Raw genomic sequence first — 57,671 nt, 5'->3', positions numbered from 1 at the left:
TGTTTGAATTTGCTGGAGCAAAGAGATTTTTTGTTGGGCAATACTCTTTAATCCTTCGCCACGCTTTGCAGCAATGGCTGTCAGTTCATCATCTAAAAGCGCAGCAATAGACTCCAAGCACGAAACTTGTTGTGTTAGTTTGCTAGCAATTAAATGATTATGATCAGCCATACACATCAAACTCGAATGCGGCGATGTTCTTCGCTAGTTTTTCAGCATCAATTTGGTATTTACCTTCACTGATTGCTTTTTTCAGCTCAGCAACTTTGTTGCTGTCGAAGCCTGATGACTGCTCAGCTTTTTCTTGCAAAGATTTAAGCTGTCTAGCTTGAGGAGTTAAGCTCACAGAATCTGCACTTGCTTTTGGTGCGGCCGATTTCGCAGCGGCTGCATTAGCATTATCTTTTTGTAAATCAAGCTTTTTTTGCTTGGTATTTGTCAACACAGAAGTTTGTTGTTGACCATTATTGACATTGCTTACCATAATTTTGACCTATACATTACCCAACATATGCCTTTATATCGGCGGGCACAGCGGATACTTTAGCATAAATATAAAAAATTAAATATTTACTTGTACAGACTCGACCCCATCCACACGTGCATTTAATACTTTACCTGATTTTTTGTTTTTTACACGTACTAATTCGTCTAACGTACCATCTTCTAAAGCAATTCCAGTGGTTTTAATTCTCAAACCGCCTAACGAAGCATAAATAGTAACGTTATCGCCTTTACAAACCATACAAACCTGGCTCATAACAATAGGTGTGCCATCACGTAAATTGCGCTTACTGCGACTACCAATGAGTATAGTCTCATCTTGTACATATTGCGTTCTGACAAATTGTTTAGGTTTCATTTCTAGGCGCAAGTGCTCTGCTCGAATAACCTCGCCACGTGCTAAATTAGTGGTAACAACAACCACAGGTTCGAGCTCTATAATGCGAACGTGAACGTATTGGGTCCAACTATTTAAGTCTTGGCACTTAAGTTGTACAGTTACCTGCCGATTAAAAGGAGGCTCTGTCGGTAACTCTTTGTTTATTGGTGACTCACACAGTCTCTCTGGAATGCGACCATCTAATGGTAAAGCACTAATTTGCGGTGTGGTGTCCAGATCAGGGAGCTGTTCACTAACAAAATCGACAGCGATTTGTTGAAGTTGCTCGTTATTATAAACTTCAGCCTGTAGTTGTGTTGCAAACAACAGGCTAGTAAGAAAATAAAAAACACTGTATCTTCGGCTTTTTTTTAACAAACTCATATTGTTTCGACTATGCTTATTGTTGAAAACAAGGTATAAATATTTTGCGTCAAAAAACAGACGCTTCGTAACCTTATGTAGCTTTAACACAAAGAAGGCAATTATTGTTCCAGCTCTGATTGTTTATCTTTAGGAGATTGAAATGGCAGGCATTTTAGACTCAGTTAACCAGCGTACTCAGTTGGTTGGGCAAAACCGCCTTGAATTACTATTATTCAAACTCAGAGGGCGACAACGCTTTGGTATCAACGTGTTTAAAGTAAGAGAGGTTCTGCAATGCCCACCACTTACTAACATGCCAAAATCAAATGCGTACATTCGTGGTGTTGCGCATATCCGTGGTCAGACTATCTCAGTGATTGATTTATCGATGGCTGTGGGTGGCCCTGCAATCGAAAACATTAAAGACAGTTTTATCATCATTGCCGAGTATAACCGTTCAGTGCAAGGTTTCTTAGTTGGCGGTGTTGAACGTATCGTTAATATGAACTGGGAAAAAATAATGCCGCCACCATCAGGTGCTGGTCGTTATTCATACCTAACAGCAGTCACAGAAATTGAGAACGAGTTAGTTGAAATTCTTGACGTTGAAAAAATCTTAAATGAAATTTGCCCAGTGAACACCGAAGTGAGTGCTGAGGTTGTTGGTGATGGCGAAATTCAGCGTGATTTAGGTGAGCGTATCGTCTTTATTGCAGATGACTCTGCGGTCGCTCGAAATCAAGTGAAACGAGCGCTTGAACCGTTAGGTGTGCAAACTGAGCTTGCTAAAAACGGTAAAGAAGCATTACTACGTTTACGCGAGATTGCTCAGCTGGATTGTAAAAATGATATCACTGAGCGCGTTGGCTTATTGATATCAGATGTAGAAATGCCAGAAATGGATGGTTATACACTGACCGCCGAAATCAAAGCAGATCCAAAATTATCACCTTTACATGTGATCTTGCATACCTCTCTAAGTGGGGTATTTAACCAAGCAATGATCGAAAAAGTAGGTGCCGATGATTTTATTGCAAAATTTAACCCAGATGAATTAGCAACAGCTGTGAAAAAGTGGGTTCATTGTGATTAATTATTTATAGGTGGTATTACTTTGGAAAATAAGCATTTACAACAAAGCGAATACGATCAATTCCGCTCTTTCTTAGAGCAACAATGTGGCATCGTGCTTGGTGACAACAAACTGTATTTAGTTAAAAGTCGTCTTGCACCGCTGATGGCTCGCTTTAATGTTGAGTCATTATCACAGTTGGTAAGTAAAACTTTAAGTCCTCACGAGAGGCAGCTTCGTGCCGCTGTGGTTGATGCGATGACCACCAATGAAACGCTTTGGTTTCGTGATCAATACCCGTTTGAATTATTGAAAACTAAGCTGTTTCCTGAGCTTAAAGATGTGCGTAGGCCACTTAAAATATGGTCAGCGGCAAGTTCATCAGGGCAAGAGCCGTATTCAATTGCCATGTCGGTTGCCGAGTTTCAGTCTAAAAATCCGGGAGTATTAAAAATGGGTGCGCAAATAATTGGCACTGATATTTCTAATACCATGCTTGATATGTGTAAAAATGCTGAGTATGACGCCTTGGCACTTGCTCGCGGTCTGTCGATGGAAAGACGTCAAAAATTCTTTAAAGACAGCGGCAATGGAATGGCTCAGGTTATTGACCCAATAAGAAAAATGGTCAGCTTTAGACATTTAAACTTATTGGATTCATACGCTTTAATGGGCAAGTTTGACATTATATTCTGCCGCAATGTGTTGATTTACTTCTCACCGGAAGTAAAAGCGAAAATCATTGCACAGTTTGCGCAAGCTTTAAACCCAAAAGGCTACCTGTTTTTAGGTGCGTCAGAGTCAATGGCGGGCTTAAGTGATAGCTTTGATATGGTTCGTTGTAACCCGGGTATCATCTATCAGAAAAAGTAAACTCTCCTTAGCAACCTAGTTCTTAGGTTGCTAAATAAACCTATTTTTCAACATCTTATATAATTAAAAATCACTCTTTATTTTTGGCTTACCTTTTGCATTATCCCCTGTAGAGTCAATTTTTTGGAGATGGTTATGGCTATCAGTTTTGATAAAGCATTTGGTGTTCATCCTCATGCGATGTTGATCCGTTCACAACGCGCTGAGTTATTAGCGACAAATATCGCTAATGCTGATACGCCGGGCTACAAAGCGAAAGATATCGATTTTGCCTCGGCATTAAAAGCGGCAAAAAGCAACCAACAGGGCGGCAACAGCATGGTTCGAACCGATGCAAAACATATTGCCGGAGGCAGTCGTTTTGTTGGTGGTGCAGAAATGTTTCGTACGCCAAATCAAGCAGATACAGGTGATGGTAACTCTGTTGATATACAAGTGGAACGAAACTTGTATGTACAAAACTCATTAGAGTATCAGGCAAGCCTGCAATTTATGAGTAGTAAAATTTCAGGCCTTAAAAAAGCCCTCGGTAGTCAAGGAGCTTAATCATGAGTTTGTATAATGTTTTTGATATTTCAGCAACCGGTATGACCGCGCAAAATGTTCGCCTAAATACCACAGCCAGTAATATCTCGAATGCGAATACGATTAGTTCTAGCCAAGACAAAACGTACCGAGCGCGCCATCCTGTTTTTGCCGCTGAGTTGACTAAAGCGTCATCATCACAAAGCAATCCTCAGGGCTCTTCTGTAGGCGTTAAAGTGTTAGGCATTGTAGAGAGCGATAAGCCACTACAAATTGAATATAACCCGAACCACCCAAGTGCGGATGAAAACGGTTATATCTACAAACCTAACGTTAATGTCGTAGAAGAAATGGCAAATATGATTTCTGCCTCTCGCTCTTACCAAACAAATGTGCAAGTTGCTGATGCAGCTAAGCAAATGTTAAGTAAAACACTGTTGTTAGGACAACGGTAATCGAGGATAAGTTATGAGTAACGACATCAGCTCTGCATCATCATCCTATTTGGATAGCTTGCGTTGGAATCAAAGCAATACGCAAACAACTGAAGAAGACAACAACACGCTTTCTCAGGAAGATTTCTTTTCGTTGTTAACACAGCAGTTGTCGTTCCAGGATCCGAGTAATCCAGCAGATAACGATCAAATGATTGCGCAAATGACGAACTTCACTATGGCTGAAGGTATTTCAAACTTAAATGAAAAGTTTGATTCACTCACTGCGTCAATGACATCGAACTCTGCATTACAAGCTTCAACACTTGTGGGAAAACAAGCACTGCTTGAATCTGACACCATTGATTTTGATGGTGAAAATGCAGCAAAAGGCTCGGTGGTTGCAGAAACAGCGGTTGAAACACTGACGCTGAGAATTACAGATTCATCAGGCCAGTTAGTACGCACCATTGATTTAGGCTCTCAGTCAGCAGGTGCACTGCGTTTTGAGTGGGATGGCAAAGATAACGATGGCAATGTACTCCCTGAAGGTGAGTATGACATCAGTGCTGAAGGCTATGTAAATGGTGACTACAGCAGCCTGCCAATGGCGACCTTTAAAAATATTGAAAGTGTCAATATCAATGGTAGCAGCGGCATTATCGTAAATACAAAAGAGGGTGCGGTTAGGCTGACTGATATAGCTGAAATCGCATAAGTAAAAAAAGGTTTGGGTTAGCTTAGGCTAAGAGATAGGTTAGAGGTGAGTTATGAGCTTCAATATTGCATTAACAGGTTTAGCAGCCGCGCAAAAAGATTTAGACGTTACCGCAAATAACATTGCGAACGTGAATACTACGGGCTTCAAAGAGTCTCGTGCAGAGTTTGCTGATGTGTACGCATCATCAGTATTTAGCTCTGGTAAAACAAAAAATGGTGACGGTGTAAGAACAACCATGGTGGCACAGCAATTCCACCAAGGTTCGTTATCATTCACAAATAACTCTTTAGATTTAGCGATTACGGGTGAAGGTTACTTCGCAATGGCTAATGACTTAGGTGCACAAGACTTTACTTATACGCGTGCTGGTGCGTTCAAACTTAATAAAGATAACTTTATTGTTGATGCGAGCGGCAATTACTTACAAGGTTTCCCTGTTGATGAAGCAACCGGTGATACAACCTCTGTTAGTTTAAGTACTTCATCTGCACTACAAATTCCTGATGCTTCAGGTTCACCGCGTGCAACGACGAATGTTTACTCATCATTTAACCTTGATTCGCGTGCCTCTGCGCCAACAGTGACACCATTTGATCCTGAAACAAGTGCGACTTACAACAGTTCAACGTCGACAACTGTATATGATTCATTAGGTGAGCCACATATTTTACAATTCTTCTTTGTGAAAACTGACTCAGCGACTACAGGTAATGAGAATGAGTGGGAAGTGTATGCAACACTTGATGAAAAGCCATTTGACTCTAGTGGTGTAGAGCAAACAACAACACCTTATACTCCATTAACTACATTCCAATTTGATGCGAGCGGTTTACCACTTAGCACGGATGGTGTAGCAAATACAGATACAACTTTTAATCCTTTAACCCTACCAAATGGTGCCGGTGCTGCAACAGGTCTATCTGATTTACTTTCTAATGGTGCGAGCTTCCCAGATGATGTAACAATGAACTGGCGTGATGAAGCGGCAACAGCGAATAAAGTACCAACTCAATATGCAAGTAACTTTGAAGTGAAAGCACTTGAGCAAGACGGTGCGACGGTAGGTCGTCTATCGGGTATTGATATCGGCTCTGATGGTAAAATTGTTGCATCGTATAGTAATGGTGATACCTCGTTCTTAGGTCAAGTTGCAATGGTTCGTTTTTCGAACTCACAAGGTTTACAGCAAGTAGGTAATACTTCTTGGAAGAAGAGTTTAACGTCAGGTGAGCCAATTGCTGGTGAACCAGGTTCAGGTACTTTAGGTTCAATCAACTCATCAGCACTTGAGCAATCAAATGTTAACTTAACGAATGAACTTGTTGATTTGATTAGTGCGCAGCGTAACTTCCAAGCTAACTCACGTGCGCTTGAGGTTAACTCAACGCTACAACAAAACATTCTACAGATCCGTTAATCTTAACGGCTCTAAGCATAATCCGACACGAAGGCTGCTCCCTCTATTGGCAGCCTTTTTTCATTCTAGCAGCTCATTTTTCTCTCCTATTTCAGCGTCAATTTTACTTTGGCACTTTTATTGCATTTCTTAGTTATCGTATTTTTAGTGAGTCAATGTTATGGACAAAATGGTCTACATTGCCATGTCGGGTGCTAAGCAAAGTTTGCGCGGTCTTGAGCTCAAGGCTAACAATCTTGCGAACGCTAACACCACTGGCTTTAAAGCTGATTTTGCACAAGCTCGCTCTATGCAAGCCTTCGGGGAAGGTCTGCCATCGAGGGTGTTTGCAATGCAAGAACGCCCAGGATCTAACATGCAATCTGGTGGTTATGTAGAAACTGGCCGTGAGCTTGATATTGCTATGAGTGACCGTGGTTGGTTGAGTGTACAAGATGCATCAGGCAATGAGGCATACACCAAAACAGGCACATTAAACATTACTCCAGATGGCGCGTTGATCACCAGCCATGGCCGTCAAGTAATTGGCGAAGGTGGTCCAATCATTCTGCCATTACCTATCGAGAAAGTTGAGTTTAGTGAAGACGGTGCTATTCAGGTTCGCCCGCAAGGTGCACCAGCGAACTTTTTAGAAGTGGTTGATCGCTTAAAAGTGATTGAGGCTGATAACACTCAGCTTGAAAAAGGTAATGACGGTTTATTTCGACCAAAAGAAGACATGCTGATCAATGACCTGTGTGGTTTTTGTGATATTTCGCCAAATGTGAAAGTACTATCGGGAACGCTTGAAATGTCAAACGTAAACCCGGTGCATGAAATGGTCGACATGATCAGCAATCAACGCCAATTTGAATTACAAGTTAAATTGATGAAAACAGCCGAAGAGCTCGATGAGCGTCAAGATCAGCTGTTACGCATTGTTTAAGATGACTGAGAGGGTAGAGTTATGAATCCTGCATTATGGATCAGTAAAACCGGGCTTGACGCCCAGCAAACCGATATTTCGGTGATCTCAAATAATCTCGCGAATGCCAGCACGGTCGGTTACAAAAAAAGCCGCGCCGTATTTGAAGATTTACTATATCAAAACATCAACCAACCAGGTGGTCGTTCGTCACAAGACACTGAAATGCCATCAGGCTTAATGCTTGGTGCGGGTGCCAAAGTGGTTGCCAACCAAAAGAACTTTTCACAAGGTAACATGCTTACCACTGAAAATTCACTGGACTGGATGATTTCAGGCCCTGGTTTTTTTGAAGTACAATTACCGGATGGCAACATTGCCTATTCGCGTAACGGTCAATTCACGACTGACGAAGATGGCCGCATTGTAACATCGGGCGCGGGTTTTCCTTTGCAACCGGAAATGAATGTTCCAGACGATGCGCAATCAATTACTGTTTCACAAGACGGTGAAGTGTCAGTGCGTATTTCAGGGCAACCAGACAACGTGGTCATTGGTCAGCTAACGATTAGTGATTTTATTAATCCATCGGGTCTTGAGCCTATGGGACAAAACTTATACACAGAAACCGCTGTAAGTGGTGCGCCTGTGCAAGGTAACCCAGGTATCGATGGTTTAGGTACGGTGGTTCAAGGTTCCCTTGAAACCTCTAACGTGAATGTAACTGAAGAGCTTGTTAACTTGATCGAAACACAACGAATTTATGAAATGAATTCAAAAGTGATTTCAGCGGTTGATGAAATGCTTAGTTACATTAATCAACAGCTTTAATGGGTAGGAGGCAGCATGCGTAATATTATCTTAGTCACATCGGCAGCATTAATGCTGGGTGGTTGTATGACAACGCAAAATCATCATGTGGTTCAGGATGACCCTTACTATGCGCCTATGTACCCTGAGCCAACAACAGAGCCGATGGTACCTACAGGGTCGTTGTTTGATAGTTACTCATCAAATGATTTGTACTCGGATAAAAAGGCACTGCGTGCTGGCGACATCATTACGGTTAAATTGCAAGAATCAACGCAAGCCACCAAAGCCGCTAAAACCGAGACCGACAAAGAAACGGACGCCAGTTTAGACCCTGTTATAGGCCTTGGCGGTAATCCGGTCAACATTGGTGGTGACAGCATTCAATTTGGTATTGGTTCTGGGGCATCATTTAAAGGTGACTCAAAGTCTAACCAATCAAACAGCTTATTTGGTGATATTTCTGTCAATGTGATGCGTGTTCTACCCAATGGCAACTTGGTTATTCGCGGTGAAAAATGGCTCACTTTGAACACAGGTGAAGAGTTTATTCGCTTAGAAGGTTTGGTTCGCCCTGAAGATGTTGCCGCAGATAACACGGTCACATCAAATCGTATTGCCAATGCGCGCATTCAATATTCAGGTAAAGGGCAAATTCAAGAAACGCAAAGTGCAGGTTGGCTGTCTCGTTTCTTTAGTAGTTCGCTTTTCCCATTTTAGAGGAATAAAGTCATGAATGGGTTTAAATACATCATCGCTCTTTGCTTAATTAGCCTGCAGTTTTCTGCACAGGCTGAGCGAGTCAAAGATGTATCTATGGTTGAGGGCGTGCGCTCAAACCAATTAGTGGGGTATGGTTTAGTGGTTGGTTTACCTGGCACTGGTGAGCAAAGCCGATTTACACAACAAAGCTTTAAAGCCATGCTGAATGGCTTTGGTATCACTTTACCTGATAGCTTAAAACCTAAAATTAAAAATGTTGCTGCTGTGGCAGTGCATGCTGAGTTACCAGCGTTCAGAAAGCCTGGTCAAACCATTGATATTACCGTGTCGTCTATTGGTAGTGCGGGCAGTTTACGTGGCGGTACATTGTTACAAACCTTCCTAAAAGGGGTTGATGGCAATACTTATGCAATTGCGCAAGGTAGTTTAGTGGTTGGTGGTTTAGGTGCTGAAGGGGCTGATGGTAGCCGTGTAATTATTAACACGCCAACAGTGGGTCGTATTCCAAATGGTGCTATTGTTGAACGTGCTATTAAGAGCCCGTTTATGCAAGGTGACTACATTACCTTCAATTTAAATCGTCCAGATTTCACAACGGCAAAACGCTTAGAGCAAACCATTAATGATTTAGTGGGTCCTGACAGTGCTCAGGCAATCGATGCAGCTTCAGTAAGAGTGTTAGCACCGCGTGATGCATCTCAACGTGTCGCGTATTTGTCTACCCTTGAAAACTTAGAGTTTAAACCGGCAGATACCGCAGCAAAAATTATTGTCAATTCGCGAACAGGCACAATTGTGATTGGCAAAAACGTGAAGCTACAGCCAGCAGCTATTACCCATGGTGGTTTAACGGTCACCATTGCTGAGCAGCAAAATGTCTCACAGCCAAATGCCTTAAGTGATGGTGAAACCACGGTTACCAATCAAAGCATTATTGATGTCAATGAAGATGACTCACGTGCTTTTGTTTTCAATCCGGGTGTTAATCTAGATGACCTCGTTCGCGCAATCAATGAAGTGGGGGCCGCGCCGGGGGATTTAATGGCAATTCTTGAAGCTTTAAAAGAAGCGGGGGCGATAAACGGGCAACTGGTTATCATTTAAATTAAAACGCGCTTTCGGGCGCGTTTTTTGTTTTTATACCTCTTAATCCTTCAGTGTATAAATATCAGTCAAAACCTTGACCCTGAAGTTACTCCACTCCTATATCCTTTATTAGCCATTCATTTATAAAGTTTTTTATTGGCGCAATTTTTGCATTTTAATTTTCATTATTAACTATTGTGTCAAAAAGCTGATGGATACTAATCATCTCGACAAGCAAAACTTTTTTGATTTAGGCAACTTAGACTCGTTACGTCAAAGTGCGCTAAAAAGTGATGCCTCTAGCGATGCGTCAAAAGAGGCGCTGAAAAAAGCGGCGGCACAATTTGAATCTATTTTCACTCAAATGCTGCTTAAAAGTATGCGTAAGGCAAATGAAGCGTTTGAAGATAAAGACAGCCCATTTAATTCAAGCGGTGTTAAGTTTTTTGAAGAGATGCATGACCAACAGATGTCGGTTGAGCTTTCATCAAAAGGTTCGCTCGGCTTAGCTGATTTAATTGTTCAGCAGCTCTCGCCAGATGGTAAACAGTTTACCCCGGGGTCTGTGCTTAGAACGACGGCTGAGTTTGATAGTGATAAACGCGCCCGCGGCGTAGCGAATGACAGCCACGACATTAAATCTGAGTCACAGCCTGTTGCAGATACATCAGCAAACGAGCAAACAGATAATCGTTTTGAAGATGCTGAGTCATTCATTAGCTCTATTTGGGAGCACGCAAAAAATGCAGCACAGAAGATTGGTTTAAACCCTGCAGTGATGGTGGCTCAAGCAGCCCTTGAAACAGGCTGGGGAAAACACATCATCAGCAAAGCTGATGGCACAAGTAGTAACAACTTATTCAATATTAAATCGGATAGAAGCTGGCAAGGTGACAAAGCGAGTAAAGTCACGCTTGAATTTGAACAAGGCGTGCCTGTTAAAAAGCAAGCTAGTTTCCGCTCTTATCAATCGATTAAAGACAGTGTTAACGATTTTGTGGATTTCTTAAATGAAAACCCACGTTATCAAGAAGCACTTAATAATACCGCAGAGCCTGCTGCCTTTTTAGATTCGTTACAAAAAGCAGGTTATGCAACTGATCCAAATTATGCCGATAAAATTAAGCAGGTATTGAAGCGTGTTGAGCTTCAAAGCGTCGCTGCTTCATTGGTACGTTAAGGAGTAGACCCTCATGTCATTTAGCTTATATGACATAGCAAATGCCGGTGTAAGAGCTAACTCTGAGCTTTTACAAACCACCAGTAAGAACATCGCCAACGTTAATACCGAGGGCTATGTACGTGAGCGCACTGAGTTCACAACCATGATCGATAACCAAGTAGGTCGTGGTGAAACGTATCGTTTACTGAATGAATTTGCGCAAAAGCAATTAAATAGAGATACCTCAAATAAAGCATTCTTTGATCAGTTTGTGACAGAAGCAAGCCGTGTAGATAGCTTGTTCTCAGAAGAGTCAAACAGCTTATCAACTAGTATCAACTCGTTTTTTAACAATGTACAAGAAAGCTTAAATCAACCGTCATCAACAGTTGCACGCTCATTAGTAATGACAGATGCACAAAACTTGATTGATCAAATGGACAGATTATCGAGCATTGTGGTCGACCAAAAAGCGGTGGTGAATGAGCAGCTAGAAATTTTTTCTGAAGAAGCCAATAACCTGATCCAAAATATCAGTGATCTAAATACTAAGATTGCCTCAGTTCACGGTACTGATCGTGAGTCAGTATCAAGTGGTTTATACAATGAACGCGATAAAGCGATTCGTGATTTATCTGAGCTGATTGATATTGAAACACTCGATGGTAATAACGGCGAAAAACAAGTGTATTTAGGCTCTGGTCAAGCACTTGTCATGCAAAGTGGCTCATTTAACCTATTTTCATTCAGTGGCGATCCTGATCCTAATTTTAAAGAACTGAGACTCGATGTGAACGGTGGCAAAGCTGTGCCGCTTGATGTCGATGTGAGTAAGTTAAAAGGTAAAATTGGCGGCTTGTTGGCGTTTCGTGACGATATTTTAGTGCCAGCGCAAAACCAACTTGGTCAAATGGGATTAGCGTTAGCTGATGCCTTTAATCAGCAAAACCGTTTAGGTATGGACGCTAATGGTGAAATTGGTGGTGATATATTTGCAATTCCAACCGTTGATGCGTTTGGCTATCAAGCTAATACGGGCACATCAACAATGACGGCAACGGTGGAACCAGGTAAAGGCAGCGAATTGCCAGCGAGTGATTTTATTATTACCTATACCAGTGCAACCACCGTTGAAATTCAGGCAATCGATAACAAAGGCGAACCTATTGGCACTGCGTCAACAGCCAATGTAACGGCAGGAGTGATTGACTCATCAACCATCACTGGCGGTGAGGCATTTGGCTTACAGCTTAATGTATCAGGCACAGCAAATACTGGTGACCAATTTATGGTGAAGCTAAATTCACAAGCTGCAACGACCCTAGAGCTTGCAACTGAGCGCCCTGAAGACCTAGCGTTAGCATCACCTATTCGAACTGCGAACGATATCAATAATACCAGCGATGCAAGTATTTCTGCTGGCACAGTGTCTGATATTGATAACTCAACGGGGATCACGGTTGGTCCACCACCGAGTTTGGCGAATGGTGATATCACACTCGTGAAAACGGCGAATGCTAACGAATATCAAATCACAGACGGCAACGGTACATCGACGTTTACCATAACACCGCCTGCTGAGAATATTCTTGCTCAAGCTGGGGCACCTTATGATACCTACGGTTTTGACTTCAATATTGAAGGCTCACCTGCAACAGGGGACACCTTCACACTTGAGTTTAACACCGGGGGTTTTGATGATAACCGCAATGGCTTGCTATTAGCTAATTTACAAAACGGTGAGCTAGTGCGTCAAAATGTTGAAGCAAGTAGTACTGCTGATAATCATAAAACCTTTAATCAAGCTTATTCGGCCATTGTCACTGATATTGGTGTTGTGACCAGTCAAGCTCAAACCAATGGTGCGGCTTTTACAGCATTGGCTGATCAGTCTGAAGCTTGGTATGAATCGCTATCAGGTGTAAACCTTGATGAAGAAGCTGCTAACTTACTTCGTTTTCAACAATCGTATGCAGCATCAGCACAGGTACTTGCAACAGCACGTACTATTTTTGACACCTTATTAAGTGCGGCGAGGTAATTATGCGTATTTCAAATAACATGATGTATAAGAATAACCTTAATTCTATTCTTAACTCACAGCAAAATGTTAATAAGGCACAAGAACAGGTTAATACTCAAAAGCGCGTATTAACTGCTGCTGATGACCCTTCTGCCACGGCTCGGGCTTTACTTTATAACGATCGCATTCAAGGCAACGAGCAGTTCACAAAAAATATCACTATGTTGAATAGCCGTTTAACGACAGAAGAAAGTGTACTGCAAAATATTAAAGGTGCACTTGAGTCTGCGTATACGTTATCTATTCAAGCAGGTAATGGTGCCTATAGTGATATCGACCGTGAAGGGATCGCTGAAGAAGTTAAGGCACTGCAAAGCACTGTACTTGATCTAATGAATGCAAAGACCGAAGACGGTAAGTTTATCTTTTCGGGCTATCAAGATAACACTCCTTCTTATAGTTACAATAGTACGTCTGGTCGCTATGAATATGGTGGCGATCAGGGGCAACATAAAATCAAAGTGGCTGAAGGTGTAGAAATCAAATCAAGTGACAATGGTTTTGATACGTTCGAAAAAGTAAATGCACGTCTAAATGTGGCCTCAAACGACGGCACTGTTTCAGGCGGTATTACAAGCTCAAAAATTTATGTTACTGAGCAAGCAGATTTCGATAAATTCCACCAAGCTAATTACAACGCTGATCCTGCTGCGGCTGCAAATGCCAATACATTAAGCTTTATTACCACTACAGGTACACCTAATACTTATGTGGTACAACAAGCGGGTGTAACAATTGACAGCGGCAGCTTTGAAAACGGTAAAATCGAATATCAAGGTATGGAAATTTCTGTTTCGCCTGTTGCAAACGGCCAAATCGATGTAGACCTTGAAGCACCACAAAAAGAAAATGCGTTAAATACCTTGGACGATCTGATTGCAGGACTCACAAATCCTAATTTAACCCAAGATGAGTTTGATCAGGTTTTAGCGGATGCCATTGTACAACTCGATAATGCCAAAAATCAGGTTTCTCTTGTTCAGGCTGGCTTAGGTGGTCGGTTAAATACGGCCAAGAAAATCGAACAATCTAATAGTGACTTAGATACCAGTAATAAAGCAGCAAAAGCGGAACTCGTTGAGCTTGATATGGCTGAAGCGATTACTGAACTGACCAAACAAGAAACATCACTGCAAGCTGCACAAGCAACATTTGGCCGTTTGGCTAACCTATCATTATTTGATTACTTATAATTTATCTAGGTTAAGCTCATTTTATGAGCTTAACCTATAAAACCTACCTTAAGCTTTCCACTTAAACAGCTGTTTTAACGCACTCTTTGTCGCGTTTTGAGCTTCAGCAATACTTCACAGTAACGATTTTAATGACAACCAGAAGCTATGTTTAGTTAAAAATATTAAATATTTTTCATTTAAATACAGTGTGTTAAATAAAAAATGAAAAATTGTTTAAAAATTCACTAAAGGATTTTTTGAGCGGACCGATAACTTAATTAACCAAGCAGAGTAACAAATAACAGTTACCGCTTAATTAGAGTAAGTTTGAGAGTAAATGATAAGTTTACTTCGGGAGAAATATCATGGCACTTTATGTAAATACAAATGTTAGTTCATTAAACGCTCAAAGACAATTAATGAATTCTGGTAACTCACTTGATACTTCATTCAAGCGTTTATCATCAGGTCTTCGTATCAACAGCGCAGCTGACGATGCGGCTGGTCTACAAATTTCTGACCGTTTAACATCACAAATCAACGGTCTTAACCAAGGTAACCGTAACGCGAACGACGGTATCTCTTTAGCGCAAACAGCTGAAGGTGCACTAGACGAAGTAACATCAATGTTCCAACGTATTCGTACTCTTGCACAACAAGCGTCGAATGGTTCAAACACTGATGAAGACCGTTTAGCGATTCAAGAAGAGATTCGTTCATTATCAGCAGAGGTTAACCGTGTAGCTGAAGATACAACATTCGGTGGTCAAAACCTTCTTGATGGTACTTATGATGCTAAATTCCAAGTTGGTGCTGATGCAGTTCAAACTATCGGCTTCAGTATGCAAAACGTAGGTGGTACAGCTGCGACAAACAGTATCTCTACAAATGGCGGTTTCACGTTATCTGGTATTGCTGGTGTAGCGAGTGCTGTAGGCGGAAAAGGTTTAACAACGCTAGCGGCTGGTGTATCTGATATCTCTGGTTCTGCAATCGGTGCAACAAGTGACTTCCAAACTAAGTTCAGAGAAACATCTATCAGTGTGTCATCTCAAACAAATGCACAATACGTGTTAGCTGGTATGGATGCGATGATTGCGGTAGTTGATAAAAAGCGTGCAGAGCTAGGTGCGGTTCAAAACCGTTTCCAATCAACAATTCGTAACCAAGCTAATATCTCTGAAAACTTAAGTGCAGCTCAGTCTCGTATTAAAGATACAGACTTCGCGACTGAAACAGCTAACTTAACTAAGATGCAAATCTTACAACAAGCTAGCCAAACAATCTTGAGTCAAGCTAACCAACGTCCTCAAGCGGCATTAAGCTTACTAGGTTAATAGTTGGGAATTTGAGTTAAAGTGAAGTCAAAACTTTGACTTAAAGAAAAGCGCCTTTGTCTAATGGGGTATTAACAAAGGCGCTAAGATAGGATTATAAAGCGGAGGCGCTCAAAATCCTGACAGTAGTGTTCTAACATTTGTAAGAACATAAAATATAAAGCACAGATTATGCCATAATTTGTGTTATTAAACCCACTCTTAAACTTATCTCTCTTAAGGCTCCTAAATGGAGCCTTTTTTCATTCCTTTTTTAATCTTAATTAATAGTTGGCCTATTAATTGCTCTATTTACTTCAAGTTAATTAACTAACAAGCAAAGTGGCAGTTTTTTGCCCCAGGCGACTTAGATTTGCCGCTGTAAGGGTCACTTTGTCAAATTCACTTTTAAATAAGTGACTTTACTTTGACAGATAAGAAGAGAGTTTATTATGGCTTTATATGTAAATACTAATGTTAGTGCATTAAACGCACAAAGACAGTTGGATAGAACAGGTGGCGATTTAGATACCTCGTTTAAACGCCTTTCATCAGGCTTACGTATTAATAGTGCAGCAGATGATGCGGCTGGTTTACAAATTTCTGACCGTCTACAATCACAAATTTTGGGTTTGAATCAAGGTAACCGAAATGCGAATGATGGTATTTCACTTGCTCAAACAGCTGAAGGTGCATTAGATGAAATTACATCGACTTTTCAGCGTATCAGAACTCTAGCTCAACAAGCCGCTAACGGCTCGAATACTGATGAAGATAGACTGGCAATCCAAGAAGAGATCCGTCAACTGTCTGCAGAAGTAAACCGAATTTCAACCGATACTACTTTCGGTGGTCAAAACTTATTAGATGGTACTTATAAAGCTAGCTTCCAAGTAGGTGCTGACGCTGTTCAGGTTATTGGCTTTAGTATGCAAAATGTTGGCAGTACAGCGGCTACAAACAGCGTTTCAGCGAATGGTGGCTTCACTATGTCTGGTATCGCGGGCATTGCTTCAGCTGTTGGTGGTAAAGGTTTAACAACACTTGCTGCAGGTGTATCAGAAATTGCTGGTTCAGCTATCGGTGCTACAAGTGATTTCGCGACCAAATTTACAGAAACAGGTATTAGTGTATCTTCACAGACTAATGCACAGTATGTTTTAGCGGGTATGGATGCGATGATTGCGGTCGTTGATAAGAAGCGTGCAGAGCTAGGTGCTGTGCAAAACCGTTTCCAATCAACAATTCGTAACCAGTCAAATATTTCAGAAAACTTATCTGCTGCAAAATCACGAATTAAAGATGCTGACTTTGCTTTAGAAACAGCTAATTTGACTAAAAACCAAATTTTACAACAAGCAAGCCAAACAATTTTAGGTCAAGCAAATCAACGACCTCAAGCGGCTTTAAGCTTGTTACAAGGCTAAAATTAAAAATTAGTTAAAAAAATTTACAAATAAAGCTAAAGCTTTCGCTTTATCGTCCGATAAACGAGTTAGAGAACTATCAATCTAGGACTCTAAGTCGGTTAAACAGCAGGGTAGGGGTATCCCGCTGTTTAGCTATAAAATGATAAAGCGGAGGCTAATATGGCTTTATATGTAAACACTAATGTGAGTTCTTTGAACGCACAAAGACAGTTAAGTAAATCAGGTACTTCACTTGATACTTCTTTCCAACGCCTTTCATCAGGCTTACGTATTAATAGTGCAAAAGACGATGCTGCAGGTATGCAGATCGCTAACCGTTTAACAAGCCAAGTTAATGGTTTAACGCAAGGTAACCGAAATGCGAATGACGGTATCTCTTTAGCGCAAACAGCTGAGGGTGCACTAGACGAAGTAACGTCAATGTTCCAACGTATTCGTACTCTTGCACAACAAGCGTCGAATGGTTCGAATACTGATGAAGACCGTTTAGCACTTCAAGAAGAAATTCGTTCACTTTCTGCAGAAGTTAACCGTGTTGCTGAAGATACAACGTTCGGTGGTCAAAACTTACTTGATGGCACATACGATGCTAAATTCCAAGTAGGTGCTGATGCTGTGCAAACTATCGATTTTAGTATGCAAAACGTAGGTGGTACTGCTGCAACAAACAGTATCTCTACAAATGGCGGTTTCACGTTATCTGGTATTGCTGGTGTAGCGAGTGCTGTTGGCGGTAAAGGTTTAACAACGCTAGCTGCTGGTGTATCTGATATTGCGGGTTCTGCTATCGGCGCAACAAGTGACTTCCAAACTAAGTTCAGAGAAACATCTATCAGTGTTTCATCTCAGACAAATGCACAATACGTGTTAGCTGGTATGGATGCGATGATTGCAGTAGTTGATAAAAAGCGTGCAGAGCTAGGTGCGGTTCAAAACCGTTTCCAATCAACAATCCGTAACCAATCTAATATCTCTGAAAACCTAAGTGCTGCGAAATCACGTATCCAAGATACAGACTTCGCGACTGAAACAGCTAACTTAACTAAGATGCAAATCTTACAACAAGCTAGCCAATCAATCTTAAGCCAAGCAAATCAACGCCCTCAAGTAGCGCTTTCACTACTAGGCTAATATTTGTTTTATAAGTCACTTCAGGCTCAGGAAATTTGCTTCGAAGTGGCTTATACTTACCGAGTAAGATATTAAGAGGTGTTACTATGATAGATCTTAATTCAACGCAAAGGTCTAATGATAACCTTACTGCCGGTGGAAATTCTGCAAATTTAAAAGCCGAAATAGATGATATTAAAGCAAATAAAGGCACAGAAATTGCTGGTAGAGAGCCCGTGGATATTGAACAAGTTTCAAAAAGAAATGAGCAAAAAGACAAAAACGATCTAATTGCCGAAGTAAAACAAAACCTTGAAAAACTCAATAGCTATATCCCAGTTACATCAACAAATTTAATTTTTGAATTTGATGAAAAGGGAGATCCACCCATTATCAAAGTTCTTGATAAAGAAAATGACGAAGTAATTCGAGAAATTCCAACAGAAGAATTTCGTGAAGTGGCTAAAGCTTTAGAAGAGTTTGCCGATAAATTAAGCAATAAAGGTTTGTTGTTCGATAGAACGGCATAGCAATTAGTATTTTAGGAGTATTACTATGGCATTAATTACATCTGCTGGGGTTGGTTCTGGACTTGATCTGGAAAGCATCATCAGTGCGACACTATCAGCTGAGAGTACCCCTAAATTAAATGCGCTCGCTGAAAAAGAAGAGTCTTTACAGGTAGAGCTTTCGTCTTTAGGCGAAGTTAAATCTGCAATGTCAAAGCTTCAGGATACTATTGAAAAGTTAGCTGATATAGATAACTTTAACAAGCGAATTGCGAACATTAAGCAACCGACCAGTGATGATGGCGACCTCATATCAGTAACACCAACTTCAGATATTTCACCTGGGGACTTCAATATTGAAGTGGTGGAGCTTGCTCAAGGTAGTCGAGCGACATCTAATGCTGGCCTATTTACCTCAACAGATGATGTTGTTACTGCTTCTGGTGGTACATTGTCTTTTTCTGCAGGTGACAAGAGCTTTGACTTAACACTCGATGCGGGTGCAACGCTTGCTGATTTACGTGATGCAATTAATGATTCAGACGATAACTTTGGTGTTACTGCTAATATCATTAACACGGGGACTGAATCAAAGTTAGTTCTCACATCAAATGTATCAGGTGCAGGTAATGATTTAGTTATTACCAACGATACGGCCGAACTTGATAATGTTTCAACACTTGCTAATGATGGCGTTACTGCAGGCGGTATTGCAATTGCTTCAGGTGATGAAGCTAAAAGTGCAGAAATTAAAGTGGATGGTATTTCAATTGTTAATGATACCAATACATTTAAAGATGCTGTACAAGACATGACAATTGTTGCAAAGCGACAAAGTGTTGACGGTGAAACGGCAAAGTTATCTGTAAACGTTGACACTGAAAGTGTTACTAAGCTAGTTGATGAGTTTATCGCGAACTATAATAACCTAATAGGTCAAATAGGCCTACAAACGCGTGTAGGTAAACCTCTAAATGCAGATTCAACAATTCGTTCATTCGATTCTCAATTAATTAATGCTCTTTCAACACCTATTACGGATGCAGGTCCGTTTTCAAGTATCTTTGATATTGGTTTAGGTGTTGATAAAGATGGTTACTTGGAAAAATCTAGCCTAGTCCGTAGCTTAAATGAAGCTATGGATGAGAATTATGATGATATTGGCAAGGCTTTTGCAGGTGAAAATGGGATAGCAAAACAATTAGAGTCTCTTTTTGACAATTATTTAGACTCTAAAGGAATCATGAATCAACGAGAAACTAACTTAAATTCTCAACTTGATGACCTAGAAGATGATGTTATTAATCATGAATATAGAATGGAAGAGTTAGAAGCAAGACTTCGCCAGCAATATGCAGGCTTAGATGTGTTGTTAGCGCAAATGCAGTCAACGCAAACGTACTTAAGTGCACAACTATCTAGTCTTCCAGGATTTACTAAGTCATCATCATAAAAGTTATTTTTCTCTTTGTTTAGGCATATAGGTGAACCATGTACAACGCAAAAGTTAAAAATTATCAAAAGGAAGCACTTAAAACTCGCATTGCAGGTGCTGACCGTTACGAAATCATTCAAATGCTAATGGCTGGCGCTATTGAAAAGATGGTGCTGGCGAAAGTGGCAATTGAAAAAAGACACCTTGAAGCCAAAAGTGAGCATCTATCAAAAGCATCAGCGATTCTTGAAGCGCTAAGAGGATGTTTAGATTTTGAAGTAGGTGGAGAGGTTACTGAAAACCTTTATGCATTGTATTCGTACATGATTGACCGGTTGTTAGATGCAAGCATTAAGAATGATCCTGAAATAGTGACTGAGGTCTCTAACCTTCTTAAAGAAATTAAGTCAGCGTGGGATGCCATTCCGCATGATGTTCGTGAAAAAACACTTTTAGATAATGGTGTAGACGCGAATGTTGGATAATCAATTAGCTGACTTTGAGAAGCAAATTGATCAAATCAACTCATCATTAATCAAGGAAGATTTTGAACAATGCGAATCTTCTTTTAAAAAATTAGACCATGACATTAGAACTTATTTTGATCAAAATGCTCCCTTAGTTGATTCTAATGTTGAGGTTTATCAAGTATTTTATGATAAGTTCGTTGATTTAGTGACTAATTTAGAAAACCGAAAAAAAACATTAGCCAAAACGATAGCGTCCCAGTTACGTACCAAAAAGAAGCTCGATGTTTATAAAAGTATCAAGTAGGTAAAAAATGACCAAACTCCCCTCTGTTGAGGCTCAAATCGAGTCCCTTTCAAATAAAATCGATGAGACAATTGAGCAGCAAAGAAGAGAGCAAGAGTTCGCGGATAAGGCAAATTCTAAGTTTGAAGAAAATCTTTTAGCGTTTAAGCAATATTTCCCTGAAATTTTTGAAAAATTCCTTAAATACGAACCAAGTGAACACTTTCAATTTATTCTAAACGACAATGGCACTGCGAATATTATTGATTATGAAACAAGAGTGCCTATGTACTCTTCAGATCCTATTAAGCAAGCTGTTGAGCAAGTTCATAAAAACCTCGAAAATCCAATTTAGGCAAAACCGATCACTCAGCTATTTCATCTGTAGAGAATCCGTTAGATTTTATTCATATCGATTTGATGAATAATTTAGGGAAGCTTTTTGGTGAAGCAAAGGCCAATTTACCTGTCAATAACTCATTAGATGAGAAACTGCCAAGTCTAATGTTGTTTGGTATTGGCCTTGGTTATCACTTACCTGAACTCATTGAAAAACGTGAAATTAGTTTTATAAATATCATTGAGCCTAACGAAGATTACTTCTTTGCAAGTTTATTTGTAGCTGAATGGAAGAGTATCTTAGAAAGTATTGATAAAAATGGTAGCTTTCTTTACCTAGGTATTGGTAAATCTGAAGACGAAGTATTCAAAAATATCTATGACAGAAGCCGTAATGTAGGTATCGCGTCTGTTAGCTATACTTGGTTCTATCAACATTACCCATCTCAAAAAATGAATAAATGGATTGATGAGTTTAAAACTAATTTTCATCAATTTTTTACCGGTTTTGGTTTTTTTGATGACGCTATGATGGGCATCGCACACACGCTTGGTAATTTAGAAAATGAATTTAATCTAATGAGCGTGCAAAAGCCAATGAACAAAGAGATGGCTGAATTTCCTGTAGTTATCATTGCGAATGGACCATCTCTCGACCAAGAAATAGAATTTCTACAAAAACTGCAAGACAAAGTCGTTATTCTATCTTGTAATTCAGCATCAACGGCTTTAGTCAAAAAGGGAATTATTCCTGACTTTCATGTTGCTTTAGAAAGAACAGAGATGACCCATGATTTCTTACGGGACTTTTTGCCTGAGTCTGCTCGTAAGAAAATGAATTTGCTTGTTACGAATGTGATGCACCCAACAGTTTCTAGTTTATTTCCTTGGACGGGGTTTGGTCTTAAAGGGAATGAATCTGCAACTCAGTTAGTACATTTAGCTCAATTTATTAATAGAAAACCAATCACTGAGGTGCTTTCTTACTGTAACCCATTGGTTGGTAACACTGCGTTGAGTTATGCATGTCATCTTGGTTTTAAGAATATTTACCTCTTTGGTGTAGATAACGGCTATGTTGATGAGGATTATCATCACTCTAAATCGAGCTTTTATTACAACAAAGAAGGTCAGGTAGAACATAAGCCTTTAAAGATAGGTAAACAAATCGCACTGCCAGGAAACTTTGTTCCTACTATACTCACTGATGAATTTATGAGTGTAGGCAACATTCAAATGGAAAAGTTAATAAATTCATTCCAAAATCAGGGGATTAACTTTTATAACTGCAGTAACGGTGCAAAAATTAAAGGTGCCACACCTCTGCATTCTGACTATATCTACTTAGAACCTACTTCATTAAGTAAATCAGCAGTCGTTGAGTATGTGAAGGAGCACCGTTTCTCTACGAGAGTCGATTTAGGTGAGGTTGAGCCTTTACTTCATTTCGAAGAGTTTACAGAATTCTGTAAAACAATGGCAGAAATGCTAAAAGAAGAAACGGCTATTCGCTCTGATGCACTCAACAACCTACTGAAAAGTGTTCGTTATTTATATTCTTTTAAAAATTCAGCGAAATATTTAAACGTATTTTTGCTGTTTGAAGGTGAAGTGCTTTATACCACGTCTTTATTAGTATCATTACTTTATAACTATGGTAATGAAACGGAAATTTTAGAGTACTACAACAAAGCACTTGACTGCTGGATTTCATTTATTGAAGGTGCTCCTGACTATTACAAAGAAAATGTACGACTATGTAAATAAAGATATTTTTAATAGAATTTATCTTTATATCTAATAGGTTCACGATAAAAATTTGGGCTTGATATATTCATCCAGTCAAATGTTTGAATATATCAAATGGATAATACACTCCCTTCAGTAGAAGAATTTAAGATTATGACCGCAAAAAAAACAACAAGCAGCATTGCTCTTCAAAAAAGGGCAAAAAGTATCATCCCAGGATTAACCCAATTGCTTTCTAAGCGACCAGATATGTTTAGTACCAATATTTGGCCTGGGTATTTTTCTAAATCAAAAGGATGCCAAGTGTGGGATCTTGATGGTAATGAGTACCTCGATATGTCTATTTCGGGTATCGGTGCAAATATTCTTGGTTATGCGGTAGATGAAGTTGATGATGCGGTTATTAACTCTATTCGCAATGGGGTTAGTTCTAGCTTAAATTGCCCTGAGGATGTTGAGCTTGCTGAGAAGTTATTAGAATTACACCCTTGGTCTGAAGAAGTTAGATATGCCCGTTGTGGCGGTGAAGCAATGACTGTCGCAGTGCGTATTGCACGAGCAGCAACAGGTAAAGATAAAATTGCTTTTAGTGGTTATCATGGGTGGCATGATTGGTACTTATCAGCCAATGTTACAAGTAATAGTAATCTTAACGACCATTTAATTCCTGGCCTTTCACCTAAAGGTGTTCCAAAGGCGCTAGCAGGAACAGCACTCCCTTTTCCTTTTAATGATATCGAAGCGCTAGAGCAGTTAGTTGCTGAAAATGGTGAAGAGCTTGCAGCTATCGTGATGGAGCCAATGAGAAATTTTGCCCCATCTGAAGAATACTGGCAGCAAGTTGAGGCCATTGCAGCACGATTAAATATCCCATTAATTATTGATGAAATATCTATGGGCTTTAGGATCAACTGTGGCGGATCGCATTTGAAGCTGGGTATTAATCCTGATATTGCAGTTTTTTCTAAGGCAATGGCTAATGGCTATGCTATGGCTGCCGTCATAGGCAAGTCTAAATGGATGGATGCAGCACAAACTAGTTTTATATCTAGCACTATGTGGACTGAACGAGTAGGGCCTACAGCTGCATTAGCAACGATCAACTATTACGAGCAACACCAAGTCCATGAGCATCTAGCCGTAATCGGTGCAAAAATTAAGGATGGCTGGCTAAGTTTAGCGCAAAAGCATGGCCTTGAAATTCATGTTTCTGGTATTGATGCCCTTTGCCACTTTAGTTTAAAGAATGAAAACTTTTTGACGCTTAAATCCTACTTTATTGAGAAAATGTTAGAGCAAGGTGTATTAGCAACTAATATGTTTTACTGCATGTATGCGCACAAAGAGCACCACGTTGAGACTTATTTAAAAGCGGTTGATAATGCGTTTTCGGCCATAGCCGATGCGATTGAAAACCCAGAGTTACTGGCACATGTTATTCCATCAACCTCGGGCTTTAAAAGGCTGAATTAAGATGAACTTACTGACTTCAGATAGGTTTAAACTAAGATACTTAGAAGCAGCGGATGCATCGGCTAAGTATTTAAACTGGTTGAATTCAGGTGTTAGCGAATTCATCCTAAATAAACCAGAGTCTAACAGTGGCCTTGTTGCATATATTGAAGAGCAGCTTGCAGATAAAGATGTGTATTTTTATGGCATTTTTACTCTTGATTGTGATGAGCATATTGGAAATATTAAGTTTATCATCAAAGGAAAAAGCCGCGATTGTGTTGAAATGGGTATTCTGATTGGTGAAAAAGCGTGGCATGGCAAAGGGGTTGCAAAGGAAGTAATTGAATGTTTTGCACGCCATGCAAAGCAGCAATTAGGTATTACTAAAATGCAGCTTGGTGTTGACTCAGCTAATACTGCTGCCGTTTCGGCTTATTATAAAATAGGTTTTAAAGTTGTAGATGATGGTCGAAATGATGGCGGTCTAACAATGTTATGGGAGTTTTAAGTTGTTGAATACTTTTACTGAACAGCTTGTTTCAAAGCTTCTGAACAACGATTTTTATATTGTAATTCAAGCTAGAATGACGTCATCTCGTTTACCTAAAAAGGTAATGCTGCCTCTTGGAACAAAGCCTGTATTAGAAGTGATGCTTGAAAGATTGGCTCCTTTTAAAGAGAAGATCATTATCGCGACAACAGATGATGGCACTCAACGACCGATCACTGAGTTGTGTGAACGACTGGGTGTGAAATACGTTGAAGGTGACACTAACAATGTATTAAGTCGCTATTACCTAGCTGCACAGTCTGTAAATGCAAACTCAGATACTGTGATTGTTCGTTGTACCAGTGATTGTCCTCTCATTGATTTAACTGAAACCGCACGTGTTATAGACCACTTCTATAGTGTGCGCAGTGAGTATGATTATATTTCGGCTGGCCCTCACTGTGGTTTTCCTAATGGTTTTGATACAGAAGTGTTTACTTTTGAGGCGCTTAAATCAGCCTTTGAATGTGCAACAGAAGATTTTGAAAAAGAACATATGACGCAATATATTTGCAGAAATATGAAAGTGGCTGACTATAAGAACGTTGATGATTTCAGTCATTGGCGTTTAACTTTAGATGAGCCAGCTGATTATGAGTTAATTAAAGCCATTTATAGCTTATTCGATTACCGTACTGATTTCACATTTGATGAATTAAAACAAATGCTAAGCTCTCATCCTGATATACTTAAGATCAATGAGCACGTAGAACAAGTTCAAGTTGGGTAATATGTTTAAGAAAGAATTTAAAATAGCTGATACATGGGTAGGGCACGATCACCCTTGTTATATCATCGCTGAAATGTCAGCTAACCATGGTCAATGTTTAAATAAAGCTAGAGAGTTAGTTCATGCCGCTCATGAAGCCGGTGCTGATGCGATTAAGCTACAAACTTACACCGCAGATACTTTAACCATGGATTGTAAACTTCCACACTTTGAAGCGACGGGTCCATGGCAAGGTCAATACTTACATGATTTATACAAGACAGCTTATATGCCTTGGGATTTTCATGCGGAACTGTTTGAACTATCAGCAAAACTTGGACTTACTTGTTTTTCATCACCATTCGATAAATCGGCAGTCGATTTATTAGCACAATTAGATGCTCCAGCCTATAAAATTGCTTCACCTGAATTAATTGACCACCAATTAATTCGTGATGTTGCCGCTACTGGTAAACCCGTAATTATGTCTACAGGTGGTGCGACGTTAGTTGAAATTGCTGAGGCGGTAAAAGTCGCAGAAGATGCGGGTGTTACTGAACTTGCATTGATGAAGTGTACAAGCACTTATCCTGCTCCTGCAGAGACTATTAATTTGCGAACTATCCCTCATATGCAACAGGCTTTTGAATGTCCGGTTGGTTTATCTGATCACACACTGGGAAATGATGTGCCTCTGGCTTCAGTTGCCGTCGGTGCATGCATGATAGAAAAGCACTTTGTATTAGACAAAACAGACAATACTGCAGATAGCTTTTTTTCAATGACGCCATCTGAGCTTCAGGCCCTTGTTCATGGTGTGAGACAAATTGAAAAAGCACTGGGCAAAGTTGATTACCCATCTGTTGCTTCAAAAGCACGTCGCTGTGTTTACATTATCAAAGATATTAAAGCTGGAGAGCAGCTGAGCCCTGAGCATTTAAGACAAATGCGTCCTGGGGGCGGCGAAATTATGCCAAAAGAGCTGCCAAGCCTTATTGGGCGAACAGTTAATAAAGAATTACGCTGTGGCACTCAATTGTCTTGGAGTGATCTAAAGTGAGCGATATGAAACAAGACTTAATCCATTCGGTTCAGCAATTTTTATTAGAACGCGGCGTATTTGTTGAAGATGCTGACATTGCTGAATATGACTTTGTAGCTGCAGGGGCGTTAGACTCATTTGAAATACTGAGCCTTATAATGAGCTTAGAAACCGAATATGGTATTGCTGTTCCTCCAGAGTTAATGGTCGACAGTGAAAATGCAAAAGTAGGAAATTTAGCGACTGCGTTAGTGAAGTTAAATGATAGCAATTAGAGTCGATACACTATGTGGCTTGGGTCACTTTATGCGTTGTAAATGGCTCGCGTTAGAGTTGCAATGTTTAGGTGAAGAAGTTGTTTTTTTAGTCGATACACAATTGTCGCATCATTTAACTAAAGAACTCGGGAATATACATTTATTACCCTATGCAAAAACACAGATAGAAGATGCGGCTAACTGTGTTCAGCTTTTCAACGAGCAACAGCTCATTATTGATACATTAATTATTGATAGCTATCGTTTTGATATTGAATGGGAATCAAAGATGGCTAAACATGTGCCATCGATTATTGCGGTTGATGATCTTGAAAGAGAGCATCTAGCAGAGCTGGTTATCGATAGTAAATGGAATGCTGAAAAGACTTCGTCACGTTATCAAAGTACTGCACTTGAATCACAACACTTTTTACTTGGTCCTGATTTTTCGATGCTGTCTAGGGCTTATCGAAACTGCGTGCAAACAGATCGCTCAAATAAAGAGCTTATGTTTTCTCTCGGCGGTGGTGGCGATTGGAAAGAGCTTACTGAAATCATACGATTAATTCTTGAAACAGCGCCAGAGTATAAAGTTAATCTAATTATAGGCCCTAATGCTACATCCGTTACTCAGCTACATGAGTTAGCTTTAGGTCACTCGCAATTAAATTTAATTGAAGCACCTAGTTGTTTAGCAAACTACTATAAAAGCTGCACCTTGTTTGTTGGCGCTTTAGGCACTTCCTTGTATGAGCTGGCTGCGACTAAAACCCCTGCGTTAACGTTCTCAATCGCAAAGAATCAAGAAAATCAACAAGCTGCATTAGATGATTTGGGGCATTATTTTCATATCGCAAACTTAATTGACTATCCGCCAGAACAGGTTTTAAAGTTAATTTTAGCAATGCTACAAAATATAGAACGTATCCACCTAATGCGTGAAAACGTTGCTGTAAAAATTGATGGCGAAGGTGCAAGTCGTGTTGCTAAGTTAATTACTTCAGAGCTTGCTTCTAGCCAGATTACTCAAGCCAATAGCAACTTCATTGAAAGCCAGTATCAGCATTTAACCGACACAATCACGTTAAGGCGAGTGGTTGATCAGGATATAAACCGCTATTTGGCAGCGAGAAACTTACCGAACAATGCTTGGCGAATGACGATCACAAAAGATATCGATCAACTTGATCATTATTGCTGGTGGTTTGCTAATCGACGCGATTCTTATGTTATGGAAGTTAAAGGTAAGCCGTTACTTTACGTTTGGCATCAATTGTATGAAATAGAACAGCAAAATTATTTAATTGGTGGCTGGTTTGCAGCAAGTGACGATGTTAATTTTGCCCATGCTCAACTAGTATTAGATTGGCAACTAAAAGAGACTGAGCAAACATACCCAGGTGCAATGTGGGTAGCCGTTATTAATAAAGAAAATAAGTTTGTAAATTTGCTTAATCAGCGAGCAGGATTTAAATCTATTGCAGGGGATGCGAAAAAAATGGCAGTGACCCAACATTTATTTCCAAATGCTTCGATTGATGATTTTAATTTTGTAGGAAAAGGGTGAGTAGGTGGATAAAGGTATTTATGAGTTATTTGCTACGAATGTCGCTAATACTCCCACTAAGGTAGCTGTTGTCTTTCAACAGCAAAGCGTAACGTATGATGAATTAAATCAGCAAGTTATTAAGCTTACTAGCCATTTTTTAAAACAAGGTGTTACGCAAGGCCAACGTGTCGCAATATTTGCACCTAACGGTATTGAATTTATTGTTTCGCTGCTGGCAATCGCTAAGTTAGGTTTAGCCGCAGTGCCGTTACCTGTTAGCTTAAAAGGGCTTGCTCTGACCGTTGCTCTTAAGAAGACCCCTGTTGCTAAGGTGATTGCTTGGCCGACCATTAGCAAATCACTTCTTGCAGATAATCTTATTGAAGCTGAAAACTTAATAACATTAGGCCAAAGTGTTGCTAATGAAACAAATTGGCTTTGTGTTCAACAAGCTCAAGCAGAATGCTTTTTTACCGATGCGATTGATACGCAAGCACCTTACATCTTAACCATGACTTCTGGTTCTACCGGTCAACCTAAGCCAATAGTGTTGAGCCAAGCATGTAAAGTAAATAGAGCATTTGATGCGACCATAAACTACTACGGATTAACGCCCGATGACGTTATTCTCGTAGCGACTCCTATGTACCACTCGCTAGCTCAGCGTGGTGTGCTAATGCCTTTGATGCTTGGTGCAACAACGGTTGTATTACCAAAGTTTAATTTGAAGCTATGGCTACAAGCAATTGAACAGCACCAAGTGAGTTTTCTATTTGCCGTTTCGTCTCAATTAGTAAGCTTAATTCAAAACGGTGTTGAAGGGCATGATTTGAGCTCTTTACGCTGCCTCGTATCCTCTTCGGCGGTATTAGATAAAGAGAGTAAACAAAGCTTACTTTCTTTGCTTAGTTGCCGTTTACACGAGTGTTACGGAGCTTCAGAGGTTGGTGTTGTGACTGATTTCGCGGTATCAGAACACCCTGAATTGAGCGGCAGTGTAGGCAATGCTTTACCATTTGTGACTGTGAAAATTACCGATGAGCATGGCCAAGAATTAGCTGCAACAGAAGTTGGAGAAATTTGTTGTAAAACAACAACCGGGTTTAGTGGGTATCATAAATTACCGGAAAAAACGCGAGAAGCTTATTATCTTGGTGATTTTTTCAAAACCGGAGATTTAGGTTACCTCGATGAGCAAGGCTATTTATATTATGTCGGCCGTAAAAAAGAGTTGATCTCAAGTGGGGGGATCAATGTATACCCTCAAGATATTGAAGCCGTGATAAAAATGCATCCAGACATTGAAGATTGCGTGGCTTTTTCAATTCCAGACTCTCAGTTTGGTGAGGTAATAAAAGTTGTTTATACGACGCTTTCGGCGTCAGTAAATGAAACAGAATTAAAGAAACTGTGTTTACAGCAATTAACCGATTATCAACAGCCTAGAGTGTTAGAGCAAATTGATAGTTTTGAAAGAAGTAGTTTAGGCAAAATTCTTCGTCAGTTGGTCAAAGAAAAGTATTCGCAATAGCCATAAGTTGGCAAAGCAGCCTATGAAGGCTGCTTTATAAAGTTTTTTATTTTGGAATTGCGTACAGTATTATCTCTAGACCGAAATCGCCATGACAATGAAGTTTGTACTCATAATTAGGGTTATAGCTTTCAATTTGCTGAGCTATTTGCCAAAGATGAGCAGGCTCATGATAGACGGAAATAGCGAGTAGCGGGGATTGGTGCGTTATAATTTCTTTTGCGCCCTTCAATGCATGTGGCTCTGCGCCCTCGATATCCATTTTAATGAAATTAACCGCAGAGGCTATGCTGGTATCATCTAACGCTATAACAGGCAGAAGTAAATTGTTGTCTGTGATTTGCTGTGAGTCAGCAAACTTGCCTTGTGAAAGGTCTGCACTGAAGCTCAATATTGTATTTTCTTCCCATACACCACATGGAAATAAATAAGTCTTAATACCTTGAGAGACTAATTCTTTCGCTGTTTTGTTTAATAAGTGGAAGTTCTTTGGATCAGGTTCAAAACACTGCATTGTGTTTAACTGTATATCTGCTTCTTTTAATACTTGTGCTGCACTTGCAAGTGTATCGCCGATATATGAACCGCAATCAATAAAGTTAATCCCTTTTTTCCAAAGAGGAAGTTTCAGTAACCAAGGTGGAAAGTATTGGGTTTGCCAGTCGTTTTCAACATAGCTTTCACTAGAGGGTGAGCTACGAAATGCGATGATATCATCAAGACACTTTTTGCTCTCATCATCGCTTAGTCTTTCTTTAAGCCAAGTTAACTGTTCTTTGTCGTTCTGTGTGCTAGAGATTAGTTTTGCTCGGTAATCCTTTGAAATAAAACGTTCTAAAACATATGGGTAGCTATTAATGATTTCATTCATGTTTAGGCATTCTTGAACACCCATTCCAATTAGATCCTGCTTAATAGCTTCACTTGTACAAGATACCGATACAAGCATGGTTACATTTTTATTGGCAATATTGTCAGGTTTGTAAATTGGACAGCCTTGGTACTCAGTTTCTTGCGTGTATAAATCGACAAAAAATTCTATTTTAATTCCATGTTCTGAAAGTGCATGATAGATTTTTTGCCCATTACCACCGGCGCCATAGATTGCTATAGGAAGGTTATTCATCATAATTTAATTACCTCTTTTAAGCTTTATCCACTGCGCTGACTCGACTGATTCTTGCGCTGCTTTAAATAAGTTCAAGCCGTCTTTTGCTTGCTCTAAGCCAAATACATAGTCATTTTTTTTGTCTGTACCAGCTAAGTAACAGCAAAGTTCTTCGTAAATATCTGTATATAAATTAGAAAAGGCTTCAACAAATCCTGTTGGGTGACCTGGCTTCATTCGGTTATATCTAAATTGGTTAGCATACTCACACTGTCCGGCTCTATCTAAGATTTCTCTGCGACCGTCATTGTAGTTTAACTCTAATTCATCAGGGTTTAGTTGGAACCAACGCGCGCTTCCTTTATCACCGTATATTCTGATTTGAAGTCCATTGCGGTGGCCAATAGCCGTTTTTGACATCCACATACTACCCTTGATGTTATTTGGGTAGTTCAGCAACATATTTACATCATCAATTAAATTTGGGTATTGAGAATGGTTAGTAAACTGTGCGATTGTTTCCGTTGGCTCCATTTCAAGTAAGTATGTTGATAAGTGGTGTAAATGCACCCCTAAATCCAAGCAAATGGTTGGCACTTCAAAATCTTTTAATCGCCACGCTTGTGGCATCGATGGTTTACCTGCAATATCTGGCGGCCTTCTGAATCCCTCTTGTGGCATTTCAAGGTGAATTTTTTGGATAGTGCCAAGTGCACCTTGCTTTACTAGGTGTTTCAACTCTCTGACCATCGCATAGCCACTGTAGTTGTATGTAACAGCTAGAAAGTGTTTATTTTTATCGTAGCAGGCTTCAATTTCAGCGACTTCAGCAGGGCCGGTAACAAGTGCTTTTTCGCAAATAATCGGTAAATTCGCCTTTAGAAGCGTGGTTATTACCTCAATATGATGGGGTGTTGGTGTCAGTATAACAAATGCATCAACATGGTTTTTCTCTTGCTCTATAAGCTCTTGCCAATCGTTGTATAAATGCTTTTCTGAAACTCCCCATCTCTGCGCTGTTGCACTATTTTCATCGGGGTTTCTTGAAAAGGCACCTGCAACTACTGCAAACTTGTTATCGAGTTGACTTGCGGCGAAGTGAACATAGCCTACAGCTGAGTTATTGCCACCGCCAATAAAGGCAAGTTTTAATTGTTTATTATTGTCATTCATATATATCTGCCTTTTTTGATCATAGCCATTTATCGGCAATCAATCATTTTTCTAAACTATTTATAGTTGCCAATTTGCTGGATTGGTGAGTCTTGGATCATTAACCGTCATTTCTTTGAGCACGTCGTGAGAGATTTTGATGCTGCTTTGATAGGCCTCTAAAATTTGCTCTAACTCGGACTCTGAGTTCACACCGACAACTATTTTATCTATTTCATCTTCTTTTAAAGCATATGCAAGGCTGAGTGTTAGTGCCGATACACCAAGATGCAGCGCTAACTGATGAAATGATTCTAAATTTTGCTTCCAAGGTTTAAAGTAACTAGCTAACTCATTGATGGGCATTAATAACAAGCCTTGTAAAAAACAAGATCTAGCGTGCACTTGAGTGTTGTTTTTACTTAGTAATGAAAGAGCGCCAGTGTCTTTAAAGTAGGTATCAAATGCATTGTAAGGTATTTGCACAAGGTTAATTTCGCTCAACTGTGTGAAGCTATCCACCTCTGCACCTGAATACAAAGAAACCCCTTTACTCGCTAATTGATTTTCTAATTGTCGTTGTTTTAAACACGCTAAAACGGGCGCTACACCTTGTTTCTCAATGTCGCTTGCTTGGTGAAATAGGATTGCATTTAGTTTTTGAGTTTTAAAATCTGAAAAACATTGCTCAATTAATGCAATGTAATTATCTGCATCCTGATTAGAAAATTGCTCTTTTTGTAGAGGAGGTAACTTAGTAACTATGTTAAAGCGGTCATTAATCGAAGGATAGGATGCCAACACTTGGTGACTCTCGCCGTAACCAAGTGCGGTATCTAATGTTGTAATGCCTGCGTCTTTTGCAATATCTAAAATGGCATGAGCCTTGGCAATGCTTGGTTGACCAAGCTTATTACTGACACCGTAATTCAAGCCAAATTGCACTGTACCTAGAGCAAGCTTCATACTAAACCAATCAATGTATCGATAACGAATTGCTGCTCATCTGCTGTCATAGTTGGGTGCAGAGGAATAGTAACAGCCTGTTTATAGTAGCTTTCTGCATTAGGGAAATCACCGTCCGAAAAGCCTAAAGCTTGATAATAAGGCTGTAAATGGATCGGTATATAATGCAAGTGAGCAATAATTCCTTGCTCGCGCATGCCTGTGATGACCGACTTATGTTTTTCTACATCACACTGTGTTAAACGAACAATATATAAATGGTAGCTAGAGTAACAATCATCCGATTGTGTCAAATGAGCTACCGTTGAATTTGCAAACGCATGGTTATATGTTGTTGCAATGTCGTTTCGCACTGATACAAAGTTGTCTAGCTGCTTTAATTGACTCAGTCCTAAAGCGGCTTGCATATCCGTCATTCTATAATTAAAACCAAGCGCTAGCTGTTGATAATACCAAGGGCCGTGACTTGGCTCGGTCATTTCTTCAGAAATATTAGTAATACCATGGCTTCGCAAGCGGCTCATTTTTTTGTTGAGCTCAGCGCAGTTGGTAACTGCCATACCCCCTTCAGCAGATGTGATTATCTTGACTGGATGAAAGCTAAACACAGTAATATCTGAATAAACACAGCTGCCAACTGGCTTGTCTTTATACTTTGCGCCAATAGCATGCGAGGCATCTTCAATAACCTTAAAACCATACTCTTTGGCAAGTGCATTGATTGCAGCCATATTGCATGACTGACCAGCTAAATGAACAGGGATCACGACTTTAGGGAGTCGCTGGTTTTGTTTGGCTAATGTTAGTTTTTCTTTAAGTGCTGCAACAGACATGTTGCCTGTTTCAAGGTCGATATCAACAAAGTCGACCTCTGCGCCACAATACAGCGCACAGTTACTCGATGCGACAAAGGAGATTGGCGACGTCCATACAATGTCACCTTTACCTACGCCTAAAGCAAGGCAAGCAATATGTAACGCTGAAGTCGCACTGTTAGTGGCACAGGCATAGTGGGCACCACAATATTCTGCAATGGCACTTTCAAATGCAGGAACCGCAGGTCCCTGCGTTAGCCAGTCAGACTTTAATACATCAATTACGGCATTGATGTCATCCTGTGAAATACTTTGTTTGCCGTAAGGAATTACCTTATTCGTCATAATGAAGTATTACAGTAACGCTTGGACGTTGAAGTTTTTAATTTCTTCAATGCTCATATAATCTGGGTTATCGAGAGAGTTATACTCGAAACCTTGAGCAACTTGCTCGCCTTTTTCACCCAGTGCATTCACCGTAAAATCATTGCTACGACTACTGAATTTTATGCCCGGAGCGATTACAAAATGATCGCTATATTCGTACGTTTCAAAGCATAAGTCGGCAGGACACATCACTTCGTGTAACTTTTCACCTGGGCGAATACCAATTATTTTAATTGGTAAGTCAGGTGCCATGGCTTTGGCAAGATCAGTAATGCGAATTGAAGGGATCTTCGGTACGAAAATCTCACCACCTAACATACGCTCAAAGTTAGTTAGAACAAAATCAACACCTTGTTGCAGGCTAATCCAGAAGCGAGTCATTTCTTCATGAGTAATTGGTATATGGTCGCGGCCTTGGTCGATAAACTTTTGGAAAATAGGCACAACAGAGCCACGCGAACACACTACGTTACCGTATCTTACGACAGCAAAGGTTGTTTTATGACCGCCAGCAATATTATTAGCAGCAACAAATAACTTGTCTGATGCAAGTTTAGTCGCACCATATAAATTGATTGGGTTCGCGGCTTTATCAGTTGACAGTGCAATGACTTTTTCTACGTTATTATCAAGGGCAGCATCAATGACGTTTTCAGCACCATTAATATTGGTTTTGATACATTCCATTGGGTTGTATTCAGCGGCAGGTACTTGTTTTAATGCTGCTGCGTGAATCACATAGTTTACGCCACGCATAGCTCGACGAAGTCTTTCTTTATCACGAACATCGCCAATGAAGTATCGCATACACGGTTGGTCAAACTCTTGCTGCATTTCAAACTGTTTTAGTTCGTCCCGTGAGAAGATAATAATCTTCTTAGGTTTATAACGTTCTAGTAGCGTTTTGACGTATTTTTTACCGAATGAACCGGTACCACCGGTAATTAAAATTGTTTTATTGTCGAACATAGCGTTACCCGAGTTATTTTTCATTGGCGTTTGATACGCAAAGTGAGAATTTTGACACAATTCTCAGTAATTTAACTATTAACTAATACACTAGCAAGTCAGATGCCAAGTTAATTTATCTAAACCATGGTACAAAGTACAAAATTTGGCAAATTAAGCTATAATTTAAGCAATCGGTTTGTCGGAGGCCGCCATGAAAATTCAATCACCCAATACTGGGTTTTTAAACCAAACTCAGCAAACGAGTAATAAGCTTGCTGAGCAACTAGCGTCAGGTAAAAAAGTAAACTCAGCGGCAGATGATGCCGCTGCATTGCAAATTATTGATAGATTAACGTCACAACAAGATGGCTACAGCCAAGCAATTAATAATGCGTACGATGGCATTTCTTACTCGCAAGTAACAGAGTCAAATCTATCTGGTGTGAATGATGCCGTTTCTCGCATACGAGAGCTGTCTATTCAAGCGGGTAATGGTGCGCTCACAGACAGTGATAGGGCAGCACTTCAAGAAGAAGTGTCGCAATTACAAACGCAAATTTCAGAAACGTTTGAAAATGCGACATTCGGTGGTAAACCTTTATTTGATGGTGAGCAAGTGTCGTTTCAAGTTGGTCCTGATGCCAACACCACACAATCAGTGACGCCATCTGATGGTAGTATTGCTTCAGTTATTGCGGGAATCGATATTTCAACCCAAGCAGGTGCTCAAGCTGCCATTGATATTAGCGACCAAGCAGCAGAGGAAATTAACACCCAAAGAGCTGAGCTAGGCGCTTTTCAAAACACCTTGACGAGTACGATAAAAGGTTTAGGTAACCAGCGAGAGAACATTGCTGCGAGCCAAAGCCGAATAGAAGATACTGACTATGCAAAAGCCGTGTCTGATCAAGTAGCTAATGATATTTTATCGCAAGCATCGGTTGCCTTACGTGGTCAGGCTAATCGTTCAGCCGAGTCTATATTAGGTTTACTTTAATTCTTTAGTATTAAATTTTAGTGCTAAGTGACTATTTTTTGGCGTTGATGTCAATAAATTGCCGCTTAGCGCTTGCATCCCTCCTAAACTCGCTTACAATTTAGAAATTAACTAACCTCGTGGTAACTGTGGTTCGCCAATAATGATCTTAATTTTAGACAATAATAATAATCGTGCGATAGGTTTACATGCAGCACTTACCTTCATTGGTGAAACTGCACAATTAGTTGATGAGACTTCATTACAGTCTTTTTGTGAAAAACATCAACAGCAAGAATGCATGGTCATTCTTGGTGCTTTACAGCAGCTAAACCACGAGGCTGTGATCAAACAGTTTCCTGCCATTCCGTTTTTATTAATTGGTGAAACACTCAAACCGCTGCTAAGCATTGCTAATGTAGTTGGTTTAATTTGTGAACCGTTTAACCATGATGTAACTACTCAGCTATTGCATGATTGTCAGCAATATCAACGCATGCTACCGGGTGACCATAAACAAGCGAAATCTAACAAATCATTTGATGGTTTAGTCGGTGAAACCGAAGCTGTAAAAGATGTGCGCTTTTTAATTGAGCAAGTAGCAAAAACCGATGCCAATGTGCTGATCTTAGGTGAGTCAGGCACAGGTAAAGAAGTTGTTGCACGTAACGTTCATTTACTCTCTAAACGCAATACAGGGCCATTTGTGCCGGTAAACTGTGGTGCTATTCCTGGTGAACTACTTGAAAGTGAGCTGTTCGGCCATGAAAAGGGGGCTTTTACGGGCGCTATTTCTGCACGCAAAGGGCGCTTTGAATTAGCGCAAGGCGGCACGCTGTTTCTAGATGAAATAGGTGATATGCCTTTACAAATGCAGGTTAAACTACTACGTGTGTTGCAAGAGCGTAGCTATGAGCGAGTAGGGGGTACTAAGCCTATTCAAGCTGATGTACGCATTATTGCTGCAACTCACCGCAACCTTGAAGAGATGATTGAAAAGGGCGACTTCCGTGAAGACCTTTTTTATCGCTTAAACGTGTTTCCAATTGAAAACCCTTCGCTAAGTGAGCGTGCTGACGACATTCCTCTGCTTTTAAAAGAGTTAATGCGTCGTGTGAACGAGCAAAGTGGCACAACGGCCAAATTTACTGAGCGTGCGATTCAAAGCTTAAAAGAGCATGCGTGGCCGGGGAATATTCGTGAGCTTGCTAACTTAGTTGAGCGCATGGTGATCATGTTCCCTGATAAAGTAGTTGATGTGCCAGATTTACCAGCTAAATATCGTTATATCGAAGTTGAGGCTTATGAGCCTGAGTACCCTGAAGAGTTGATGGAGCGAGATGCTTTCAACGATATTTTCAGTACCGGCTTTAGTGATTACGATGAGGAAGAGCTTGATACCCCAGCTACAACGGTAGACTCGGGTTTATTACCTGATGAAGGGATTGAGCTGAAAGAGTATCTTGCTGAGCTTGAAATCAGCTTAATCAGCCAAGCATTAGAGCGCTACGATTATGTTGTTGCACGTGCTGCAGAAATTTTAGGTGTAAGACGCACCACACTGGTCGAAAAAATGAAGAAATACAACCTAACGCGCGACTAAGCCGCGTTAGGTGTCTTGCTCGGTTTTATCTATTCGTATTCACTGATTATCTCAGCTTTTCTAAAGCAATCATTGCTATGGTCATTGACCATACCGCAGGCTTGCATATGCGCATACACAGTCGTTGGGCCTAAAAATTTAAAGCCACGCTTTTTTAAATCTTTGGCAAATGCTGTTGAGGCTTCAGTAATAGCCGGATAGTCTGCTAATTTATCGAGGTCGTTTACCAGTGGCTTGCCACCCACAAACTGCCATTGGTAGTTTGAGAAACTGCCAAACTCCTTTTGAATTTCAATAAAACGCTGCGCGTTATTGATAGTGGCAGCGATTTTAGCGCGATTACGAATAATGCCTTCAAACTGCATTAACCGTTCGACGTCGTCTTCGGTCATTTTGGCAACTTCTTCAACAACAAAGTTTTTGAAGGCACTTCGATAGCCATCACGCTTTTTAAGTATGGTATACCAACTCAGTCCCGCTTGTGCTGACTCTAAGGTTATAAACTCAAATAAGCGGTGATCATCATATAATGGCACCCCCCATTCTTGGTCATGATAGGCCACATAATCTTCTTTGCTGGTATCGAGCCATGGGCAACGACAATGGTGTTCTTTTTGCATTATTCCCTCGCGATTGTCATTTTTTTGTCAGTGTTGTTTTTGTCTTTAATCTATTGAAATAAAACAAAAATAAATTTGGTACGGATTGTGCATTTGACTAGGTAGACACGATTTTTTGAGTATCGATTATGGCCTTAGCAAATGTCCTAAAACCACAATTTATCACAGCCAAACAATATAACCCATGCTTACAGCAAGAAGAGTATGTGGGTGAATTGAGTGAGCTGCGCCAACAAGCCAGTTGGTTAGGCCACTTGGTTGATACCATGCCTGCGGGTGTGGTGGTTTTAGATGGCCGAGGCATGATCGCAAAAGCCAATCAAATTGCCATTGATATGCTAGGTGAGCCGCTTGAAGGTGAAAAGTGGTTTAGCGTTATTCAACGTTCATTTCGACCAAAGCAAGACGATGGACATGAAGTATCACTTAAAGATGGTCGATTAATTAAGCTTGATATTACTGCGCTTGCTCCAGAGCCTGGGCAGTTAATTCTAATGACAGATTTAACTGAAACCAGACGCTTACAAAAGCGAGTTGCACATATGCAGCGCTTAAGTGCGCTTGGCAAAATGGTTGCTTCGCTTGCTCATCAGGTCAGAACACCGTTATCAGCTGCCATGCTTTATGCCGCAAATTTAGGCTCAAAGCGATTGCCAGAAAGCTCGCGTGGTAACTTTCATACAAAATTAATGTCGCGTTTAAAAGATTTAGAAACCCAAGTGAACGATATGCTGTTATTTGCCAAAAGTGGTGAGCAACAAGTAGTCGAAAGCGTTTCAATGCAACAGTTACTTAATGAAGTAAAAGCCGGTGCTGATGCGATGGTTGCGCAAAATAACAGTGAGCTAAGCGTGAACTTACCAGAGCCAGATATTGAAATTGTGGGTAATAAAACAGCTCTGGCGAGTGCTATTCAAAACCTGATCCACAACAGTATTCAAATTATTGGCTCTGAGGCTGTGGTAACCCTGAGTGCTGAACGTGACGAAACTAGCGAAAACTGTGTTCGCATTAGTGTCAGTGATAATGGCCCAGGTGTTGATTTACGCCATGCCAACAAATTATTCGAACCTTTTTATACTACCAAAAGCCAAGGCACGGGGCTTGGACTTGCTGTTGTAAGTTCAGTCGCCAATGCGCACCAAGGACGGGTTGAAGTAACTAATAATGCTCATGGGGGAGCATGTTTTAGTTTGATCTTGCCAATTAGTGCAGAACCAATGTCAGCGGAGGCAAAATGAATACTAACTCTATTTTAGTCGTTGAAGACGACGCAGGCTTACGAGAAGCACTGATCGATACCCTTGAAATGTCGGGTATTGATTGCGTTGCTGCAGATAGCGCTGAACAAGCGATGATCTTACTTAAGCAAAATAGCTATTCATTGGTTGTTAGCGACGTGCAAATGGGCGCAATGAGCGGCCTTGACCTGTTACGAAGCATTAAACTTAATTATCCTGAGCTGCCAGTATTAATGATGACAGCCTATGCCACCATTGATGATGCTGTAGAGGCAATGCGTTTAGGCGCGATTGATTACATGGCAAAACCGTTTGCCCCAGAAGTGCTTCTTAACATGGTGAGTCGTTATTTGCCTGAAAAGGAAAAAGAAACCGATGGCCCAATTGTTGCCGATCCATCGAGCATTAAGTTATTAGAACTTGCCAGTAAAGTAGCGCGCTCAGATGCCAGTGTTATGGTGCTTGGCCCAAGTGGGTCAGGTAAAGAAGTGTTGGCTCGTTTTATCCACGATAAATCAAACCGTAGCGATGCCCCCTTTGTGGCTATTAACTGTGCTGCTATTCCTGAAAATATGCTTGAAGCAACTTTATTCGGTTACGAAAAAGGGGCGTTTACTGGCGCTATTCAAGCCTGTCCTGGTAAATTTGAGCAAGCTCAAGGTGGTACCATCTTACTTGATGAAATTACGGAGATGGATTTAGGCTTACAAGCTAAATTACTGCGTGTACTGCAAGAGCGCGAAGTAGAACGTTTAGGTGGCCGTAAAACCATAGAGCTTGATGTACGCGTACTGGCTACAAGTAACCGCGACTTAAAAGAAGCGGTGAGCGAGAATCTGTTCAGAGAAGATTTATATTATCGCTTAAATGTGTTCCCGCTAATGTGGAAACCATTAGCAGAGCGTCCGGGTGATATTATTGTATTGGCCGAGCATTTAATTGAGCGCCATTGCCTGAAAAGTAAAGAGCCTATTGCGCTATTAACCGAAGGAGCTAAGCAAAAGCTGCTAGCGCATGCTTGGCCGGGTAATGTGCGCGAGCTTGATAATGTTATTCAACGTGCGTTGATATTATGTGATGGTAACAGTATTCATCAAGATGATGTCTTTATTGAAGAATTACTCACGGTGGATATAAAACCAGTCGCTACGCCACCACACAATGCACCGGCTTATCAAGAACAGCCTGTTGACGTTAATCTAGATACTGTGCCACAAATGAGTGAGCAGGGTAACTACAAAGACGAGCTTAAAGACAAAGAGCATCGTATTATTTTAGAAACCTTAGCGCGCTGTAATGGTAAGCGTAAAGAGGTTGCAGAAACCTTAGGTATTAGTCCGCGCACGTTACGTTATAAATTGGCGCAAATGCGTGACTTGGGTATTGCCTTACCTGCATAAACTCCCACCAAAAAGTTAGTTTAGCAAGCTCACATTTTTGTGAGCTTGTTTGCTGTCAAAACTCTGACAAACAAAATAAACACGTTAAATTATTGATATATATTGATTTATTTTGTGGCATGATTTGTGCTTTATCAGTGCATAAGTAAACTGCATTGTCAGAGAGTATTATGAAAGTTCAAAACAGCGCATTATTTCAAGAAATGCAATCTATGGCCTTAGAAGCAGGTCGTAGTAACTCAATTAATAATTTACCAACACAAACTCAGCCAACATCATCGGCACAGTTTGGTGATTTACTTACCAATGCACTTGATACAGTGAATGGCTTACAACAAGAAGCAAAACAAAAAGTAACGGCAATGGAAATGGGCGACCGCAGTGTTTCTCTTGCTGACGTTATGATTGCTTCGCAAAAGTCATCAGTCGCTTTTGAAGCAACGGTACAGGTTCGAAATAAGCTTGTTGAAGCTTATAAAGAAATCATGAACATGCCTGTTTAACTAGGTAGTGGAGAATTATTGTGGCGCAATCTAATCAATCAACTGATCTAGCCTTAGCCGGCGGTGGTATCGATTCAAACGATACCGATGATCATCAAGAGCAAAAGTCAGGCTACTTAAGTGCCTTAAACGGTGTAGACGTTTTACGCCAGGTTACTTTAGTGATTGCTTTGGCAATCTGTTTGGCTATCGCAATTTTTATTATTATTTGGGCTCGTCAGCCAGATATGCGTCCGCTTGGTAAAATGCCAACGGAAGAGCTTATTCAAACGCTGGACTTTTTAGACGCTCAAAAGATTGATTACGAACTTGATGGTAATGTCATCTCTGTTGAAGAAGGTGAATACCAAAACATTAAATTATTGATGGCTCGTGAAGGCCTTGAGCAAGCGCCAAGCTCAGGTACTGACATCATCATGCAAGATATGGGTTTTGGTGTAAGCCAACGCCTTGAACGTGAACGTTTAAAACATGGTCGTGAGCAACAGCTTGCGCGTACCATCGAAGAGCTAAAAAATGTTACTCGCGCCAAAGTACTTTTAGCTATTCCAAAAGAAAACGTCTTTGCTCGCCGTGAAAAGCAACCTTCAGCAACTGTTGTATTGACCTTAAAACGTGGTCGTACACTTGATGGTGAAGAAATTGACTCAGTGGTTGATATTGTTGCATCAGCGGTGCAAGGCCTATCGCCAGAGCGCGTTACTGTGACTGATCAAAATGGTCGCTTACTTAACTCAGGTTCACAAAATTCACTTGCTGCTCGCTCTCGCAAAGAATATGAAATTGAGCGTAAACGTGAAGAAGAATACTTAAATAAAATCGACAGCATCCTTATTCCTGTTGTGGGCTTAGGTAACTATACAGCGCAAGTTGATTTAAATATGGATTTTAGCGCCGTAGAAGAAACACAAAAACGTTATAACCCAGACCTACCTGCTGTGCGCAGTGAAACGACATTCGAAGAAAATAACATTGGTGGTCTTGCTGTGGGTATTCCAGGAGCACTCACAAATCAGCCGCCAGTAAATTCTAATATTCCTGAAATTGCAGGCCAAGGCAGTGCGGGTTCAGCAACAAATCCTAGTCGTTCGCATAAAGAAGCAACACGCAACTACGAGCTAGATACAACAATCTCACATAAACGTCAGCAAACAGGGGTTATTCGTCGCATCAGTGTGTCAGTTGCCGTTGATTATGTACCACAAGTAGGTGAAAACGGTGAAACGACCATGGTTCCTCGCTCTGTTGAAGCATTGTCAAATATCCGTCGTTTACTACAAGGTGGTGTAGGCTTTGACATGCAACGTGGTGATGCACTTGAAGTTGTCACAGTGCCATTTGTTCGCGAAGACACAGAAATGGCAGCCGAAGTGCCGCTTTGGGAACAAGATTGGTTCATGAAGATGCTACGCTTAGCATTAGGTGCACTGGTTATCATCGTACTGATTGTATTCGTAGTAAGACCAATGCTGAAACGTCTAATCTACCCAGACGATACACTTGAAGATTATGATGAAGATGCATTAAGTGCAGGTGTAGATATTGGTGATAGTACGCTAGATATGCTAAATAAAGAATTTGACTCTGCTGCTGTAGGATTCTCAAGTGATGGTACACTACAGCTGCCAGACTTACATGGCGATGAAGATTTACTCAAAGCAGTTCGAGCATTGGTTGCAAATGAACCAGAACTGTCTTCTCAAGTAGTGAAAGCGTGGTTAACAGAAGATGACTGATCAAGAACAAAAACAACTACCACCGGCGTTTGATGTTGATAAATTAGACGGTGTTGATAAGGCGGCAATCTTATTGCTGAGCTTATCAGAAGAAGATGCTGCGCAAATCCTTAAACACTTAGAGCCAAAGCAAGTGCAAAAAGTGGGTATGGCAATGGCTGCGCTAGATGATTTATCGCAAGCGAAAATTAGCGCAGTACATAATTTGTTTATTGAGCAAATTCAAAGCTTCAGTACCATTGGTTTCCAATCTGAAGACTTTATCAAAAAAGCGCTTACTGCAGCTCTTGGTGAAGATAAGGCTGCCAGCCTTATCGACCAAATTGTTATGGGTTCAGGAGCGAAAGGTCTTGATTCATTGAAGTGGATGGACTCAAAACAAGTAGCGAATATTATTCGTAATGAGCACCCGCAGATTCAAACCATTGTTTTATCCTATTTAGAACCTGAGCAATCAGCTGAAATCTTGTCGCAATTCCCAGAAAAAGTGCGCTTAGATTTAACCATGCGTATTGCTAACCTTGAAGAAGTTCAACCTGCAGCATTGCAAGAGCTGAACGAAATCATGGAGAAACAGTTCGCAGGCCAAGCAGGTGCGCAAGCTGCGAAAATGGGCGGCTTAAAAGCGGCTGCTGATATCATGAACTACCTAGATACCAATATCGAAGGTCAGTTAATGGATTCAATCCGTGAACACGATGAAGAAATGTCGCAGCAAATCCAAGACCTTATGTTTGTATTTGAGAACTTAATGGACGTTGAAGACCGTGGTATCCAAGCGATCCTGCGCGAAGTACAGCAAGATGTACTGATGAAAGCAATCAAAGGTACAGATGAAGCCCTGAAAGAGAAAATCTTGGGTAATATGTCGAAACGTGCCGCAGAGTTACTTGCTGATGATTTAGAGGCGATGGGCCCTGTTCGTATTAGTGAAGTAGAAGCAGCACAAAAAGAAATTCTTTCAACGGCACGTCGTTTAGCTGACTCAGGCGAAATTATGCTTGGTGGCGGTGGTGGTGAGGAGTTCCTGTAAACCATGACTAAGCCTTCGTTTCATACCGGACGTCCTGTGCATGCCAGTGAAGCAGTCGATGAATTACTGGAAAACTGGCCGATTCCTGATGTTGCACAAGATACCCGAAAACTGGCAGGGCGCTCTACAGCGTATGGCACGCCTTTAGCTGACTTATACCGCAAAGAGCAGCAAAAACAGCAGGTTGAAGAACAACCTGAAGAGCCTGAGATCCCAGCTTTAACCATGGCAGAGCTTGAACGAATTCGTCAAGATGCCTTCGAAGAAGGGTTAAAGCAAGGCCATGAACAAGGCTACATTGATGGCTTTGAAAAGGGCGCACATGAAGGTAAAGAAGCGGGCTTTAAAGAAGGCGTTGAACTTGGTAAAGAACAAGGCCAAGAAGAAATCAAGCCAATTTTAGAAGAGCAACTAACCACGTTAAGAAGCTTACTTGATAGCTTATCTCAGCCATTATCAAAAGTTGATGAAAGTGCAGAGAAGCAGTTAGTGCAGTTAGCAGTGATGCTGACAGAGGTCTTAGTTTACCAAGAAATTAAAACCTCCCCAGAGATTATTTTGCATGCATTAAAGCAAGCCATTGACGCATTAGGTGAAGAGCAAGCGAAAGTACGTATTCACTTACATCCTGATGACATCGCTTTAATTACCGAAAGTTATGGCGAACAAACCATTGCAGATAACCATTGGCAGTTAGTGGCTGAGCCAACCTTAGAGCGTGGTGGTTGTGAAATTAAAACCCCGCAATCATCGCTCGATATGACAATAAAAACCCGCGTCAAAGAAACGTTGGAAAACTTTTTGCATAGTAGTGGTATCTAACACTTTTTAGGCTCATCATGAGTGCTCAATCAATGACTCTTAGCGAACGCTTACAGCGCTATGAAAAACATATCAAGGCTCCTAAACCGGCTGTTGCCGGTATTCTGACGCGTGTTGTCGGTTTAACACTGGAAGCAAAAGGTCTTAGAGCGCCCGTTGGCAGTCAATGTAAAATTGAGACGATAAACGGCTTTGTTGATGCTGAAGTTGTGGGGTTTAACGACCAAACACTTTATTTAATGCCAAATGATCACATCTCTGGCGTACTGCCTGGTGCGCGAGTTATCCCAAAAGTAAACGAAACCGGGTTGCCGGTTGGCATGAGCTTACTTGGCCGAGTGGTGGATGGTCTTGGTCGCCCACTTGATGGCTTAGGTGCTATTAATGCTGAGCATTACCTAAAGTTTGCGCAAAACCCAATTAACCCGCTGGCAAGACGTCCAATTAGTCAGCCTATGGACGTGGGTGTACGAGCCATCAATTCTGTTATTACCGTAGGTCAAGGCCAGCGTATGGGTCTGTTTGCAGGCTCTGGTGTCGGTAAGTCAGTGTTACTGGGGATGATGACCCGCGGATCTGAAGCGGATGTGATCGTGGTAGGGCTTGTGGGTGAGCGTGGCCGTGAGGTAAAAGAATTCATTGAAGAAATCCTTGGCGTTGAAGGTCGTAAGCGCTCAGTGGTGGTTGCAGCTCCTGCCGATGCTTCGCCATTAATGCGTTTAAAAGGCTGTGAAAGTGCAGTGACGATTGCGGAATACTTCCGCGATCAAGGCCTTAACGTGTTGTTATTACTTGACTCTGTTACCCGTTATGCCATGGCACAACGTGAAATCGCCTTAGCGGTTGGCGAGCCTCCGGCAACCAAAGGTTACCCGCCTTCAGTATTTGCTAAATTGCCTGCGCTGGTGGAGCGTGCTGGTAATGGTGGTGAAGGGCAAGGTGCCATTACAGCGTTCTTCACTGTACTTAGTGAGGGCGATGATATGCAAGACCCAATCGCTGACTCGGCCCGCGCTATTTTAGATGGTCACATTGTTTTATCTCGAGATTTAGCCGACAGTGGTCATTATCCAGCCATTGATATCGAAAAATCGATTTCTCGTGTTATGCCACAGGTTGTTTCAGAAGCGCATATGCAACAAGCCCGAGTGCTTAAGCAAGTGTATTCAATGTATCAACAGAACAAAGACATGATCACGTTAGGGGCCTATCAAAAAGGCACCGACCCTATGCTCGACCAAGCAATCAATATGATGCCGCGAGTCAATCAATTCCTTCAGCAAGGCATGAAAGACGTTATTAGTTATGATGATGGTCTGCAAGGTCTTGCGCAGTTATTAGGACAAGGCTAATGGCTAAAAGTAAACTTGATTTATTGTTAAAACTTGAGAGCGATAAAGAAGAATCATTACGTATGGATTACTTAAAAGCGCAGCAGCACTTACAAAGTAATCAACAAAAACTGCAAGGGTTGAATAACTTTCGCATGGAGTATTCTCAGCAGTTACATTTGAAAGGGCGTTCTGGTTTGTCTAGTGCCGGGTTTAGTCAATATCATGCGTTTATCGCGAAAATTGAAGAAGCCATACGCCAGCAAGCAAGTACTGTGAATACTGCAAAACAAGTAGTCACTCAGCGAAAAGCCTTGTGGTTAAAACAGCAAGTTAAAGCAAAAGCAGTGGCGAAGTTGATTGAAAAGCAAGCTGAAAAGCAAGCGATGCTGGTGGCGAAAGCAGAGCAAAAAATGTTAGACGAATTTGCTTCAAATCAGTTTTATCAGCGTCAGCTTAAAAACGCACTTCTCTAAAATTCTAACCTTTTTAGGCATGTTAATTGCATTTACTTAATCAGAAGCATTAATTTTGGCACTTGCGGCGGCAAATTGCCTCATTTCTTTAGGTTACTAGGTTAGGTGAATTATGGCGATCAGTGATATCAATTTGCAGGTTAAAACTGAGCAAGGTACTGGTTTTTCAGGCAAAGACATAGAGTCTAACGAAAAAGCATCGGGATTAAGCTTTTTAACTTCACTCACAGAAGCAAGTGAAGCGGCAAACGCGCATGCAAGTACCAAATCTCAACCAAAAAGTGATACCGACACCGACACTGACTCTGTTGATGAAACTAAAGCTATTAGTCTTTCTGAAGAGCCTAAATCAGATGCCAAATTAGGTGATGAGAACACAACTAGTGATGCTAAAGTTGCAACTGCTACCACGTCTACAGAGCAGCAATCTAAAACAAGTCCAGATATTCGTAATGAAGCTGTAACTAAAGAGCAAGGCGATGAACTCGCCCTTGTCGAAGACGAAGAAAATTCATTACTTTCACAAATAAATGCAGCTCAAGCAATGAGTACGAAAGTTAATAAACTGATTGGAAATAATGAGTTTAGTCCGGTGGTTGTTGATAAAAAGCCAACCCCAATCGATACTATTACACCGGTTATACCGTCACCGATGACAGAGGTTGCAAAGACCGATGATTCAAAAATCGTAGCACAAGATGACAATTCTGTATCAAGCTTATTACACAAGTCAAAAGTTGCGACAGCGGTTGATAGCCAACTAAAAGCGATGGGTGATTTACCGCCAAAAGATAGCGTGACCCCCATTGTTGATAGCCCATTAACCGATAAAGAAAAGCAGGGTGTGTCTGCTGTTAATACGCCTGATACAAAACCTCAGGTGGCTAACATTGCCAGTGCAGCACAAGTAATTGACAGTAAAGAAACAGCAGTTGATGTAGACGCTCTTTTAAATAGCGCCAAAAAACAATCAGCGAATGTAGACACATTAAAATCATCTGAAGAAAAAGTGCCTGATACAAATGAGACAAGCAAAGTTGCTTTAAACAAACTACTTAGCGATACAGATAATGGCACTCAAAGTGATGTGAAAACGGCTGATGTGACGGCAAAGCAAGCACAAAACAACGGTGATAAGTCAGCGGTAAATCTAGCTACTGATGAGTTGGTAGTTCAAAAAAGCGATGCAGCAAGCGCAGCGAGAACATCAGACAAACCAACTGACGCAGCAATCAAGTTAGAACTAGCATTTACAGAAAAACCAGTAACAGATAAGTCAATCGTTAGCCTATTTGCAAAAGTGCAAAGTGGTGATGGACAAACGGTAAGTGAGTTCGCTAAGGGGTTATCTTTAACGTCTGAACAACAAAAGCAACTTGAGCAACAAATAAATCAACTAAAAGCTGATAACAAGCTTGGTGCTGATGAGGTGGCAACAATCAAGTCGCTATTGACTGATGTGATGAGTAGTAAGCCTACAACACAAACTACACAGAGTGTTGTATCACAACAAGCTGTAGAGCCAGAAATTGCTGATGACAGTCAGACGCAGCAAGACGTTAAACTCGCAGATAATAAAGCCCTTGATAGCAAACTGCCTGCAAGCGTAGAAAAGCAGCTTACTGCTCTTAGTAAAGATGAACAGCAAGCACTGTTAAACAAAGTGAATGCTCAGCTTCAAACGCTAACGCCGGGCACAGCTCAGTACGAAAAATTATCTGCGGCACAAACGGTGCTTACAGAGGCAATTAATACCCCTGCAACAGCCAGTACAGCGATGCCAGTAAGTGCAGTAACGGTCAATGCTGAAAATAATAAAGCGAAACAAAATAACACAGCGCAAGTTGCAGCGCAGGTGAGTGAAGCGATTGCTGGTGAAGACGTCACCGCAGAGCAAGAGGTTAAGCTCAATAGCGAACGCACCCAAGAGGCAGTGACGCCCCGTGTGGCGCAATTATTTAATCAATTAACGGCGCCATTGAATACGGCGACTCAAACTGGTGCTTATGAAGTGGCGCATCAGCAATATGAGCAAGCGCTTGATGTACAAACAATGCATACGCAAACAACACAAACGCAGGCTCAATCTAAATCAGTGAGCGTTGACCCTGGTGTAATGCAAGCGATAAACATCATAAAAAGTGATGCAGCGAAGATGCTTCAAGAGCGCGTGAGTGCATTATTAAATATTAATAATAAAGAAGCTGAAATTCGCTTAGACCCGCCAGAAATGGGCAGTATGCAAATTCGTATACGTAGTGATGCTGAGCAAGCTCAAATTAATTTTGTAGTGCAAAATCAGCAGGCTAAAGAGGCATTAGAGCAGTCAATGCCACGTTTAAGAGAAATGTTAGCACAACAAGGGATTGAGCTGGGTGAGAGCAGTATTCAGCAAGGTAGCCCTGAGCAACAAGATGGGCAGTCAGGGCAGGGGCAGTTCGCTGGAAATCAACAAACAGATGAGCAACAACCAGAAGTATCAGCGCAAAGCTCAGAAACTTCTCGACAACAATCGTCATCATCAATAGATTACTATGCATAAGTCCTGCTATTATAAGAAATAAAATAGTTACAGCATGATGAGCTAATAGCTGTAACGCTGAAGGAATTGACAATGGCCGAAGAAGCAAATTTAGAAATAGAAGATACAGGTAAAGGCAAAAAGAAGCTGATTATCATCATTGCTGCTGTAGTGTTGATTGTTGGTGCAGCAGCAGGTTACTTTTTGTTTATGGGTGGTGATGCTCCGGAAGAGAGTTTGGCAGATGAAACAACCGCTGCTGAGGTTGCTGCACCATCAAGTTCGGCACAAGTTGGCTCAGCCCTTTATGTAGCCATGCCACGTCCATTTGTTTTTAACGTGCCAGGCGCTAGCCGCGACCGAATCGTGCAGATAAAAGTACAGTTGCTAGTGCGTGGTGAAGTAAATGAAGAAACTGCGAAAAAGCATATTCCACTTATCGAAAGTACATTGTTAAGCGTACTTTCTACCACGACAGCTGATGAATTAGGTACCAGCGAAGGTAAAGAATCAGTGCGTGTAGCAGCACTTGAAAAAGTGCAATCAGCATTAAATGATGTTGAAGGCAGCAAAGTGATTGAGCGGGTATTATTTACCGGCTTTGTGATGCAATAAGGGGTCAGCGTGAGCGATTTATTATCTCAAGACGAAATTGATGCGCTCTTACACGGCGTTGATGAAGTCGAAGAGGAAGATATTCACGACGGTGATGATTTAGACAGTAATACTCTACAGTATGACTTCTCATCACAAGATCGTATTGTCCGTGGTCGTATGCCGACCTTGGAAATCGTGAATGAACGTTTTGCCCGTCATATGCGAATTAGCCTATTTAATATGATGCGCCGCACCGCTGAGGTGTCAATTAACGGCGTGCAGATGATTAAGTTTGGCGAATACATCCATACCTTATTCGTGCCAACCAGCTTAAACATGGTCCGTTTTCGTCCGTTAAAAGGGACTGGCTTAATTACCATGGAAGCGCGTTTAGTATTCATTTTGGTGGATAACTTCTTTGGTGGTGATGGCCGTTATCATGCAAAAATTGAAGGCCGTGAATTTACCCCAACAGAGCGCCGTATCGTACAAATGCTGCTTAAAATCATCTTTGAAGATTATAAAGAAGCATGGGCACCAGTTATGGACGTGTCTTTTGAGTACCTTGACTCAGAAGTAAACCCTGCAATGGCTAACATCGTAAGTCCGACCGAAGTCGTTGTTATTAGCTCTTTCCATATTGAGCTTGACGGTGGGGGTGGTGATTTCCATATCGCATTACCTTACTCAATGCTTGAGCCAATCCGTGAATTACTTGATGCTGGTGTGCAATCAGACACTGAAGATACCGACTTGCGTTGGAGTAAGGCACTGCGTGATGAAATCATGGATGTTGAAGTGGATTTATCAACGCAATTACTTGAAGTTGATTTAACGCTGCAACAAATCATGGAGCTTAAAGCTGGCGATATTATCCCTGTTGAAATGCCAGAACATATCACCGTATTTATTGAAGAGCTGCCGACCTTTAGAGCGAAAATGGGTCGTTCTCGTGACAATGTGGCACTCCAAATTAGCGAAAAAATTAAACGCCCTGAATCAGTTAAGTCAGAACTACATGTGTTCACAAAAGGTGGCAAAAAACTGGATTCAGATGCAGAATTAGCAGAACTAGAAGAAGATCTACATTTATCTGAAGGTGTAGATTTAGACTGGTAGTCGATTTATAAGGTTAAACATAATGAGTGATGATCAAGATACAATGGACGAATGGGCAGCGGCCTTAGCCGAAGCTGAGGAAGCCGAAAATGCCTCAAGCGATGCTGCTGTGGCAGAGCTTGATGAATTAAAAGATGAGAGACATGAGCTCTCTGGCGATGAAAAACGCAAACTCGATACCATCTTAGACATTCCCGTCACTATTTCGATGGAAGTGGGTCGTTCAAAAATCAATATTCGTAATTTACTACAGCTAAACCAAGGTTCAGTGGTTGAACTAGACCGTGTTGCTGGTGAGCCTCTTGATGTGTTGGTTAATGGGACGCTTATCGCTCACGGTGAAGTCGTTGTGGTAAACGATAAGTTTGGTATTCGTTTAACTGACGTTATTAGCCAAGTTGAACGTATTAAAAAGTTACGATGAATGTGTTAATCGCTTTAGCGAGTGCGTCGAGCACTGCATTTCCAACGGCATCACCGACGGCAGATTTACTGTCTATGGTGATGTCTTTGCTTTTAGTGTTGGTCGTTATTGTTGCATTGGCTTTTTTGGTAAAAAAATTAAACCCAAATCTTGCCAATAGTGATGAGTTTAAAGTTGTGCGTAGTTTGCCTTTGGGCTCTCGTGAACGCTTAATGGTCATTGAAATTGATAACGCTCAGCACTTAATTGGTGTGACCCCGCACAGTATTAATTACCTGCACAAGCTAGAAACACCATTACAAGAAAAAGAATTGCCAGAGCTTGCTAAAAAATTTGGTAAGTTACTGAACCCACAATCACCTTCAAATAAAAAGAATTAACGCTATGATCAAGTGGATACTTATTTTAGCAAGTGTGTTATTTCTGCCATCAGTTAATGCTGAGGGTATAGAAGCACTGACCATTACCACCAACCCTGATGGTTCTCAAGATTACTCTGTGACGCTACAAGTGTTAGCGATAATGACAGCGCTGAGTTTTATCCCAGCTGCGGTCATTATGATGACATCATTCACTCGGATCATTGTGGTATTGGCTATTTTGCGTCAAGCAATCGGTCTGCAACAAACTCCATCGAATCAAATATTGTTAGGTATGTCACTGTTTTTAAGTATCTTTATTATGGCGCCAATTTATCAACAGGTGAATGAGCGTGCTATAGAGCCTTACTTAAATGAACAGGTTACCTCCGTGCAAGCGTTAGAGCTTGCCAAAGAGCCAATGAAGGCGTTTATGCTTTCGCAAGTTAGGGTTAAAGATTTAGAAACCTTCGCGAAAATAGCCGGTTACGACAAACTCGATTCGCCAGAAGACACGCCGCTTATTGTGTTGATCCCTGCGTTTGTTACCAGCGAACTGCAAACAGCCTTTATCATTGGCTTTATGTTTTTTATCCCATTTTTGATTGTGGATTTAGTCGTCGCTTCGGTATTAATGGCAATGGGTATGATGATGCTTTCACCAATGATTGTGTCGTTACCCTTTAAGATCATGCTATTTGTGTTAGTGGATGGTTGGAGCCTAGTAATGGGCACGCTTGCGAAGAGTTTTGGGCTTGGGGTATAGCGATGCAATTCAAGGCACTTAATTAGGTCGGAGGCACAAAATGGAACCAGAAATTTTTGTCGATATACTCAGTGATGCTTTGTTTTTAGTCATTAAATTAGTATCGGCTATTGTGGTGCCAGGCTTGTTAGTTGGTCTTGTTGTTGCTGTTTTCCAAGCGGCAACCTCAATCAATGAGCAAACATTAAGCTTTTTACCACGCTTACTAATCACTATCAGTGCGCTTATTGTTGGCGGTCACTGGTTTACCCAAGAACTCATGGATTATTTTATTCGATTAGTGATGTCGATACCGGAGATTGCAGGCTAAATGGAATTTCCGTTTGCTGTCATCATTCAATGGCTCAGCGACTTTTTGCTGCCTTTGGTGCGTATTAGTTCCATGATTATGATCATGGCAGGGCTTGGCGCCAGGAATGTACCAACCCGTATTAAGCTAGGTTTAGCTGTGGTGGTCACCTTTGTCGCTGTGCCTATGCTGCCGCAAGCAACTTTTAATAATCTGTTCTCGTTTGAAATGGTTCTTGTGGTAATTCAGCAAATGCTGATTGGTGTGGCAATCGGGTTCGCATCAACCTTACTCCTTAATACCTTTGTTCTTGCTGGACAAATACTTGCGATGCAAACCGGTCTTGGTTTTGCGTCTGTTGTTGACCCATCAAATGGCTTAAACGTGCCAGCAGTTGGTCAGTTTTATTTGATTCTGGCGACCTTACTGTTTTTTGTTTTTAATGGTCATTTAATGATGATCCAAATGGTCATTCATAGTTTTGAAGTCTTACCAATCGATGGTAATTGGTGGTCAGTTGATCACTACTGGGATATCGTTACGTGGGGTGGCTGGATGTTCACTACCGCTTTGGTACTTGCTTTAGCACCACTGACAGCCATGCTGGTGATTAACATGTCGTTTGGTGTAATGACCCGTGCAGCACCGCAGTTAAATATTTTTTCGATTGGTTTTCCGTTTACCTTAGTGGCAGGGCTCGTGATTATTTGGGCAACGCTAGGTAACTTCATGACCAATTTGAGTTTCAGTGGTTAAAAATGGTTGAGTTAATGTGCAGCCTTGTTGGTTGTACACCTTAGGAGCACGCCATGGCTGAAGATTCAGGTCAAGAAAAAACCGAAGAACCCACCGGGAAAAAAATAGACGACGCCAAGAAAAAGGGTCAGGTTGCTCGCTCGAAAGAGCTAGGCACCATGTTCGTACTTATCTTCTCGGCAGTCTCGCTATTGCTGTATGGCCCTGAAATTGGCAAAGGTCTGTATAATGTGATGGGGCGTTTATTAAGCCTTAATCGCAATGAAACCTACGATACCACTAAGATGTTTTCAGTGTGGGGCATAGTCGCAGATGCGTTATTATTCCCCATGGCTATGTTCGTATTGATCATCGTAATAGCTGCATTTATTGGTAATACGCTCTTAGGAGGCTATAACTTCAGTTGGCAAGCGGCAGCACCAAAAGCAAGTAAAATGTCGCCTGCAAAAGGCATTAAACGTATGCTCGGCCCGCAAGCAGGGGTAGAGCTGGTTAAGTCAATTTTAAAATTTGTTGTGGTTGCCGGTTTTGCGGTGTTCTTAATTAATACCTTTTTCGATGAAATTCTGCATTTAAGTATTGAAAGCGCGCCGGGTAATTTTATTCATGCTCTCGAAATCCTATCTTGGATGTTCTTAGGTTTGACTTGTACTTTGATACTCATTGCTGCGATTGATGCCCCTTATCAAAGCCATAAGCACCACAAACAGCTTAAAATGACCCTACAAGAGGTGAAAGACGAATATAAAAACTCTGAGGGTGATCCGCAAATAAAAGCCCGTATCCGTCGTACACAGCGTGAAATGTCGCAAAGACGGATGATGCAAGATGTACCCGATGCTGATGTTATCGTAACCAACCCGACGCACTACTCAGTCGCGCTTAAGTACGACACAGCCAAGGCTGGCGCACCAATTGTGATTGCCAAAGGGGTCGATGAGCTTGCCATGCAAATTCGTAAAGTAGGTAAGGGGAATGATGTCCCCATTGTTGAATCGCCAATGCTTACACGTGCCCTGTATCACACCACCGATGTCGGCCATCAAATACCCGATCAGCTATTCACTGCTGTTGCGCAAGTTCTGGCTTATGTCTTCCAGTTAAAACGCTTCCAAAAAGGACGTGGAAAACGCCCTGTACCACTCAATAAAAAGCTCCCAATACCCGATGCTTATAAATATTAATAAGTAGCAATGTAACTTGGAATAGTTATTGCAAATTCCGTGTAGTGTCAATTTTTTGAAATTGTTGAATTATGGAATTTAAAGCGGTATTACAACAACTTAACAGAGATAAAAAAGAATATGCGAAGGGTATCGGCACGCCATTAATGGTACTTGCTGCGCTGGGCATGGTGATTTTACCCCTGCCACCATTTCTTTTAGATATTCTTTTTTCGTTTAATATCGCGTTAGCGCTGGTGGTGTTGCTGGTCACGGTTTACACCATGAAACCCCTTGAATTTGGTATGTTCCCCGCGGTACTACTAATTGCAACTATCATGCGCTTAGCGCTGAATGTCGCCAGTACCCGTGTAGTATTACTCGAAGGTCATAATGGTGGGGATGCAGCCGGTAAAGTTATCGAGGCCTTTGGCTCGGTTGTTATCGGCGGTAACTATGCTGTTGGTTTAGTGGTCTTCCTGATTTTAATCATTATTAACTTTGTGGTTATCACCAAAGGTGCTGGCCGTATTTCAGAAGTATCAGCTCGCTTTACTCTTGATGCAATGCCAGGTAAACAAATGGCGATTGACGCTGACTTAAACGCTGGTTTTATCAGTGCAGAGCAAGCCCGTGAACGCCGTGAAGAAGTAACCCGCGAAGCCGATTTCTATGGTTCAATGGATGGTGCGAGTAAGTTCGTAAAAGGCGATGCAATAGCGGGTATCGTTATTCTAGTGATTAACATCGTTGGTGGTTTATTTGTTGGTATGATCCAACATGATTTATCGTTCAGTCGTGCAATGGAAGTGTATACCTTACTGACCATTGGTGATGGTCTTGTTGCACAGCTACCTTCACTGTTACTGTCAATCGGTACTGCAATCGTTGTTACCCGTCAAAATGAATCGCACAATATGGGCGATCAAGTTAAGAACCAGTTAGGTAACGAAAAGTCTCTTTATATCGCATCAGGTATTTTGATCATCATGGGTCTAGTACCAGGTATGCCGCATATCGCATTTTTAAGTTTAGGTGCATTACTAGGTTACCTTGCTTATTTCACCCAACAACAAAAAGCCAAAGCTGAAGCCGAAAAAGCAGAGCAAGAAGCAAATGGTGGTGCGCCAGGTACAGGTGTTGCTAATAAACAAGAGCAAAAAGAACTTGGCTGGGATGACGTACAGCAAGTTGATGTTATTGGTTTAGAAGTGGGTTATCGCTTAATTCCACTTGTTGACCAATCTCAAGGTGGGGAACTGTTAAATCGTATCAAAGGTGTGCGTAAGAAACTGTCTCAGGAGCTTGGCTTCTTGGTACCTCCTGTGCACATTCGCGATAACTTAGAACTTGATCCGAATGCTTACAGAATCACTATGATGGGTGTTTCAAGCGGTGAGGGTGAGTTGAAACATGGTGATGAGTTAGCAATCAACCCAGGCCAAGTATTTGGTCCAATCAAAGGGGTTGCAACAAAAGATCCTGCATTTGGTCTAGATGCAGTATGGATCAAACCTGATCAAAAAGATGAAGCACAGTCACTTGGCTATACTGTGGTTGATTCCGCGACTGTGGTTGCAACTCATATTAGTCAGTTACTCACTAATAGCGCAGCTTTACTACTGGGTCATGAAGAAGTTCAAAACTTATTAGATATGTTAGCGAAGAGCCATCCTCGACTTGTTGAAGGTCTGGTTCCTGACGTATTACCACTTACTACTGTTGTTAAAGTGCTACAAAACTTACTCAATGAAGGGGTAGCAATTCGCGATATGCGTTCAATTGTTCAAACCCTTGTTGAGTATGGCCCGCGTAGCCAAGACCCTGATGTACTAACGGCTGCAGTGCGAATTTCACTGCGCAGACTTATCGTTCAAGACGCTGTTGGTATGTCTTCTGAGATCCCTGTCATAACCTTGGCGCCTGAGTTGGAACAGATGTTGCATCAGTCACTTCAGAATGCAGGTGACGAAGGTGCCGGAATAGAGCCAGGCCTTGCAGAGCGACTTCAACAATCATTGAATGAAGCGCATCAAAACCAAGAAATGGCCGGTGAACCTTCGATACTGTTAACGTCAGGAATGTTACGTACTGTGTTATCTCGCTTCGTTAAGTACACCATCCCAGGTTTAAGGGTGATGTCTTACCAAGAGGTACCAGACGAAAGACAGATTAAGATTGTCAGCTCAGTAGGCCAACAATAGGATAGTAAAGGGGTTGAACCATGAAAATTAAACGTTTTTTTGCTAAAGATATGCGCACTGCACTGAAAGAAGTGAAAGATGAACTAGGTGTTGATGCGGTTATTATGTCGAACAAAAAGCTTGCTAACGGCGTTGAAATCGTTGCAGCAGTAGACTATGACAAAGCAGCCCCGAAAGCCGAAGCAGCACCTGTGGTGCAAGCAAAACCTGCACCGCAGCATAACTTTGTTAAACCTGAGCCTATGCGTGCTAAACCTGAGCCGCAAGCGAAAGTTGCTGATAGCCTACAAGCGTTACTTGAGCGTCAAGCCCCACGCCCTCGTTCGCCAGAGCTTGCATCAATGTTTAGCCAATCTGGTATCGATACCAGTGAGCACTATCAGCC

58 protein-coding genes and 1 pseudogene (2 of these 59 only partly in view) are annotated in these 57,671 nt (G+C 41.1%); 50 read left to right on the top strand and 9 right to left on the bottom strand.

Annotated elements, in window-relative coordinates; translation table 11 throughout:
* The 3 genes from flgN to flgA form a co-directional block, all read right to left on the bottom strand.
* Nucleotides 1-171, bottom strand: partial view of a flagellar protein FlgN gene (gene flgN / locus C2M33_RS20230; protein WP_063706507.1) — the 5' portion only. The gene continues 261 nt to the left of window position 1, outside the view; 171 of the gene's 432 nt are visible here — the first part of the coding sequence; its start codon is at nucleotides 169-171; its stop codon lies off the left edge, out of view.
* On the bottom strand, nucleotides 164-484 hold the full coding sequence (gene flgM, locus C2M33_RS20225; protein ID WP_063706509.1) for a flagellar biosynthesis anti-sigma factor FlgM: 321 nt from the start codon (nucleotides 482-484) through the stop codon (nucleotides 164-166). The genes flgN and flgM overlap by 8 nt, the downstream gene beginning before the upstream one ends.
* 78 nt (nucleotides 485-562) lie before the next feature.
* Nucleotides 563-1,267, bottom strand: coding sequence for a flagellar basal body P-ring formation chaperone FlgA (gene flgA / locus C2M33_RS20220; RefSeq protein WP_105175248.1), 705 nt, complete (start codon nucleotides 1,265-1,267; stop codon nucleotides 563-565).
* Between the two features lie 142 nt (nucleotides 1,268-1,409).
* Between flgA and C2M33_RS20215 the strand changes: the two genes are divergently transcribed.
* The 29 genes from C2M33_RS20215 to C2M33_RS20075 all read left to right on the top strand — a co-directional run bounded on the left by C2M33_RS20215 (nucleotide 1,410) and on the right by C2M33_RS20075 (nucleotide 29,968).
* Nucleotides 1,410-2,342: a chemotaxis protein gene (locus C2M33_RS20215; RefSeq protein ID WP_063706513.1), complete on the top strand. Its 933-nt coding sequence runs from the start codon at nucleotides 1,410-1,412 to the stop codon at nucleotides 2,340-2,342.
* A 21-nt stretch (nucleotides 2,343-2,363) separates the two neighbouring features.
* Nucleotides 2,364-3,194 (top strand): CheR family methyltransferase, encoded by an 831-nt coding sequence (locus C2M33_RS20210; RefSeq protein WP_063706515.1) that lies wholly within the window; start codon nucleotides 2,364-2,366, stop codon nucleotides 3,192-3,194.
* Between the two features lie 135 nt (nucleotides 3,195-3,329).
* Nucleotides 3,330-3,740, top strand: a complete 411-nt coding sequence (flgB, locus tag C2M33_RS20205; RefSeq protein ID WP_063706517.1) for a flagellar basal body rod protein FlgB — start codon at nucleotides 3,330-3,332, stop codon at nucleotides 3,738-3,740.
* Nucleotides 3,741-3,742: 2 nt separating this feature from the next.
* Nucleotides 3,743-4,174, top strand: coding sequence for a flagellar basal body rod protein FlgC (gene flgC, locus C2M33_RS20200; RefSeq protein ID WP_063706519.1), 432 nt, complete (start codon nucleotides 3,743-3,745; stop codon nucleotides 4,172-4,174).
* A 13-nt stretch (nucleotides 4,175-4,187) separates the two neighbouring features.
* A complete protein-coding gene (locus tag C2M33_RS20195) occupies nucleotides 4,188-4,871 on the top strand; it encodes a flagellar hook assembly protein FlgD (protein ID WP_063706521.1) in 684 nt (227 codons plus the stop codon).
* Nucleotides 4,872-4,923: 52 nt separating this feature from the next.
* Nucleotides 4,924-6,291: a flagellar hook protein FlgE gene (gene flgE / locus C2M33_RS20190; RefSeq protein WP_063706523.1), complete on the top strand. Its 1,368-nt coding sequence runs from the start codon at nucleotides 4,924-4,926 to the stop codon at nucleotides 6,289-6,291.
* Between the two features lie 160 nt (nucleotides 6,292-6,451).
* Nucleotides 6,452-7,216 (top strand): flagellar basal body rod protein FlgF, encoded by a 765-nt coding sequence (locus tag C2M33_RS20185; RefSeq protein WP_063706524.1) that lies wholly within the window; start codon nucleotides 6,452-6,454, stop codon nucleotides 7,214-7,216.
* 21 nt (nucleotides 7,217-7,237) lie between these two features.
* Nucleotides 7,238-8,026, top strand: coding sequence for a flagellar basal-body rod protein FlgG (gene flgG, locus C2M33_RS20180; protein ID WP_063706526.1), 789 nt, complete (start codon nucleotides 7,238-7,240; stop codon nucleotides 8,024-8,026).
* A gap of 15 nt (nucleotides 8,027-8,041) precedes the next feature.
* A complete protein-coding gene (flgH, locus tag C2M33_RS20175) occupies nucleotides 8,042-8,725 on the top strand; it encodes a flagellar basal body L-ring protein FlgH (protein WP_063706528.1) in 684 nt (227 codons plus the stop codon).
* A gap of 12 nt (nucleotides 8,726-8,737) precedes the next feature.
* Entirely contained in the window at nucleotides 8,738-9,832 is a 1,095-nt protein-coding gene (locus tag C2M33_RS20170) for a flagellar basal body P-ring protein FlgI (RefSeq protein WP_054553304.1), read from the top strand.
* A 193-nt stretch (nucleotides 9,833-10,025) separates the two neighbouring features.
* A complete protein-coding gene (gene flgJ / locus C2M33_RS20165; protein WP_063706530.1) occupies nucleotides 10,026-10,994 on the top strand; it encodes a flagellar assembly peptidoglycan hydrolase FlgJ in 969 nt (322 codons plus the stop codon).
* 13 nt (nucleotides 10,995-11,007) lie between these two features.
* Complete coding sequence (flgK, locus tag C2M33_RS20160) at nucleotides 11,008-13,017, top strand: flagellar hook-associated protein FlgK (protein WP_063706532.1); 2,010 nt, start codon at nucleotides 11,008-11,010, stop codon at nucleotides 13,015-13,017.
* A 2-nt stretch (nucleotides 13,018-13,019) separates the two neighbouring features.
* Complete coding sequence (gene flgL / locus C2M33_RS20155; RefSeq protein WP_063706534.1) at nucleotides 13,020-14,252, top strand: flagellar hook-associated protein FlgL; 1,233 nt, start codon at nucleotides 13,020-13,022, stop codon at nucleotides 14,250-14,252.
* Between the two features lie 347 nt (nucleotides 14,253-14,599).
* Nucleotides 14,600-15,571: a flagellin N-terminal helical domain-containing protein gene (locus C2M33_RS20150; RefSeq protein WP_063706536.1), complete on the top strand. Its 972-nt coding sequence runs from the start codon at nucleotides 14,600-14,602 to the stop codon at nucleotides 15,569-15,571.
* A gap of 431 nt (nucleotides 15,572-16,002) precedes the next feature.
* Complete coding sequence (locus C2M33_RS20145; protein WP_063706538.1) at nucleotides 16,003-16,977, top strand: flagellin N-terminal helical domain-containing protein; 975 nt, start codon at nucleotides 16,003-16,005, stop codon at nucleotides 16,975-16,977.
* Nucleotides 16,978-17,139: 162 nt separating this feature from the next.
* Nucleotides 17,140-18,111, top strand: coding sequence for a flagellin N-terminal helical domain-containing protein (locus C2M33_RS20140; protein ID WP_105175247.1), 972 nt, complete (start codon nucleotides 17,140-17,142; stop codon nucleotides 18,109-18,111).
* An 86-nt stretch (nucleotides 18,112-18,197) separates the two neighbouring features.
* Complete coding sequence (locus C2M33_RS20135; protein ID WP_063706542.1) at nucleotides 18,198-18,620, top strand: flagellar protein FlaG; 423 nt, start codon at nucleotides 18,198-18,200, stop codon at nucleotides 18,618-18,620.
* 25 nt (nucleotides 18,621-18,645) lie between these two features.
* On the top strand, nucleotides 18,646-20,052 hold the full coding sequence (fliD, locus tag C2M33_RS20130) for a flagellar filament capping protein FliD (protein WP_063706544.1): 1,407 nt from the start codon (nucleotides 18,646-18,648) through the stop codon (nucleotides 20,050-20,052).
* A 38-nt stretch (nucleotides 20,053-20,090) separates the two neighbouring features.
* Nucleotides 20,091-20,519, top strand: a complete 429-nt coding sequence (gene fliS / locus C2M33_RS20125) for a flagellar export chaperone FliS (protein WP_063706546.1) — start codon at nucleotides 20,091-20,093, stop codon at nucleotides 20,517-20,519.
* Complete coding sequence (locus tag C2M33_RS20120; RefSeq protein ID WP_063706548.1) at nucleotides 20,509-20,808, top strand: hypothetical protein; 300 nt, start codon at nucleotides 20,509-20,511, stop codon at nucleotides 20,806-20,808. Before fliS ends, C2M33_RS20120 begins: the two co-directional genes overlap by 11 nt.
* A 7-nt stretch (nucleotides 20,809-20,815) precedes the next feature.
* Entirely contained in the window at nucleotides 20,816-21,142 is a 327-nt protein-coding gene (locus C2M33_RS21435) for a hypothetical protein (protein ID WP_105175246.1), read from the top strand.
* Between the two features lie 65 nt (nucleotides 21,143-21,207).
* Nucleotides 21,208-22,893, top strand: coding sequence for a 6-hydroxymethylpterin diphosphokinase MptE-like protein (locus C2M33_RS20110; RefSeq protein WP_105175245.1), 1,686 nt, complete (start codon nucleotides 21,208-21,210; stop codon nucleotides 22,891-22,893).
* 135 nt (nucleotides 22,894-23,028) lie between these two features.
* Entirely contained in the window at nucleotides 23,029-24,348 is a 1,320-nt protein-coding gene (locus C2M33_RS20105) for an aminotransferase class III-fold pyridoxal phosphate-dependent enzyme (RefSeq protein ID WP_063706552.1), read from the top strand.
* Nucleotide 24,349: 1 nt separating this feature from the next.
* Nucleotides 24,350-24,838, top strand: coding sequence for a GNAT family N-acetyltransferase (locus C2M33_RS20100; protein WP_063706554.1), 489 nt, complete (start codon nucleotides 24,350-24,352; stop codon nucleotides 24,836-24,838).
* 1 nt (nucleotide 24,839) lies between these two features.
* Nucleotides 24,840-25,610: a glycosyltransferase family protein gene (locus C2M33_RS20095; RefSeq protein ID WP_325050864.1), complete on the top strand. Its 771-nt coding sequence runs from the start codon at nucleotides 24,840-24,842 to the stop codon at nucleotides 25,608-25,610.
* A 1-nt stretch (nucleotide 25,611) separates the two neighbouring features.
* Nucleotides 25,612-26,649 carry a pseudaminic acid synthase gene (gene pseI, locus C2M33_RS20090; RefSeq protein ID WP_105175244.1) on the top strand — a complete coding sequence of 346 codons (1,038 nt, stop codon included), beginning with the start codon at nucleotides 25,612-25,614 and terminating at the stop codon, nucleotides 26,647-26,649.
* Between the two features lie 5 nt (nucleotides 26,650-26,654).
* Nucleotides 26,655-26,906, top strand: coding sequence for a phosphopantetheine-binding protein (locus tag C2M33_RS20085; protein WP_229677543.1), 252 nt, complete (start codon nucleotides 26,655-26,657; stop codon nucleotides 26,904-26,906).
* Nucleotides 26,893-28,455, top strand: a complete 1,563-nt coding sequence (gene pseG / locus C2M33_RS20080; RefSeq protein WP_105175243.1) for a UDP-2,4-diacetamido-2,4,6-trideoxy-beta-L-altropyranose hydrolase — start codon at nucleotides 26,893-26,895, stop codon at nucleotides 28,453-28,455. The genes C2M33_RS20085 and pseG overlap by 14 nt, the downstream gene beginning before the upstream one ends.
* Nucleotides 28,456-28,459: 4 nt before the next feature.
* Nucleotides 28,460-29,968: a class I adenylate-forming enzyme family protein gene (locus C2M33_RS20075; protein ID WP_105175242.1), complete on the top strand. Its 1,509-nt coding sequence runs from the start codon at nucleotides 28,460-28,462 to the stop codon at nucleotides 29,966-29,968.
* A gap of 46 nt (nucleotides 29,969-30,014) precedes the next feature.
* On the opposite strand, the gene C2M33_RS20070 is transcribed toward C2M33_RS20075, so the two are convergent.
* From C2M33_RS20070 to pseB, 5 genes are read right to left on the bottom strand one after another with little or no spacing between them, the layout of a single operon-like run.
* Nucleotides 30,015-31,097, bottom strand: coding sequence for an FkbM family methyltransferase (locus C2M33_RS20070; RefSeq protein WP_063706563.1), 1,083 nt, complete (start codon nucleotides 31,095-31,097; stop codon nucleotides 30,015-30,017).
* A 3-nt stretch (nucleotides 31,098-31,100) separates the two neighbouring features.
* On the bottom strand, nucleotides 31,101-32,249 hold the full coding sequence (locus C2M33_RS20065; RefSeq protein WP_063706565.1) for a Gfo/Idh/MocA family protein: 1,149 nt from the start codon (nucleotides 32,247-32,249) through the stop codon (nucleotides 31,101-31,103).
* Between the two features lie 60 nt (nucleotides 32,250-32,309).
* Entirely contained in the window at nucleotides 32,310-33,194 is an 885-nt protein-coding gene (locus C2M33_RS20060) for an aldo/keto reductase (protein WP_063706567.1), read from the bottom strand.
* Nucleotides 33,191-34,354, bottom strand: a complete 1,164-nt coding sequence (pseC, locus tag C2M33_RS20055; protein WP_063706569.1) for a UDP-4-amino-4,6-dideoxy-N-acetyl-beta-L-altrosamine transaminase — start codon at nucleotides 34,352-34,354, stop codon at nucleotides 33,191-33,193. The genes C2M33_RS20060 and pseC overlap by 4 nt, the downstream gene beginning before the upstream one ends.
* A gap of 9 nt (nucleotides 34,355-34,363) precedes the next feature.
* Nucleotides 34,364-35,365, bottom strand: coding sequence for a UDP-N-acetylglucosamine 4,6-dehydratase (inverting) (pseB, locus tag C2M33_RS20050; RefSeq protein ID WP_063707199.1), 1,002 nt, complete (start codon nucleotides 35,363-35,365; stop codon nucleotides 34,364-34,366).
* A 193-nt stretch (nucleotides 35,366-35,558) separates the two neighbouring features.
* Between pseB and C2M33_RS20045 the strand changes: the two genes are divergently transcribed.
* Complete coding sequence (locus C2M33_RS20045) at nucleotides 35,559-36,344, top strand: flagellin N-terminal helical domain-containing protein (protein WP_105175241.1); 786 nt, start codon at nucleotides 35,559-35,561, stop codon at nucleotides 36,342-36,344.
* Nucleotides 36,345-36,486: 142 nt separating this feature from the next.
* Complete coding sequence (locus C2M33_RS20040) at nucleotides 36,487-37,926, top strand: sigma-54 dependent transcriptional regulator (RefSeq protein WP_063706573.1); 1,440 nt, start codon at nucleotides 36,487-36,489, stop codon at nucleotides 37,924-37,926.
* Between the two features lie 29 nt (nucleotides 37,927-37,955).
* On the opposite strand, the gene C2M33_RS20035 is transcribed toward C2M33_RS20040, so the two are convergent.
* Nucleotides 37,956-38,546 (bottom strand): DNA-3-methyladenine glycosylase I, encoded by a 591-nt coding sequence (locus tag C2M33_RS20035; RefSeq protein WP_063706575.1) that lies wholly within the window; start codon nucleotides 38,544-38,546, stop codon nucleotides 37,956-37,958.
* A gap of 128 nt (nucleotides 38,547-38,674) precedes the next feature.
* Between C2M33_RS20035 and C2M33_RS20030 the strand changes: the two genes are divergently transcribed.
* The 19 genes and pseudogenes from C2M33_RS20030 to flhF all read left to right on the top strand — a co-directional run.
* On the top strand, nucleotides 38,675-39,787 hold the full coding sequence (locus tag C2M33_RS20030) for a sensor histidine kinase (RefSeq protein WP_105175240.1): 1,113 nt from the start codon (nucleotides 38,675-38,677) through the stop codon (nucleotides 39,785-39,787).
* Nucleotides 39,784-41,187 (top strand): sigma-54-dependent transcriptional regulator, encoded by a 1,404-nt coding sequence (locus tag C2M33_RS20025; RefSeq protein WP_063706579.1) that lies wholly within the window; start codon nucleotides 39,784-39,786, stop codon nucleotides 41,185-41,187. Before C2M33_RS20030 ends, C2M33_RS20025 begins: the two co-directional genes overlap by 4 nt.
* Before the next feature lie 170 nt (nucleotides 41,188-41,357).
* On the top strand, nucleotides 41,358-41,690 hold the full coding sequence (gene fliE, locus C2M33_RS20020) for a flagellar hook-basal body complex protein FliE (RefSeq protein WP_063706581.1): 333 nt from the start codon (nucleotides 41,358-41,360) through the stop codon (nucleotides 41,688-41,690).
* A gap of 20 nt (nucleotides 41,691-41,710) precedes the next feature.
* On the top strand, nucleotides 41,711-43,426 hold the full coding sequence (gene fliF, locus C2M33_RS20015; RefSeq protein WP_063706583.1) for a flagellar basal-body MS-ring/collar protein FliF: 1,716 nt from the start codon (nucleotides 41,711-41,713) through the stop codon (nucleotides 43,424-43,426).
* Nucleotides 43,419-44,459 carry a flagellar motor switch protein FliG gene (gene fliG / locus C2M33_RS20010; RefSeq protein WP_063706585.1) on the top strand — a complete coding sequence of 347 codons (1,041 nt, stop codon included), beginning with the start codon at nucleotides 43,419-43,421 and terminating at the stop codon, nucleotides 44,457-44,459. The genes fliF and fliG overlap by 8 nt, the downstream gene beginning before the upstream one ends.
* A 3-nt stretch (nucleotides 44,460-44,462) precedes the next feature.
* Entirely contained in the window at nucleotides 44,463-45,281 is an 819-nt protein-coding gene (gene fliH, locus C2M33_RS20005) for a flagellar assembly protein FliH (protein WP_063706587.1), read from the top strand.
* 17 nt (nucleotides 45,282-45,298) lie between these two features.
* Nucleotides 45,299-46,633 carry a flagellar protein export ATPase FliI gene (gene fliI, locus C2M33_RS20000; RefSeq protein WP_063706590.1) on the top strand — a complete coding sequence of 445 codons (1,335 nt, stop codon included), beginning with the start codon at nucleotides 45,299-45,301 and terminating at the stop codon, nucleotides 46,631-46,633.
* Nucleotides 46,633-47,088 carry a flagellar export protein FliJ gene (gene fliJ, locus C2M33_RS19995; protein ID WP_063706592.1) on the top strand — a complete coding sequence of 152 codons (456 nt, stop codon included), beginning with the start codon at nucleotides 46,633-46,635 and terminating at the stop codon, nucleotides 47,086-47,088. Before fliI ends, fliJ begins: the two co-directional genes overlap by 1 nt.
* A gap of 112 nt (nucleotides 47,089-47,200) precedes the next feature.
* A complete protein-coding gene (locus C2M33_RS21390) occupies nucleotides 47,201-49,630 on the top strand; it encodes a flagellar hook-length control protein FliK (protein WP_063706594.1) in 2,430 nt (809 codons plus the stop codon).
* A gap of 72 nt (nucleotides 49,631-49,702) precedes the next feature.
* Complete coding sequence (gene fliL, locus C2M33_RS19985) at nucleotides 49,703-50,224, top strand: flagellar basal body-associated protein FliL (protein ID WP_063706596.1); 522 nt, start codon at nucleotides 49,703-49,705, stop codon at nucleotides 50,222-50,224.
* Nucleotides 50,225-50,233: 9 nt separating this feature from the next.
* Nucleotides 50,234-51,325, top strand: coding sequence for a flagellar motor switch protein FliM (gene fliM, locus C2M33_RS19980; protein WP_063706598.1), 1,092 nt, complete (start codon nucleotides 50,234-50,236; stop codon nucleotides 51,323-51,325).
* Nucleotides 51,326-51,347: 22 nt separating this feature from the next.
* Nucleotides 51,348-51,749, top strand: a complete 402-nt coding sequence (fliN, locus tag C2M33_RS19975) for a flagellar motor switch protein FliN (RefSeq protein ID WP_063706600.1) — start codon at nucleotides 51,348-51,350, stop codon at nucleotides 51,747-51,749.
* A complete protein-coding gene (fliO, locus tag C2M33_RS19970) occupies nucleotides 51,746-52,129 on the top strand; it encodes a flagellar biosynthetic protein FliO (protein ID WP_063706602.1) in 384 nt (127 codons plus the stop codon). The genes fliN and fliO overlap by 4 nt, the downstream gene beginning before the upstream one ends.
* Before the next feature lie 4 nt (nucleotides 52,130-52,133).
* The gene (fliP, locus tag C2M33_RS19965; RefSeq protein ID WP_063706604.1) at nucleotides 52,134-52,874 is read left to right on the top strand and encodes a flagellar type III secretion system pore protein FliP; all 741 of its coding nucleotides are present in this window, start codon (nucleotides 52,134-52,136) and stop codon (nucleotides 52,872-52,874) included.
* A gap of 40 nt (nucleotides 52,875-52,914) precedes the next feature.
* Nucleotides 52,915-53,184, top strand: coding sequence for a flagellar biosynthesis protein FliQ (gene fliQ, locus C2M33_RS19960; protein WP_063706606.1), 270 nt, complete (start codon nucleotides 52,915-52,917; stop codon nucleotides 53,182-53,184).
* Nucleotides 53,185-53,963 (top strand): annotated as a pseudogene (fliR, locus tag C2M33_RS19955) (flagellar biosynthetic protein FliR).
* 9 nt (nucleotides 53,964-53,972) lie between these two features.
* The gene (flhB, locus tag C2M33_RS19950; RefSeq protein ID WP_063706609.1) at nucleotides 53,973-55,103 is read left to right on the top strand and encodes a flagellar biosynthesis protein FlhB; all 1,131 of its coding nucleotides are present in this window, start codon (nucleotides 53,973-53,975) and stop codon (nucleotides 55,101-55,103) included.
* 71 nt (nucleotides 55,104-55,174) lie between these two features.
* Nucleotides 55,175-57,286: a flagellar biosynthesis protein FlhA gene (gene flhA / locus C2M33_RS19945; RefSeq protein ID WP_063706611.1), complete on the top strand. Its 2,112-nt coding sequence runs from the start codon at nucleotides 55,175-55,177 to the stop codon at nucleotides 57,284-57,286.
* A 20-nt stretch (nucleotides 57,287-57,306) separates the two neighbouring features.
* Nucleotides 57,307-57,671, top strand: partial view of a flagellar biosynthesis protein FlhF gene (gene flhF, locus C2M33_RS19940; protein WP_105175239.1) — the 5' portion only. It continues 1,117 nt past the right edge of the window; only the first 365 of its 1,482 coding nucleotides appear in the window; it begins with the start codon at nucleotides 57,307-57,309; the stop codon falls past the right edge of the window.

It is taken from the genome of Pseudoalteromonas sp. T1lg122 (genome assembly GCF_002964825.1).
Taxonomy (GTDB): domain Bacteria; phylum Pseudomonadota; class Gammaproteobacteria; order Enterobacterales; family Alteromonadaceae; genus Pseudoalteromonas; species Pseudoalteromonas gelatinilytica.
The sequence above is the reverse complement of the archived record's forward strand: the minus strand, read 5'-3'. Positions and strand labels throughout refer to the sequence as shown.

Excerpts from the sequence above, each read along its gene's own strand:
- flgM (WP_063706509.1), bottom strand. The coding sequence starts at position 484 with ATGGTAAGCAATGTCAATAATGGTCAACAACAAACTTCTGTGTTGACA.
- flgA (WP_105175248.1), bottom strand. The coding sequence starts at position 1,267 with ATGAGTTTGTTAAAAAAAAGCCGAAGATACAGTGTTTTTTATTTTCTT.
- C2M33_RS20215 (WP_063706513.1), top strand. The coding sequence starts at position 1,410 with ATGGCAGGCATTTTAGACTCAGTTAACCAGCGTACTCAGTTGGTTGGG.
- flgB (WP_063706517.1), top strand. The coding sequence starts at position 3,330 with ATGGCTATCAGTTTTGATAAAGCATTTGGTGTTCATCCTCATGCGATG.
- flgC (WP_063706519.1), top strand. The coding sequence starts at position 3,743 with ATGAGTTTGTATAATGTTTTTGATATTTCAGCAACCGGTATGACCGCG.
- C2M33_RS20195 (WP_063706521.1), top strand. The coding sequence starts at position 4,188 with ATGAGTAACGACATCAGCTCTGCATCATCATCCTATTTGGATAGCTTG.
- flgE (WP_063706523.1), top strand. The coding sequence starts at position 4,924 with ATGAGCTTCAATATTGCATTAACAGGTTTAGCAGCCGCGCAAAAAGAT.
- C2M33_RS20185 (WP_063706524.1), top strand. The coding sequence starts at position 6,452 with ATGGACAAAATGGTCTACATTGCCATGTCGGGTGCTAAGCAAAGTTTG.
- flgG (WP_063706526.1), top strand. The coding sequence starts at position 7,238 with ATGAATCCTGCATTATGGATCAGTAAAACCGGGCTTGACGCCCAGCAA.
- flgH (WP_063706528.1), top strand. The coding sequence starts at position 8,042 with ATGCGTAATATTATCTTAGTCACATCGGCAGCATTAATGCTGGGTGGT.
- C2M33_RS20170 (WP_054553304.1), top strand. The coding sequence starts at position 8,738 with ATGAATGGGTTTAAATACATCATCGCTCTTTGCTTAATTAGCCTGCAG.
- flgJ (WP_063706530.1), top strand. The coding sequence starts at position 10,026 with ATGGATACTAATCATCTCGACAAGCAAAACTTTTTTGATTTAGGCAAC.
- flgK (WP_063706532.1), top strand. The coding sequence starts at position 11,008 with ATGTCATTTAGCTTATATGACATAGCAAATGCCGGTGTAAGAGCTAAC.
- flgL (WP_063706534.1), top strand. The coding sequence starts at position 13,020 with ATGCGTATTTCAAATAACATGATGTATAAGAATAACCTTAATTCTATT.
- C2M33_RS20150 (WP_063706536.1), top strand. The coding sequence starts at position 14,600 with ATGGCACTTTATGTAAATACAAATGTTAGTTCATTAAACGCTCAAAGA.
- C2M33_RS20145 (WP_063706538.1), top strand. The coding sequence starts at position 16,003 with ATGGCTTTATATGTAAATACTAATGTTAGTGCATTAAACGCACAAAGA.
- C2M33_RS20140 (WP_105175247.1), top strand. The coding sequence starts at position 17,140 with ATGGCTTTATATGTAAACACTAATGTGAGTTCTTTGAACGCACAAAGA.
- C2M33_RS20135 (WP_063706542.1), top strand. The coding sequence starts at position 18,198 with ATGATAGATCTTAATTCAACGCAAAGGTCTAATGATAACCTTACTGCC.
- fliD (WP_063706544.1), top strand. The coding sequence starts at position 18,646 with ATGGCATTAATTACATCTGCTGGGGTTGGTTCTGGACTTGATCTGGAA.
- fliS (WP_063706546.1), top strand. The coding sequence starts at position 20,091 with ATGTACAACGCAAAAGTTAAAAATTATCAAAAGGAAGCACTTAAAACT.
- C2M33_RS20120 (WP_063706548.1), top strand. The coding sequence starts at position 20,509 with ATGTTGGATAATCAATTAGCTGACTTTGAGAAGCAAATTGATCAAATC.
- C2M33_RS21435 (WP_105175246.1), top strand. The coding sequence starts at position 20,816 with ATGACCAAACTCCCCTCTGTTGAGGCTCAAATCGAGTCCCTTTCAAAT.
- C2M33_RS20110 (WP_105175245.1), top strand. The coding sequence starts at position 21,208 with ATGAATAATTTAGGGAAGCTTTTTGGTGAAGCAAAGGCCAATTTACCT.
- C2M33_RS20105 (WP_063706552.1), top strand. The coding sequence starts at position 23,029 with ATGACCGCAAAAAAAACAACAAGCAGCATTGCTCTTCAAAAAAGGGCA.
- C2M33_RS20100 (WP_063706554.1), top strand. The coding sequence starts at position 24,350 with ATGAACTTACTGACTTCAGATAGGTTTAAACTAAGATACTTAGAAGCA.
- pseI (WP_105175244.1), top strand. The coding sequence starts at position 25,612 with ATGTTTAAGAAAGAATTTAAAATAGCTGATACATGGGTAGGGCACGAT.
- C2M33_RS20085 (WP_229677543.1), top strand. The coding sequence starts at position 26,655 with ATGAAACAAGACTTAATCCATTCGGTTCAGCAATTTTTATTAGAACGC.
- pseG (WP_105175243.1), top strand. The coding sequence starts at position 26,893 with ATGATAGCAATTAGAGTCGATACACTATGTGGCTTGGGTCACTTTATG.
- C2M33_RS20070 (WP_063706563.1), bottom strand. The coding sequence starts at position 31,097 with ATGATGAATAACCTTCCTATAGCAATCTATGGCGCCGGTGGTAATGGG.
- C2M33_RS20065 (WP_063706565.1), bottom strand. The coding sequence starts at position 32,249 with ATGAATGACAATAATAAACAATTAAAACTTGCCTTTATTGGCGGTGGC.
- C2M33_RS20060 (WP_063706567.1), bottom strand. The coding sequence starts at position 33,194 with ATGAAGCTTGCTCTAGGTACAGTGCAATTTGGCTTGAATTACGGTGTC.
- pseC (WP_063706569.1), bottom strand. The coding sequence starts at position 34,354 with ATGACGAATAAGGTAATTCCTTACGGCAAACAAAGTATTTCACAGGAT.
- pseB (WP_063707199.1), bottom strand. The coding sequence starts at position 35,365 with ATGTTCGACAATAAAACAATTTTAATTACCGGTGGTACCGGTTCATTC.
- C2M33_RS20045 (WP_105175241.1), top strand. The coding sequence starts at position 35,559 with ATGAAAATTCAATCACCCAATACTGGGTTTTTAAACCAAACTCAGCAA.
- C2M33_RS20040 (WP_063706573.1), top strand. The coding sequence starts at position 36,487 with ATGATCTTAATTTTAGACAATAATAATAATCGTGCGATAGGTTTACAT.
- C2M33_RS20035 (WP_063706575.1), bottom strand. The coding sequence starts at position 38,546 with ATGCAAAAAGAACACCATTGTCGTTGCCCATGGCTCGATACCAGCAAA.
- C2M33_RS20030 (WP_105175240.1), top strand. The coding sequence starts at position 38,675 with ATGGCCTTAGCAAATGTCCTAAAACCACAATTTATCACAGCCAAACAA.
- C2M33_RS20025 (WP_063706579.1), top strand. The coding sequence starts at position 39,784 with ATGAATACTAACTCTATTTTAGTCGTTGAAGACGACGCAGGCTTACGA.
- fliE (WP_063706581.1), top strand. The coding sequence starts at position 41,358 with ATGAAAGTTCAAAACAGCGCATTATTTCAAGAAATGCAATCTATGGCC.
- fliG (WP_063706585.1), top strand. The coding sequence starts at position 43,419 with ATGACTGATCAAGAACAAAAACAACTACCACCGGCGTTTGATGTTGAT.
- fliH (WP_063706587.1), top strand. The coding sequence starts at position 44,463 with ATGACTAAGCCTTCGTTTCATACCGGACGTCCTGTGCATGCCAGTGAA.
- fliI (WP_063706590.1), top strand. The coding sequence starts at position 45,299 with ATGAGTGCTCAATCAATGACTCTTAGCGAACGCTTACAGCGCTATGAA.
- fliJ (WP_063706592.1), top strand. The coding sequence starts at position 46,633 with ATGGCTAAAAGTAAACTTGATTTATTGTTAAAACTTGAGAGCGATAAA.
- C2M33_RS21390 (WP_063706594.1), top strand. The coding sequence starts at position 47,201 with ATGGCGATCAGTGATATCAATTTGCAGGTTAAAACTGAGCAAGGTACT.
- fliL (WP_063706596.1), top strand. The coding sequence starts at position 49,703 with ATGGCCGAAGAAGCAAATTTAGAAATAGAAGATACAGGTAAAGGCAAA.
- fliN (WP_063706600.1), top strand. The coding sequence starts at position 51,348 with ATGAGTGATGATCAAGATACAATGGACGAATGGGCAGCGGCCTTAGCC.
- fliO (WP_063706602.1), top strand. The coding sequence starts at position 51,746 with ATGAATGTGTTAATCGCTTTAGCGAGTGCGTCGAGCACTGCATTTCCA.
- fliP (WP_063706604.1), top strand. The coding sequence starts at position 52,134 with ATGATCAAGTGGATACTTATTTTAGCAAGTGTGTTATTTCTGCCATCA.
- fliQ (WP_063706606.1), top strand. The coding sequence starts at position 52,915 with ATGGAACCAGAAATTTTTGTCGATATACTCAGTGATGCTTTGTTTTTA.
- flhB (WP_063706609.1), top strand. The coding sequence starts at position 53,973 with ATGGCTGAAGATTCAGGTCAAGAAAAAACCGAAGAACCCACCGGGAAA.
- flhA (WP_063706611.1), top strand. The coding sequence starts at position 55,175 with ATGGAATTTAAAGCGGTATTACAACAACTTAACAGAGATAAAAAAGAA.